Raw genomic sequence first — 53,603 nt, 5'->3', positions numbered from 1 at the left:
TCTGTCCCCCCCCCCACCACACCCTTCCCCCACACCCGGGGGTTTGGGGGGGCCGGCCCCCCCCCCCCCCACGATCGGGTGACTTCGCCGCATTCGGCGGCGAAGTCACCGGTGGTTCAGTTCTTCCAGTCCTTGTGGTACTGGCCGCTCAGGTTGTCGGAACCGCCGGCGCCCCAGCCTTCGGTGTCCTCGGTGAAGAGGCCCACCAGCTCCACGGCCGGCGCCTCGTACTCGAACTCGATCTCGTCCATTGTGGATTCCTTTCGTGTATCGCCGTGTTCCGGCACCTCCGACGTTTCCACCGGACGAGCCGATTCGGGCGCCCTCGCCGCGTCCCGTTCGCGAAAGCCACCCGGGAGCGTGTTTCCCATCCGGGAAGGGTCACCGGGGAACCCCCTGCCCGGTCCGCCTCGCCCGGTCACCGGCCGGGGTGAGCAGGGTCTGGAGGGCCGATCCGAGGTACCACTGGATCCGCTCCGGTTCAGCCCGGCGCAAGCCGGCCGCCCGCTCGACGTCGTGCAACAGCAGGAAGCCGGACATGACCGCCTCGACGAGCAATGCCCGCAGTTCGGCGTCCGGTCCCTCGAGGTGGCGGCTGACGACCGTGGCGTAGCGCTCGCCCAGGACATCGGCGACCGAGCTCAGGCTCCCGGGCGAGTCGATCGACCGGAGCATGGTCCGGAACATGTTGGTCAAGGCTTCACCTGCCCCCGGCGCGCCGGAGGCGACCATGTGGCGCGCGACGAGAGCACGACCCCACAGCGAGGGCGGAACACTCTCGAACAACTCCACCTGCCCCAGCAGATCGGGTTGCTGCCGCACGATCTGCACGAGGAGCTCCGCCTTCGAACCGAAGTACCGGTTGACCAACGCAGGGTCACAGCCCGCGACATCCCCGATCGTCTTCAAGGTCGTGGCCGTGAAGCCGTGCCGGGCGAACAGGTCGGCCGCGGCCGTGAGGATCGCGGCTCGTGTGCGCTGGCCGTCGCGGCGCGGCGCCCGCGCCGGCTTCTTGATCGTCATCGGCGGGCTTCCGGAAATGCGCAGCTCAGGACCATGATCCGGAGCTTAACGTCAATACCTGGCGCAGCCTGCGGAAACGGGTCATAGTGTCGGCCGGGCACACAGAAGGAGACCGGTGTACGCCACCGGACACCGGTTCGGGGGCCAGCAGTGAAGACCGCGACGATCGCGAACGACCTCAAGATCAGCTACGGAGCGCACACCGCCCCCATCGTGGCGGAGACGATCGGCCGGTGGCGCGAACGGTGCCCGGTCAGCGACCGGCGGGCGGACCACACGGGCCGGATAGCCGAACGTCTCGTGCGCTGGAACCTGCACAGCCCGCGGCCGGACGAGGACGTGCCGGCCGGGATGCGGCGCCTGGTGCACCGGCTGGCCCGGCGCTGCGCGGCCCGCGATGTGCCCAAGGACACCCTCGTTTCGTGCGTGCTCGACGCGCTCACGGTGACGAACCGGGTGTACTGGGGTGCGGCCGAGCCCGAGGACGCGGCCGGGGTGACCGCCCTGACCCAGCACGCGAGCCGGGTCGTCAAGACCCTGATCGAAACGGTCGACGACGCGTACTACCGAGAGCTCTCGGAGACCGGAAATCACCTCCGCGCCCGCTCGGTGCTCATCGACCAGCTTCTGCGGGGAAACACCCGGTCGGACGCCGCACGACGCTTCGCCGACGAGGACTTCGCGTCCTGCTGGGTGATCGTCCTGCGCGGCCCCGGTCCGCAGTTGCGTTCACTCGCCGCGAACCACCTCAGCCGGGTCACGGCCGGCGAGGGGATAGTTCTGCTGCAGGGCAGTGGCGAACTCGCGAAGTGGGAGGCCCTGTCCGAGTCGGCCGAAGCTGCCGGGCTGAGCGGTGCGGCGTGTTTCGCCCGCGACCTGGCCGAAATTCCGGCTTGCCTGGCGAATTCCCGGCTCGCCGCCGGGCTGTGCCACGCCGCCGGGCACCGCGGTGTGCTGCCCACCGAGTGCCTGCTTCTCGAATCGGCGCTTGCCACCACGCCCAGCCTCGCCGCCGGGCTGACGAAGCCGCTCCGGCCGCTGGGTCCCCGGCCGGACCTGATGCTGACTCTCGCCGAGTTCTACCGGAACGACCTCGACCGGCAGCGGACGGCCAGGAGGCTCGGCGTAGACCGGCGAACGCTCACCAACCGCCTCACCCGCATCCGGCGGCTCACCGGTCTCGACCCCCTTTCCAGCTCCGGTATCCGGATCCTCACAACGGCGTTGACCGCGAAGACGTTCTCGCCGTGCGAGAACGGTCCGGGTACGCCAGAGTGAGCAAATTTCGGTGTACCGGAACGACGGCCGAGCACGGGTCCGCAAACTACCGGTGCCGGTCCCGCCACTCGGCTCGGTGACCACGTCGGCGTTTTCCCACCCTGGGAATCAGCTGGGAAATCCTCGTGTTCTGTTGCCACTTGGCTGGCTCTGCGCTTTCCTTGATGAGCCGGGTCCGGCACCCCCCACCGGATCCGGCCTCATCCACCTCCTCGGCACAAGCCCCGGAGAGTTTTGTCCGGTGCGGCCACGGAGAAACGTGAAACCCGACCGGGCTAGCGCAAGATCCGGCATCGTGAAGTTTTCGGCAAAAACAGGAACAGCCGCATCCCAGGCTCCTGGTAATCGACGGGGAAAGCACTCCGAATCGTTGTAACCGAGGCCGGGAAGAGATCTTCCGAAAGGGCTGCCTCACGTGACGTGCGGGCGGCGGTCTCCTCCGTGTCTGACTCCCGGGAATGCTTCACGGCCAAAACTCTCGACTAGACGGCCATCGAACCGGCCGGCCACGGAACGCTCCACCGTGGGGTACCGGCGCTCTCCGGGATGGCAGCGCCGCTCCCTGGGCCGGTCAGCCGAAATGGTCCGCGACCCGCGGATCACGGACACGACCGGCGTCCCGCTGCAGATCACCTCGGGGCTGGTACTCGCCCGGCTGAGAAAGCCGCGGGGCACGATCCAGCAGTTCGAGTCGCTCTTGACTCGCTACGGCAACTGTTTCTTTCTGCTGCTTCCCGTGCTCCGCTGCTCGGCGAGGAGACTGCTGAGGACAGCCGCGGTTCTCGCCGTCGGCTCGTCGGTCGCGAGCGCCGACCCGGCCGAAACTCCGGACCGGGCAAAACCTGATCGGCAGGCCCTTCACCGGGTTCCACTTCGTGCCCGTCTTCATCGTCGTCAATAGCCGCGGACGACTTTCAGCTCGTTTTGCCCGTGGGCGCGTTCGGTGTCAACCCGAACCGTACTCTTCGCGTTCGCGTCACGTACCCGTAGCCGGCTCACGCAAAGAAAGGCGGGCGCACATCGGTTTCGGCGCGCCCCCCTTCCGTTGGGAGAAGGGTGGGCGCGCCGAAACTCTCAGGACCCGGCCACCTGGAACGGCGGGGTGTCCGGCTGGAACACCTGGCCGTCGGCCGGAACCTCCAGATCGATCAGGTAGTCCGCCACGGCCTTGTCGACGCCGAGCGCCCCACCGAGGATGCAGTGGCCGAACGCGTCGACCGACAGCAGCCGGGAGTTGCCGAGCTCGGCCGCCATGCGCTGGCCGAACTTGTACTGCGTCGCCGGGTCGTAGTAGTTGCTGACCACGACGACCGGGACGTCGGTCTTGGCCCGCCACGGGCCGCGGTAGACGTCCGGCTTCTTCGCCGGCCACACCGGGCAGCCCGCCGTGTCGGCGAACGCCTGGTAGCGGCCGAAGGTGCGTGACTCGCGCTCCCACTTCGCGGCGATGTCCGGCACCTGCTCCTGCTTGATCCTGAAGGGCTTGTCGGAGCAGTTGACGGCGAAGTACGAGTCGTCGCTGGTGTAGGGGCTGTCCGGGTTCTGGTCGGCCAGGCCCTGCCGGCTCTGGCCGATCACCTCGAGCTGCGTGGCACGCAGGGCCTGCGCTTGCGCACCCGAAGGGTGGATGACGTCGTAGAGGGCCTGCAGGTCCCGGCCCAGCTTGGCCATGGCACTACGCCGGTTCAGGACGCTGGCCACCGAACTGGTGAACGCGTTCAGATCGGTCGGGGCGTTGCCGGGGATGGTGATCGGCTGTTCGCGCAGGTGCTCGCGCAGCTCGTCGAACTTCGCCCGCGGGTCTCCGGCACCGAACGCGCACGCGGCCTCCACCTCGTGGCACTTGTCCAGGAACGCGTCGAGCGCGATCTCGGTGCCCTGCGCGCGTTCCCGGTCGTACTGCACGCCGTCGCCGGTGCGCAGCGCCGGGTCGACGTTGCCGTCGATCACGATCGCCCGCGTCTGCTTCGGGAACATGGCGGCGTAGGTCGCCCCGATCAGCGTCCCGTACGAGAAGCCGGCGTAGGTCAGCTTCTGGTCGCCGACCGCCGCGCGCAGCGTGTCGAGGTCGCGCACGACGTCCTTCGTGGACATGTGGCTGAGCAGCGAGCCGGCGTTGTTCTTGCAGAACTGCCCGTAGTCGCGGTAGCCGGCGAGGGTCCCGGAGATCTCAGTGCGGCTCAGCGGCACCGGGATCTGGGCGCCGAAAACCTGGTCGGCATCCTCTTTGGTGGTGAAGCAGCGCAGCGGGTTGCTCTGCCCGACACCGCGCGGGTCGAAGCCGATCAGGTCGAACCGGTCGAGGACGGCCGGCTGGAAGTAGTTGTGCCCGCTGATCGGCATCCGCAGGCCCGAGCCGCCGGGGCCGCCGGGGTTGAGGAACAGCGAGCCGACGCGATTGTCCGGTGTACGGGCGGCGCGCCTGAGCAGCGCGATGTCGATGGTGCCCAGCGCGGCGTTGTCGTGGTCGATCGGCACGCGGTAGCGGGCACAGCTGTAGTAACCGGCCTGGTCCGCCGGCACCTGTTTGAGCGTGTCGGCCGAGCAGGCGCCCCAGCTGACGGCGGCGGTCGCACCGACGACAGCCGGTTCGGGAGCTGCTCCCGGTGCGGCGGCCGCGACGTCCGCGGTCCCGGCCAGGCTGATACCGGTCACCAGGACCCCCACGAGCGCGAGCGAAAGTATCCGGCTATTCATGGATCTCGGCAAGACGATTCCTTCCTCGTTTCGGCAGAGTGGACAATCAGCCGCGAACGTCACCCGAAGTGAGCGACGGCGTGCACGAACCGGTGCGCGTCCACCGTTCCGACTCCCGTCGCCTGGTCGTAGCCGGGTACGGCGGCAAAACCGGGATAAGCCGGGTTGGGGTGCTTCCCGGTCGGTTTGCTCACGCCGTCCGTGACATCCACGACTCCCGCGGGAGCACCAACGCGTGCGAGAGAGTAAAGCTGCCCGTTCAGGTTGCCGAGCCGGGCGCCCCGTGCGTCGATCGCGAGGGCGGCGATTCCGGCGAAAAGCCCGGTGGCCTGAACCGTCCCGCCCGAGTTCTACCAGCTGTCGAACTCCGGCAGAGTGCTTCCGTGATACCACATGGCCGCGTCGTCGGCAGCGGTGATGCTCACGTCGGGGATCAGCCGCCGGGTCGGGTCACCGGCTCGAACCTGCTTCTGGTAGTCGGGCCTGGCGAAAATCTTCGAAGTGTACCCGCCGCCGAACTCCCACGCGGCATCCGCGCCGCGGCGGGTGCCGTCGTCCTCAAGGGTCAGCCGGGTACCACCGACCGCCGTGACCACGGGGTCAGAGCTCGGCCAGAAACCACCCGGGGTCGTGGAACCACCGCGGTTGCCCGAGGCCGCCAGGACGGCAACGCCGTGCTTCGCGGCTTCGACAATCGGTCGCCGGAGGTTCAGCAGGGCCGAGTAGTCACCCTTGTCATACCCCGGCAACGTGTCTTCACGGACGCCCCAGGCCAACGTGACGACATCGGCCCCGGCTTTGCGGTCGAGGTAGGCAACCGCGTCCATCATCTCGGCGACGCCGTCCAGCCCCTTCGTTTCCGCGAAGCCGTCCACGTCACCTACGCCCCCGCTGGTCGCGACCACTATGCCGGCTGCCGGCGCGGCGGCGTGGATCGCCTGCACCTGGACGGCCAGTTCGTGCGCCAGGAGGTAGTGGTCGATGTCGGACCGGTCGAAAGAATAGTGCGCGCCGACGTCGACGATCCGGAGATCGCCAGCAGGCAACCCGAACTGCGCACTGAACGCAGCGCCGTCCGCGGACAGAGCCTGACTGGCGACCGAGGACGCCACACCGATCACAACTCCCTTTCCGGTGATTCCCTCGGCCGCGACACGGTCGATTCCGTATGCGCGGCGGATTTGCTGCGCCGAAAAGCATTGGACTTCATAGAATTTGACACACTCAGATGTCGGAATCGGACTGGGAGCGGGGAGCTGCTGTTTCGCCGCCGCCTGCGCTGTAGTCATCACCAGGTCAGCGGCAACGAGCATAAAGATAACCCGTTCTTTTTCTCACAAGAACAATACTCTACAGTTCACACTGCCGTCGAAACACATTTCTTTCACGAAAACGAGACGACCACGCCGATTGTGAGTGGGGATGCAAGAAATCACCTATCAGTCTGAAAGCTAACCCCTCGGCTGAGGTGCGATCATCGGCGCGACGTCGACCTTGGCGTCGAGGACTCCGAGTGACCGCAGCAAGTCGGGAACCCGTTGGATCCGGCGCGCGTCCAGAATGCTGGTGAAATTGGGCAGGGTCATGAGAGCGGCGATGTCGGGCTGCACCTTCGCGTGCTTGACCACGAGGTTCTCGACCTTCGACCGGTCGGCGGCGGCTTCGCGGGTCGCTCGGAGCATGGCGCGCTGGAACGCGGCCATCGTCTTGGGGTGGCTTTCGACCCACTTGGCCGTTGCCGTGTAGCCGGTGATCGGGAAGTCCCGGGTGGCGCCCGAGGCGGCGTCGGCGACCGGGATCGCGCCGATGCTCTTCGCCGCCAGCGTCAGGAACGGCTCGGGCTGGTACGCGGCGTCGATCTCCTCGGACCGCAGCGCCGCCGCCATGTTGGGCAGCGGCATCTGGATCCACTGCACCGTGCCGGTGTCGATGTTGTGTTCCTTCATGACCGACCTGGTCAAGATGTCCGAAGCAGCGTTCTTCGAACTGATCGCGACACGTTTCCCCGCGAGGTCCTGAATTGTCTTCACCGGCGAGTTCGGCACCGTCACGATCTGGTTGCTCTGAGCGCTGGCCGAGGTGGCGTCCGCGACCAGTTTGAGATCGGTGGCGCCGCCGGCTTTCGCGACGAACAACAGGGTGTACGTGGTCAGCGCGATGTCGGCGTCACCGCTGATGGCCTTCGTCATCGACTTGTCCCCGGAAGGAGCGACCTCGACGTCGACGTCGAGGCCTTCGGCGCCGAAATAGCCCGCTTCCTGGGCCAGCCAAAACGGCGCGAGATCGACGGTCGAGATGATCGAAACCCTGAGGGACGCGCTTTCCAGGGCCCCAGCGGACGACGGCGGTTCTTCGCCTGAACCACCCAGCGCACTGCACCCGGTGAGACCGAGCACAGCCGCCATCGCACCTGCCAACGCACCACGTCGCGTGACCAACGCCTACTCCCGGAGATCGCGGCACCCGGCAAGAGACCCTTGCGGGAGAAAACCGACAGCGCACGGTAAGCCGGACAGGCCGCAGTTCCCTTTGTTGTGCGTCGTTCTCGCAAAATGGCCGCCGGTCTGGTGCGGTCCCGGAAAACCGGTGACGCGGGAGGGCCCCAGCCGGCGCCGCCCGGCCGGGCGTCAGCGCTCGAGAACCACCACCGACCTCGCCGCGCCGGCCTTGCGTTCGGTGGTGACCGGGCGCCACCCGTCCCCCGGCAGCGCGACCTGCTTGTCCACCGGGTACGGGTTGATCACCACCAGGATCCCGCGCCGGGCCGGGTCGACGTCCGGACCGGCGGTGTCGTCGATGTGCATCGCGATGACACCAGGCTCGGCCGCCGGGAAGGAGACTTTCCGCTGGACCATCCGGGCGTCCCCGAGCTCGAACAGCGGAGACGACCGGCGGATCCGGAGCAGCTCGAGCATCCGGTCCTGGGCGGTGGCCTGGTCACCGGCCGCCGGCTTGGCCAGGGTCAGCGCTTCGCGCGCGTACGGCCACTTGCCGCTGTTGTCCGCGGCCGGCGGGAGACCACGGCCGAAACCGTTGTCGCCCGGAACGGGGTCGTAGCCGTTGAACCAGTCACCCGAGTCGTAGCTGTTGCGGTCGAGCGACTTCGACCGCAGGAACTCGGTGCCGGCCAGCACGAACGGCTTGCCCTGGCCGAGCAGAGCCGGGGCCAGCGCGACGGTCTGCATGCGGACCCGGTCGGCCATCGACGTCGCCGGCCCCAGCTTGTAGGCCAGGGCGTCGTACAGGGTCTCGCCGTCGTGCGCGTCGACGTAGGTGATGGCTTCGCCCGGCTGTCCGGTGTAACCCGCGGGACCGCCGTTGTACTTCAGGTCGCGGCCGCTGACGACCGGGCCCGCCGTCGAGGCGAACCGGTAGTCCGCGAGATTGCCCGCCATGCCGAGCTTGACGAGGTCACTCGCGTCCCGCAGGCGCGCGGACACGTCCCCGTTGGCGGGCGAGCCGTTGAGGTCTCCGGCCAGGCCCGTGCCCAGGCCCTGGACCCGCGGGTCCGAGTCGAAGGCGCTGCCGCCTCGCACCGCGTCGCGGAGCCGGTCGTTGAACGTGCCGACCCCGGTACCGGCCAGGTTCGCCTGACCGGCCTGCACGAACCGCGCGTTGTCGGCGACCTCCCCGAAGTTCCACCCTTCGCCGTAGATGCCAAGCTTGCGGCCGTCGACGCCGTCCTTGGCCACGGTCAGGGTGTCGAGCGCTGAGCGCACCGCGAGGATGTTGGCCTTCGGGTGGTGCCCCATGAGGTCGAACCGGAACCCGTCGACCTTGTACCGCCGGGCCCAGCCGACGACCGAGTCCACGACCAGCTTGCCCATCATCGCGTTCTCGGGCGCGAGGTTCGAGCAGCAGGTCGAGTTGGCGATGGTCCCGTCCAGGTTGAGCCGGTAGTAGTAGCCCGGGACGATCTTGTCGAGCACCGAGTTCGGCGCGTCGCCCGCGGCCGAGGTGTGGTTGTACACGACGTCGACGACCACGCGGTCGCCGTTGGCGTGCAAGGACTGGACCATTTCACGGTACTCCATGGACCGGGCCCAGCCGTTCTGCGCGTCGTCGGTCGCATACGAGCCTTCGGGTACGTCGAAGTGCAGTGGGTCGTAACCCCAGTTGAAGCCGTCTCGCGCGGCGACCGCGGCGACGCACGCCTGCTGGGCGTCCGATGTGGCGGACAGCGCGGGCAGGTCGCAGGCCGGCCGAGCCTGATCCGACCGTTTCTCCGGGATCGTGGCGATGTCGTAGGTCGGCTGGAGGTGGACGGTGTCCATGCCGACCTCGGCCAGCTTCGCCAGGTGCTTCATCCCGGCCGAGTCCCGGTGGGTGAACGCCCGGTAGGTGCCCCGCTCCGCGGCCGGGACGCTGGTGTCGCCGATCGAGAAGTCCCGCACGTGCAGCTCGGTGATGGCGCCGCCGATCCCGTGGGCGACCTCCTTTGCCCAGCCCCTGGGCATGGTCCGCCGGTCGGTCAGGTCCGCGAACTGCGAGAGCGTGGAGTCGACGGCGAGTGCGGTCGACGCGGGATCGGTCACCGTGACAGCGCGCTGCCAGTTCGTGACTTCGTAGTCGTAATAGCGATCCTTCCAGGCGCCTGAACCGGACCAGGAGCCCGACGCGTCGTCGCGCCGCAGGTCGACCATTTCGGAAGGCGGCCCCGACGGCCGGTCGTAGAGCCTCAGCCGGAAGGACTTCGCCGTCGGCGCCCACAGCCGGGCGGTAACGTTGGCGCCGTCGAACATCGGCCCGTAAGCGAGTTTCGTGGCGGCGGCCGCGTAGCGGTCGTCGACGACGCCGGCGATCTGGACCCCCGTCCGGTGCAGGATGCCTCCGTCCGCGTCCGTGTGCCGGGCGACCAGCTTCTCGCGGAGCATTTCGTCGGTGAAGCCGGCCATCCGGAACACCGGTTTGCCCCGCAGGTGCGGGAACCCGGCCGGAATGGCTTCGGACGTCGGGGTGAGCCGGACCGAACGCTCGCCGTGGTCCAGCCAGTAGGTGTCGGAAGCGCTGACCGGGACGTCCCAGACGACCAGGTCACGGCTGACCCAGATCGCCTTGGCCTTCGTCGGGTCGTCCTCCACCGAGGGCGCCGGCGCCCTTGTGAGCCGGACGAAAGCGCCGTCGGCACCGATCCCGTCGTCCTTGGCCACCACCCGCAGCTCGACCCGCTTCCCCGCCTCGGCCCCGGGAACCGCGGAGAGGTCCGCGAAGACGCGGTACGGCGCCGCGTCATCAGTGCCGAGCACGGTCCACCGCGAGGTGCCCTCGGCACGGGCGGCGAAGGTCGCTCGCATGCCACCGCCAGTGATTCCGGTCGCGGTCAGTTCGACGCGCCGGTCGGCCCGCGTGCCGGGCGGTGCGACGTGCAGGACCGGCTCCGGCGTGAAAGCCGCGGGGACGGTCGTGGCCTGGTAGACCACACTCGTCAAGGCCGGGACGATGACCTCCAACGTGCCACTGGAGACGCCGGTCCCGGGTCCGGTGCGCGGCCAGGTCATCCGGTAGGCGGCACCGGGCACCGGCACCTCGACGGTGGCGGGCCGAGTGCCGGCGTTCGCGACGACGACATTGCGCTCGCCGCGCCCGAAGGCCAGTACGTCGCCCTGTGCCTTGAGGAGGACCTGGTTGCCGCTCCGCCAGGAGGTGTCCCGGTCGAGGAACTTCGCGAGCGAACCGAGCCGGCGGTAGAGTGGCGTGGTGGTGTCGTAGTTGTCCCTGGCGCCGGTGCTGCCGCTGCCGACCAGGTGTTCCTGCGCGTACTCGGGTGTCCTGCTGGCGAACATGTCCTGCCGGGCGAGCTTGTCGCCGCCCCTGCCGGCGAAGCCCTGTTCGTCGCCGTAGTAGACCACTGGATTACCGCGCCAGAAATAGAGCAGGTCGTTGCCAAGTTCGAGCCGGGAAAGCAGCTCACCGTCGCCGATCCCCGGCCGGTCACGGCGCAGCAGGCCGGCGATCCGGCCCATGTCGTGGTTGCCGAGGAAGGTGGGGGCGGAGTGCGCGTTCGAATCCGCGTCGGTGTGGCGGTCGTCGTCCACCAAGGCCGTCGCGAGCTGGCCCGCGCCTTGACCGGCGAGGAAGGTGCGGACGCCGTCCTGGAACGCGAAGTCCAGGGTGGCCGGCATCCGACCGGTGGTGGTGTACTTCGAAGTCGCGGCGGGGTTGGTGTCGAACACCTCGCCGAAGACGTAGAAATCGTTCTTGCCGCGCTTCTTCGCGTGTTCCTTGACATAGGGGGCGAAGGCCTGCCAGAACTCGATGTTGACGTGCCGGACCGTGTCGACGCGGTAGCCGTCGATGTCGAGGTCGTCGATCCAGCGCACGAAGATGTCCTCCATGCCGGCGACCACGCGAGGGTGCTCGGTCATCAGATCGTCAAGGCCGAAGAAGTCGCCTTGTTCGCTGGACTCGCCGGCGAACGCCGAGTCGCCGCGGTTGTGGTAGAGGGTTAGGTCGTTGAGCCAGCCGGGTTTTTTCGCGACGGTGCCGGGCTTCGGCGTGTAGGGAAACGACCTCTTCGCGTCGAGCTTCGGGAAGTCGGCGCGGCCGGCGTACTGGTGGATGTCGAACGGCTTGCCGTCGGCGTCGAGGTAGGGCTTGTCAGCGGTGCTGACGTACCCGGTCCGTCCCTCGATGTGAGAGACGACGTCCGCGGTGTGGTTCGCGACGATGTCGAGGAACACCTTCATACCGCCGCGATGCGCGTCGGCGATGAGGCTCCGCATTTCGGCCATGGTGCCGAAGTGCGGGTCGAGACTGGTGTAGTCCGTGGTCCAGTAGCCGTGGTATGCGGCGGAATCGCCCTGCACCCACTGGTTGGCGAACATCGGGGTCAGCCAGAGCGCGGTGAACCCCATCCCGCGGATGTAGTCCAGCTTCTGGTGAAGTCCGGCCAGGTCTCCTCCGTGGTAGAAGCCCTTGTCGGTGGGATCGAACCCGGTCTTGGCCCGGCCGGTTTCGCCCGATCGGCCCTCGTCGTTGCCGTGGTCGCCGTTGGCGAACCGGTCGGGCATCACGAAGTAGGTCCGCTCACCCGAAAGGTCGTTGCGTAGGGCATCACGCGCCAGAGCGGTGTCACCCTCCCGAATCCCGGGCGAGATGTCGGTCACCGAGCCAAGGGTGAGCACCCCTTCCGGCTCGGCGGCCGCGGCGGTGGGCGACAGGGGGATGAGGGAAAGGACGATGAGCGCGGCCAAGGCCCGACGCATCGCTGCCTCCTTGCCTTCGTCGGATCGATGATCGGCTGCACACAACCACGCGCCGAAGTCGTCGGACAAGCTCACGAAGGCGGAAAAACGAAGACGTGCCGCAATCGACGATCAGTCCGCATTTCCGACACAAAAATAGCGGATTATCAAACCTGGTAAAACAATGTGGTTCACTTCGGGTCGGCCGGAGTTGCGGGACTTGCCTCGTGCGGAACAGTCGCGTGGTCACGTGGCAGGCGGAGCCGTGCGCCGCCCAGAGCCGGGGACCGCCACCGCCGGAGCCGTCGTCACGCCGCACCCTCGGAAAGTCCGATCCTCCGATCAGGTCTCCCTCGCGACGTCGCCGTAGATCTCGATGCCTGGGTGCGCCTGGACGACCGCGGCGGCGAATTCGGCCCGATGGCGGCGAGGGTGTTCATGGTGGCTCCGCCCCGGCGCTCGAGCGAGAGATACGAGAACCGTGGAGTCGGCACCTCAACCGGGCGATCGAGCACGAGAACCCACCCATGAGTGAAGGCCGGCAGGACGCGCCGGGCGATCGTCAATCCTGGTTGAACAATCGGCGCGCTTTGTCCAACGCGTCGCAGCAGGGCGGGCCGACCGGGTGACCGGCGTGGAAGCCTGATCGGGCTGACGGTGACGAGCGGCCGCAAGGCAAGGGCATTCCAGGAGCAGTCATGATCGAGGCAACCGGCCTCACCAAGCGGTACGGGAAGACGCTGGCGGTGAACAACCTGTCGTTCTCCGTGGCCGCGGGTCAGGTCACCGGCTTCCTCGGCCCGAACGGGGCGGGCAAGTCCACCACCATGCGGATGATCCTGGGCCTGGACAACCCGACGGGCGGCCAGGTCACCATCGGGGGCAAGAAGTACCACGACCTCAAGGAACCGCTGCGCACGGTCGGTGCGCTGCTCGACGCGAAGTGGGTGCACCCGAACCGCTCGGCGCGCGCCCACCTGCTGTGGATGGCGAAGTCCAACCGCATCCCGGCGAGCCGCGTCGACGAGGTGCTCGAGACGGTCGGCCTGACCAGCGTCGCGGGCAAGCGCGCCGGCGGGTTCTCGCTCGGCATGTCGCAGCGGCTCGGCATCGCGGCCGCCCTGCTGGGCGACCCGGAAGTACTGCTGTTCGACGAGCCGGTGAACGGCCTCGACCCGGAGGGCATCCTCTGGATCCGGAAGTTCATGCACCGCCTGGCCGAGGAAGGCCGGACCGTCTTCGTGTCGAGCCACCTGCTTTCGGAGATGGCGCTGACCGCGAGCAACCTCGTGGTGATCGGCCGGGGGCAGCTGATTTCGCAGTCGTCGACCGACGACTTCGTCGCCCGCGCGGCGGAGAACACGGTCAAGGTGCGCTCGCCGCAGCTGGCCGAGCTGCGGGACGCCCTGCAGCGCGCCAGCGCCGGGGTCGCCGAGGAGGCGAACGCGCTCGTGGTGTCCGGGATGGACAGCGACAAGATCGGCGAGATCGCCGCCGCCAACCGGATCGTGCTGCACGAGCTGAGCCCGCAGACCGGCTCGCTGGAGCAGGCCTTCATGCAGATCACCGGCGACTCCGTCGAGTACCACACCGGTCTCGACGCCGAGGCGCAGCACGTGCTCGAGTCCGCCAAGTAACCGGGGAACCCAAGACCATGAACCTGCTCGCAGTCGAACGCATCAAGCTGTTCAGCACCCGATCGCCGTGGTGGTGCGCGCTCATCACCTTGGCCCTGACCATCGGCTTCGCCGCGGTGATCGCGCTCGCGGCCCCGGCCGACAAGTCCATCGACGTCCTGACGACGCAGTACGGTGGAACGATTTTCGGCATCGCGGTCATCATGGTGCTCGCCGCGCTCGCGGTGACCACCGAATACCGCTTCAACACCATCCGCACCACGTTCCAGGCGGTGCCGCACCGCTCGCCGGCGCTGGTCGCCAAGGCCGTCGTCGTCGCCGTGCTGGGGCTGGTACTCGGCGAACTGGCGGGTTTCGGCGCTTGGGCGCTGGCCTCGGCGATGCGGCCGAACGACGATCTGGCGCTGCACACTGCACAACAGTGGTTCAGCGTCGCCGGCCTCGGTCCGGTCTTCGCCTTCGCCGGGGTGCTCGCGGTCGCTGTCGGTGTCCTGTTGCGGCACAGCGCCGCCGCGATCACCTTGCTGCTCGTCTACTACTTGGCCGCCGAAGACCTGGTGAGGCTGGTTCCCAGGGTCGGTGACCGGATAAACGGATGGCTGCCTTTCACCGCTGCCGCGAAGTTCCTCGGCTCCACTTCCAGCACGTCCGTACTGAGCCCGGCTTGGGCTCTTGTCTACTTCGCCGGTATTTCCGTCTTCGCACTGATGATCGCATTGATCATCGTGAAGAAGCGCGACGCCTGAACAATCTCGAAGACACGCCTCGGCCGCGAAGAAAGTCAAGGCGCTTCGGGCTGAGGGGTGTCATCGCGCATCGCCTTCTCCAGTCTGGTGAGCAAGTCGGTGAGCCGGGCGCGTTCACTTGCGGTGAGAGCGGATTCGTACAGCGCGGCGACACGGACGAGGTGCCGGCGGTAGCCGTGCTCGAGGACGGTCCTGCCGGCGGCCGTGATGCCGAGCCGGACAACGCGCCGGTTGCCCGGTTCGCCGACTCGGCCGACCAGACCACGATCGTGCAGCTTGGCCGCCAGGCGAGTCGCGTTGGCTGCCGACATGCCGAGCCATTCGGCCAGCTCACCCATCCTCGCGGTGCCGCGGGTGAGGTGCGCGAGCATGCGAAGCTCACTCCAGGTCAGCTCGGAGGAGACGAGCTGACGCTGCAACCAACGCTCGTGGGTCAAGGCGAAGCCGGCAACCTTGTCGCCGAGCGCGATGGTGTCGCCCGGGCTCTCGTCGTACGGCAAAGGTTTCTTTGGTGAATGTTTCATCACTGAAGTGTACGGTGATGGTATGACCACGTTGTTCACCGCCGTCACCGGTGTTTTCGGTCCTTCGCTTCTGCGGGCGATCGCCGAAGCGGCCCTCCCCGCCCGCGTGCTGGTGCGCGACCCGTCCCGGCTTTCCCTGCCGCGACACGTCCAGCCCGTCGTCGCGGACTTCGACGACCCGGGCTCACTGCGTGATGCGTGCACCGGTGTCGACCGGCTCTACCTCAGCTCACCCTCCGGCCCGCAGATGATCACGCGGCAGACCACCATGCTCGACATTGCCGCGGAAGCCGGGGTCGGCAGGGTCGTGCGGATATCCGCGCTCGGCGCCGACGAGCCGGTCGACGACGTGGTCGCACGAGATCACCACCGGATAGAACAGCACGCCGACGCCTCGGACATCCCTCAGGTGATCCATCTGCGTCCCAGCATGGTCATGCAGAACATTCTCAACGAGATCACTCCGCGCACCCGGCCGCTGGCGATCACCTACCCGTTCGCCGGGGTACGCCACCCCGAAGTCGACGCTCTCGACGTCGCCGACACCGCGATCGCGCTGCTGACCCGCGAAGACGTGCCGAGCCGGGCCGCCTACGACCTCACCGGCCCGGATGCGCTGACTTACACCGAAATGGCCGAGATCCTGACCGCCGCATCCGGAGAGCTCATCGCATACGAACCGATGAGCCTCGACGACGTGGAGGCTCGTTTCACCGGCGTCGTTCCGGCGTACCTGATCCAGCACATGCTCGAACTTTCGGCACTTTTTTCGAACGGCTTCGGGACAAGGGTAAGCGATTCCGTCACCGAAATTCTCGGCCGCCCAGCGACGACCTACGGGCGATTCGCCGCCAGGGAAGGCGAGACCATCCGGAAGCTGATCCGCACTTCGAGGTGAACACCGACGGCGGATGCCACCGGCGTCCGGACACCCGTACCGCCGCGGGAGATTCGAGGGTTCTTCCCGGACGGCGTGCCGTCCCCTGACGAGCCGTGCGGGCCGACCATGACGGTCGATCCTGTGTTCGCGCTCGATCTTCCACCTGGCTCGTCATGTCGCTCGAGGGGCGGGGACGTCCAGATCCGCGCGCGACGTCTCCGTCGACGGGCGGAGCCCAGCAGCGCTCACCACGCGGCCGGCGAGAGCGCTTTGAGGCGCGCCGAGTATCTGATCCGACAGTGCTGCGTGAGACTCTGTTTCCATGTCACCGACCACTCCGCCGTCGTCTGGGCCGCCGGCAGGGCCCGTGCCACTGACCATGCGTGCCGTCGTCATCACCGGCCACGGAGACCTCGATGTGATCGAGGAGCGTGAGATGCCAGTTCCCCGGCCGGGGCCGGGGGAGGTGCTGGTCCGGGTCAGCGCGGCGGGGTGCAACAACACCGATTTGTGGACTCGTGAGGGCTCCTACGGAGCGGCAGAGGACCCGGACGTCAAAACGGGATGGCTCGGTCCGCTCGACTTCCCGCGCATCCAGGGCGCTGACGTAGCCGGCACGGTGGTGGCATGCGGCGATCCGGCTGCCGTCGGACTCATCGGAGCGCGGGTGCTGGTGGACCCGGCCGAATATGACGGCCCGGGACCGGACGCGCACCCCGCCGACGTGCTCGGAAGCGAGCGGAACGGGGGGTTCGCCGAGTATGTTGTGGTGCCGAGCGCACGAGCCCACCCTGTCCACGGGTCGCCCCTGACGGACGTGGAGCTGGCCGCGCTTCCCATCGCCTACGGCACCGCGCTGGGCATGCTGGACCGCGGGTCCGTCTCGATCGGTCACACAGTGCTGGTGACGGGCGCTTCGGGCGGTGTCGGCCTGGCCGCGGTCCAGTTGGCCCGCTCGCGTGGAGCCCGGGTCGTCGCTGTTTGCAGTGGTGCCAAGGGAGAGGCCGTTCGCAGCGCCGGCGCCGACGCCGTGGTGGACCGGCGACGGGGTCACGTGCTCACTGATGCGGCTGCGGCAGCGCCGGAGGGGTACGACGCAGTTGTCGACGTCGCGGCCGGCGCAGTCCTCGGCCCCGGCCTCGGGCTGTTGAAGGCCGGGGGACGCTGGGTGGTCGCGGGCGCTCTCGACGGATGGGATGTCAGTATCGATGTTCGGCGGCTCTACCTCGCCAACCTGTCGCTGGTGGGCTCGACCATGCACACACCTCGGATCTTCGGTCACCTTGTGGAGATCGCCCGGCGGGGGGACGTCAGACCCGTCATCGCCGCAACCTTCCCACTCGGGGAAGTACGAGAAGCACAGAAGCAACTCGCTCGGCGCCGGCATGTGGGAAAGTTGGTAGTCGTCCCCTGACCCAACCACTGCCACGGCGCTCGGCGTGCACGTGGTGGATCATCCTGGTGGCCGATGCGTCGCCGGGCAGGTCGTCTGGATCGCGGGCGCGGCGCGGTCCCGTACGCTTCCGGTCGGCGCGGGCGCCGGTCGCGGTCGCCGATGTGCGGCGCCGTCCGCGCTCCAAGCCGGAGCCAGGGTCACCGCTGGAGCCGGACCGCGGCGAGAACGGCGTTCGGTGCCTCGGGGCGCCGGTCGGGCCGGACCGCCGGCGACGCCAGGGCGGGTGCGGCCTATGCCCCGGCCGGACCGGGGGACGCGGGCTTCCCTTCGGCGAGCGCGCGGTGGAGGTCGCGGCACTCACGCGCGGGCGTGACCGCCTCGTCGTACCGGCCCGCCGCCGAGTAGCGCGCCGCCAGGTTCTCCAGGGCCCAGGCCAGGTCCAGCCGGTCCCCGAGATCGCGGAACACCTCGGTTCCCTCCAGCCCGGCAGCGACGGCTTCGGTGTGCAGATTCGCTTTCCCTGCGTGCGATCCCAGCAAGACAGCCGCGCGCCCCCACTCGCCCTTGACCGACGCGTCACCGGCCGCGAGGGAGCGGTAGACCTCGACACACTCCCGTGCGGACCCGAACGCCGCCGCGTACCGGCGCGCCGCCGAAAACCGCGCCGCCAGGTTTTCCAGCGCCCAGGCGAGACCCCGCTGGTCACCGAGGATGTGATACGTGGCAACCGCGTCGATGGTCGCGGCGACGGCTTCGTCGTGCCGGGCGGCGGCGCCCGCGAGGGATCCACAGAGGACGGCCGCGGGAGCCAGGCGCGTCCGGTAGGACGCCTCCGCGGTGGTCAACCGCCGCAAGACGCTCCACGCCTGCTTCGCGGGTTCGACGGCTTCGGCGATCCGGCCCGCCTGCGAGAGACGCGAAGCAAGTCCCAGCAACGCATCCGCCAGCTTCCCCATGCCAGGACACTCGCCGGCCGCGGGCACCGGTCCGCCGCTCCCCCACGACCGCGTCCAGGCCTGCCCGCCGAAGACCGGCTTGACGTGCAGCGTTCCGTCGGCTGGGCGCAGCACGGCCAAGGCCACCGGACCGTCGTAGGCCGCCGGGACCGGTAAGTCACCGGCCTGTCCCCATTTCCGGACAAGGGGGCTGCCGCCGCCGGACAGCTCGATGCGCCACCTTCCGGTGGCGGGCTGCCACCATGCGACGTCGACGATTCCGTCACCATCGTAATCGGCGGGTACCGGGACGTCCGGGAACTCCGGTGCGGCAGCCGAGTGGCTCACGATTTCTCCTTTTTCCCATAGCGTTCCCGGTGATGATCGCCGAAGAAACGGCGGCCCGCGACCGCCATTTGCGCGTCCGCGGACGTTCAAGCCGGCCGACGGCTTCCGTTCGGCGCAGAAGCTGACTTCCTACGGAGCAATTCAATTGACCGAACGGTCACGCAGCGGAAAATGTCCGAAATAACCGAACAGCCATTCTTTACTTAATTTCCGAACGCGAGCCGCTTTTGTCAAACCCCCGAATTGGTGATCTTTTTTCATTGGAGCGCCAAAGCCTCCGGAAGATTGTGCGGCAGATCCACACAATCGGCGCTGGGCGACCAGCCGGTCACCTACGGTCGCATCGCACCATTCCCTCGGAACGGGAGTTCGACATGGAAGCAGCATTCTGGCGGGAGTCCTGGGAGCTGGGCGGCACGAAGACCAGCTTCCACCTGCCGAAGACACACGAGTACGCGAGCTCGCTGATCGACCGCGGCACGGTCGACGGTCTCAGCGTCCTCGTGCCGCTCTGCGGCAAGACAGTGGACATGGCGGCGTTCGCGAAGACGGCGGCGCGCGTGGTCGGCGTGGAGCTCGTTCCCGAAGCCGTCTTCCAGTTCTTCGAGGAGCAGGGCTTGCGCGCCGCGGAGGTCGCGCGAGGAGTCCACCAGGCCGGGAACATCACGATCTACAACAACGACCTGTTCGACCTGAGCCCGGCACGGCTGGGCTATTTCGACTTCGTCTACGACCGGGCGGCGCTCGTGGCGCTGCCGGAGCACATGCGCGACGCCTACGTCCGCAAGATCATGACGTTCACCCGGCCCCGCTCGCGGTACTTCCTCAACACCCTCGAGTACACGCCCGCACTGCCCGAGCCCCCGTTCTCGGTGACCCCGGCGGAGGTCAAGGGCTACTTCGGCGACCACTTCGACATCCGGCACGAACACGACGACCCGCGGCCCGGCCACCGCATGATCGAGAAGTTCAGGCTGGACCACCTCAGGGAGCACGGCTTCCTCATGACCAGGCTGTGACACACAAACAGTTAACTCTTCGTACATCGCAAATTCCTTGCGAATATTTTACAGTGAGAGGGAACTGGGCGAACAGACTCTCCGGCCGTGGCGAACAATGGATGTTCGCCGACGGCGGCCCTGGTGCAATGGGTGCGACCTCGGTACCACCTTCGACACCCGGAGAAGCGACCATGCGCAAGAGACTGCTCGCCGGCGTCCTCACGAGCCTCACGGCCCTGACCGGATCCCTGTTCATCGGCGCCGGCACGGCACACGCCGACGACTGCGCCCTCGACCTCGGCATCTGGTACTGCGGAGAGATCACGAACAACTCGGGCCACTACATCTACATAGCCGAATGGAGCCAGACCGGATACCGGCTCCCGCCGGGAGCGTACTCGAAGAACTACATCAACGACGTCGACCAGATCTGGTCGGACCTCTACTACGTCCGCATCAAACACAAGGACGGGAAAGTCACCGAAACCGCGCCCTACTACCGGCAGAAGGTTTCCGGGAACGAACACCTCAGCTGCAAGCAGATGGACTCCACGATCGTCTTCTGTTCGTTGGTCTGACGGCGAGCGCGGAAGAAATCCGAGATGCAGAAGAACGATCGGTCCCAGGCGTACACGACAGGACGCCGGGCTTTCCTGGGCGGTTCGCTGGCCGCCGGCGCGGCGGTGCTGGCGGGGGCCGTCCCGGCGACCGCGGTCACCGGCGGTTCCGGGGACAGCGGCCGGTTCGAGCTGCTGTGCCAGCCGTACCTGCTCGACCCGCTGGGCGACCGGATCCAGGTCATCTGGCACACCGAAACGGCCGGCGCCGTGCACCGGGTGGTGCACGGCGCCGCCGTCCGCACCATGAGCGAAGAGCAGGTGCTGACCGCCGCGCTCGGCTCACGGTCACGGGGACCGGGGTGGCGGGCCACCACGGCGAGCACCATGAGGCTCAGCCGGATGCGCGAAGACCACGACTCCCGGATCACCGGCCGGCCCGCGCCGCCGGGCATCGTGGACCGGCCGGTCTTCCGGCACCTCGCCACCGTCACCGGACTCGGCCCGGGCCGCACGCCCTACCGCGTGGTCTCGATCGACGAACAAGGCGGCCGCGCGGTGACCCCCGTCCACAGCCTGGGTCGCGCGCCGTCCCCGGACAAGGGCGTCCGTTTGCTGCTGACCAGTGATCACCAGCTGAAGACGATGGCGCCGGCGAACCTCGAGCTCGTGGCCGCGACCCTGGGCGTCGAGCTCGACGGCATCCTGATGGCGGGTGACCTGGTCAACACCCCGGACCGCGCGTCGGAGTGGTTCGACGACGCCTCCGGGCTCGCGTACTTCGCCGGCATGACGGGCCGAGCCCGGAAAGAGATCGCGGGGCGCCTCTACCGCGGCGCACCGCTGGTGCAGCACGCCCCTCTCTATCCGGTGATCGGCAACCACGAGGTCATGGGCCGCTACTCGGCGACCGCCTCGCTCAACACCCAGTTCAACGAACCTCAGCCCCGCTGGGCAGTTCGGCGACGCGTGCCTCCGGGCCAGCTCGACGACCGCTCCTGGAACGTGCGCACCTACGAGGAGCTGTTCCCGGCCCCGGCCAGCGCGTCGGGCGGCCCGCGGTGGTGGGCGCGGCGCATCGGCGACGTGTTCGTGGCCGGCCTCTTCGTGACCCAGATCTGGCGCACCCCCAACCCCGGCGTCAGGGGAAAGTACAGCGAAGCTCCCGAAGACTTCGCCGAACCGGACCGCTGGGGCTACGGGCAGTTCCCGTTCGAGCCGGTGCACCGCGACAGCCGGCAGTACCGCTGGCTGGACCGCGAACTGAGGTCGCCGGCGGCGCGGTCGGCCAAGGTCCGGGTGGTGATGTTCCACCACCCCGCGCACGGGCTGGGCGACAACTCGGCTCCGCCCTTCTGCGATCCCGTCCAGACCGTCGACCGGGATCCCGTGACCGGCGCGGTCACCGGTGTCCGCTACCACTACCCGCTCGGCGAGGACCAGATCCTACGCGACCTCGAGCCGCTCGTGGACCGTCACCGCGTACACCTGGTCCTCAACGGCCACTCGCACATCTGGAACAGGTTCCGCAGCGCGCGCGGGACCCACTGGCTGGAGACGTCGAACGTCGGCAACACCTACGGCGCGTACGACACGACGTCGGGCCGGGCACGCAACCTCCCCGAATCGCCCGACTACGTGAAGCAGGGCGACCCGGGGGGCCTGCGCCCGGTGACGCCGACGATCGCGCCGCTGCGGACGGCCGACGGCAGTCCGCTGCCTTTCGTGTCAAGCAACACGGTCACCGTGTTCTCCATGCTCGACTCGGCGGCCGGGGTCGTCCGGTCGTACCGCTACGACACCGCCGACCCGGCGGGCGACACCATCCTGTTCGACGAGTTCCCCCTGATTTGACCCCATTGTCGATGGAAGGAAACGAAGTCATGACACGCTCCTACCGGCTGGCGGCCGCGGTCACCGCAGCAGCCGCGGTTCTCGCGACGATGTCCAGTGCAGCGACGGCCTCAGCAGCCGCCCAGTGCGGCAGCCTGCAAGCGGGCGAGACACTCACTCGTGGCCAGCAGGTGGACTCCTGCGACGGAGCCTTCAAGTGGGTGATGCAGAACGACGGAAACTTCGTCGAGTACCGTAACGTCGACGGCGTTGCCGTGTGGAGCTCCAACACCGGCGACGGCGACCACGTCACCTTCCAGGGAGATGGCAACCTCGTCGTCTACGCCGGCGGCAATGGACGCTTCGCGACGAACTCCGGCGGGTTGGTCAACGGCACGGTTGCGTTCCAGAACGACGGGAATCTGGTCGTCTATCGGGACAACGGCACCGTCGCGTACTCGAACGGGAAACGGCTCCCGTACACCAGCTCGGTGATCGGCCGCTGGTCGGACAACGCCGGCACGGCCGTCAAGAGCATCGGTGCCGACGGGTTCGTCACGTCTTACTGCACTCAATCGCTGTACCTGGACGCCCAGGGTGGCGGTGTCTTCACCGGGCGGATGAGCGCCGGCGGATGCTGGCAGGGCAAGCCGACCGGATCCTACGAGGAGAAGTGGACTATCTCCGGCGATTCCGCGTCGGTCTTCTGGAAGAACTTTTCCGGGCTGGAGAGCGACAACTACAAGACGACGACCGGTTCCCGGAGCTACACCCGAATCCGGTTCTGAGAGCAGCCGTCAGTCCGGCGTCTCGGTGACGTCGAGCACACGCCGCAATGCCCGGTCCGCGGCCAAGAACGATTTCGTGAAAGCAGCCCCCTGATCGTCGGTCAACCAGCGCAGCTGGTAATCGACCCCGCACCAGTGGATCTCCGTGGTCGGCCGGAGAGAGTCCGGTTCGGTCGCGCGCTCGTCGCGGAACCAGACCACGGGATCCACCTCGCTGTGCCGGAAGAATTCGAGCAGCGTGGTGGGGCGACCGTCAGGTCCCGGTGCCACGGAGACCAGGAGGTAGGCCAGTTCACGCCCGTCGCGCACCATCGCGGCGAACCGGGCGGGGTGATCGGAGTAAGGCATGGGTCGCCTCTCACGGAGACAGGGCTGATGGACCGGTTCGGGGTGGACGCGACGTCCGCCCCGAACCGGTCGTCAGCCGATCAGAACAGCTTGGTGCAGGAAATCTTCACCGTGCCGTGCCAGCCCTCGTCGTCGTGTGTGGTGAACTCCTTGGTGGGCACGCACCGGTCCGTCTTGTAGCCGTCGGCGTTCGCCTTCTTGTAGGCGTCGTCCCCGGCGTTCACGAGTGCCAGGTACTTGCCGATGTCACCTCCGATCGAACTGGTCCCCGTCCCGGTGAACTCCTGGACGATCGGGTTTCCGGCCGGCTGCGCGGCCGAAGCGACGGCGGCGCCTGTGCCGGCCGAGAAGACGGCGAGCGTGAGCCCCGCCGTCGCGACCCAACGTCGATAAGTCATGAGGCCTCCAAAATTATTCGATTTCCGGTTTCGGAAGAGCGCCCCCAGGGAGGGACTTGCGCTTGAGATCAAGCTAATCGGCGACACCACAAGATGAAATCCGTCATCAGGGTCACAGAATGTGCATTTCGTGAATTTCCGACTTGAACTTGCGCGCAACGACGAATACTTTTCGGTAACTTCCCGGGAGCCGCGAGGAAACAGAAAACCGGCCGCACCCCCGTGTCTCCCGGGGGGTGCGGCCGGTGTCGTCCGGGCAGACCGGTCAGCGGCTCAGTTCGGTGGCAGTGGCCGCTTTGCCCACGTTGGTGCAGTCCGCACTCGTGAAGCCGCCGCTGCCCGAGCTGACGTACTGGGCGCACACTGAGGACAACGTCCGGGCGAGGTCGGCGTACTTCGCCGTCGAGGTGAGCGCCGTTTCGACGCCGAACCACAACAGAGCGGATTTGGTGATGCCGAGCCCGGCGACGGTCTGGCCGTTGAAGGAGCCGCCGTCGGCGATCAGCTGGGCGACGTGGTTGCCGACTCCGCTGTTGATGTGCACGCCGCCGCTGTCGGCCGATCCGGTGTACCAGTACGAGCTGCCCTTGCGATCCGGCTGGCCGTAGGCCGTCGGGGTCTTCATGTCCCGGATCACGCCGAGCGAAGAGCCTTCCCCGATCTTCCAGCGGTTCGCCGGGGTGTCGTCGGAGCTGCCGTTGCCCAGGTCGACGAATTCGCCGAAGATGTCCGACAGCGCCTCGTTGATGGCACCCGACTCGTTGAGGTACTCGAGCCCGTTGAGCTTTTCCGTGACGCCGTGGGTGAGTTCGTGCCCGGTGACGTCGTCGGTCGTGACGCCTTCGCCGAAGGCCATCTGCTCGCCGTTCCAATAGGCGTTGGTCCACGGGCACTGGGTGGACGAGCCGCGCTGGCAGAGCCGGACGGTGCCGCGTAGGGCCTTGCCCCGGCCGTCACCGTAGTCGGCGCCGATCAGGTTCGTCAGGTCGGTTCCGATCCGGTCGCGGTAGAACCCCGCGGTGTCGCCGAAGTAGGTGTAGACGGCGTTCACGTCGGCCTGGCTCGACGCGGCTCCACCCTCGACCCGGGAGGCGGCGAACGTGGTGCCACAACGGACGGCCGTGTTCGCGGCGGTTTCCGACACGATCGCCCGGTCGGCGTCGCACACCACCCGGTTCAAGGCGTGATTGGTGCTGGACCAGGACTTCACGACGGATCCGCTCTCCGCGGAGACGAGCACGACCCAGTTGTCCTCGTCATCCTCGCCGCGCAGCTGCACGCGGTAGACCGGCACCGCGCGGCCCGGCGTGCCGGGCTCGCCGGCAAGGGTGGCGTCGTACCAGAACGGCTCGGTCTTCACCACACGCGCCGACGCCCGCGCCGCAGTGGCCGCCGCGGCCCTCGATGCCCGTTCGGCGGCCTGCGTGCCGGCGGGGAAACTCCCGACCGTGGTGGAAGTCAGTTTGCCCTGCGCCGAGATCAGCTCGCCGTGGACGTTGAGAAGCTCACTGACCTCGCCCCCGAAAACCGGGACGCCGTGGACGACCTGCCGGAGGCGCACGGTCCGGCCGGCCGGAGTGCCGCGGTCCGCCTCGACCCGGAGCTGGTCTCGGGGAACTTCGAACCGGTCGGCGACGAGGCCGGCGAAGTCACCGCCCGGGGTGGACCGGGCCGGGACGACCTGCCTGACGCGCCCGTCGGCGTCCCGGCCGACACCGACCGGCGAGGACGTGTCCGCGGGGGTCGCGGCCCCTGACGGCCAAGCGGAGAACGCTGTGAGCAGGACCGCGACACCCACCGCAACGTGAGTTCTCTTCTGAGCCATGACGTCCTCCCAGGACTTCGATCACGTGTAGTCACGTGCCGGGAAGATGTTCACACTTAAGTGGTCATCCTAAAGTCGATTGATCACGGTAGTCGCGCAATCGACACTCACTATGTGGACAAAACCGACATCAGTTCGTGTAGGAGGTGCAGGTGATCGTCTGGCTCGACGACGTGTTCCGGACAACGAGCTGAACCGTGTTGAGGTCGTTCGCGTTGCTCGCCGACCACTTCGTCGTGAACGGTGTCGTCTTGCCGGACGTCGAAGCGAGAAGCCTGCCCGTCTCAGCGTCCTCCCAGCGGATGTCCGCGGCCGCCGATCCCGAAGACCGGCAGTCGACGTGCGCCGCCGCTTGCCCCAGCGACGCGGCCATCCCGACGTCGAAGAAGTCCTTCGCCTTGGGCGGAACACTCTTCGTTTCAATGGTGTAGGAAACGGCGGCATCGGCGGTTCCGCCGGCGAGCAGACAGCCAAAGGAAACGGCGGCCGCGACAGCGATCTTGAACATGGTTTCTCCTGACCGGGAACATCCGGCAATAGTCCGGAGTGGACCGCGGCGAGGTGCCGGCGTCGAGCGCTCTGGACGCTTGGCCGACACCCCACCGCGAACTCGGGGGACGTCCCTGGCCGGAGACGACATGCTGCCCGCAGGTCGCGCAGCCAGGGTTGGCAGACTTACAATACCGCCAAGACATGGCGCACCACGCACTTTTTCACGCGTTCACAGAATCCGAAAAGAGTGTCTGCACACTCACACCCTCGGGGATCCTTCCCGGACTCAGCCACACTCTCCTTTCAGGGTGGCAATGAAACCGGACGAAGACTCGTACGTCGCGAGGTCATATTTTTTCGGCAGCTTCGGCTCGCAGAACCTGCGAGCTTTGGACAGGGCATCGTCTTCAGCCTGCTGCTTCGTGTGCTTGGCGTCGGAGGTGACGATGACACTTGTTCCGGCGAACGCCGGCGCGGGCGTCACGACGAGCGGGGCCGCGCACGACAAGGCCGCCACGAAGACCAGATTACGGGACCGCATTTATTACTCCTGTCAATAGAGGAACCCTACTTTTGCACCGCTCGGCACAATACGGAGATATTGTTTGCGTACTGCGTAAAGTTACCTCGCGAGCAGAACCCGACGTTAGCCGATGGTTGCGGCGTGGACAACACTTTCGGGCGACGCGCGCGGATCAACAAAGGCCAGGCAAGTATCTTAACTTGCACTTAAGAAAAGCCCGAACACCCGGAGGAATCAATGACGGCATCCGAGACGACCGCGGGCCAAACCCGGCGGTCCCGGACCGGCTGGGCGGTGGCGGCACTCGCTGCCGTGTTGCTGCTCGTCGCGCTGGACCAGACCGTCGTCGGCACCGCCATGCCGCAGGTGATCTCCGAACTGCACGGCTTCGAGCTCTACGGCTGGGTCACGACGGCCTACCTGCTCGCCGAGATGGTCGCCATCCCGGTGTTCGGCAAGCTGGGCGACCGGTTCGGCCGCAGCAGGTTGACCATGGCGGGCGTCGGGATCTTCCTGGCCGGCAGCTGGGCCGGTGGGCTGTCCGGCGGCATGACGTCATTGATCCTCTTCCGCGGGGTACAGGGCCTGGGCGGAGGCATCGTCCTGGCGACGCTGTTCGCCCTGATCGCCGACATCTACCCGGACCCGGCCCGCCGAGCCCGCGCCCAGGGTGTCTTCGGCGGGATGTTCTCGCTGGCCAGCGTCGTCGGGCCGTGGATCGGCGGGCTGATCACGGATCATTTCAGCTGGCGCTGGGTGTTCTACGTCAACCTGCCGGTCGGCGCGGTAGCACTGGTGCTGCTGCCGATCGGCCTCGCCGGGATCGCGGCAGGAACCCCGGCCGAAGACCGGAAGCCGATCGACTGGGCGGGCGCCGTCACGATCTCCGGTCTCGCGGTCGGAGTGCTGCTCGGCCTGACCTGGGTCGGCGACGGCGACGGGTGGACCTCCGCACGCGTTCTTTGCGCTTTTGGCGCCGCCGCGGTGTTCTTCGCCGCCTTCGTCGTCGCGGAGCGCCGCGCGGCCGACCCGATCCTGCCCGGTGCGCTGTTCCTGGACCGGACCGTCGCCGGCATCCTGCTGGCGGTGACGGCGCTCGGCTTCGCCATGTTCGGCGCCATCATCTACACCCCGCTGTTCGTGCAGGGCGTGCTCGGGTCGACCGCGACCGGCTCCGGCACCGTGCTGCTGCCGCTGGTGCTCACGATGACCGCCAGCGGGATCCTCGCCGGCTCCCTGCTCGCCAAGTGGGGCCGGGTACGGCCGTTCATCCTCGCCGGGGCCGGGCTGACCGTGGGTGGCACCACCCTGCTCGCCACGCTCGACGCGCACAGCTCGCAGCTGACCGCGGGTTGCTTCCTCGTCTTCCTCGGCGTGGGCATGGGACTGCTGATGACGGCGGGCACGACCGGCGTTCAGGCCGCGGTTTCGCCGGACCTGCTGGGTTCGGCATCGTCGGCGACGCAGTTCCTGCGCACCCTCGGCTCGACGATCGGCACCGCCGTGCTCGCGAGCGCGGTCGCGAGGGGCTACTCCTCGGCCTACCGCCCGGCCGGTTCGACACCGCGGGAGCTGGCGGCGACCCTCGCCGACCCCGACGTCGTCTCGAACGCCGACGCGCTCGGGCGGATCACCGCATCCGGGTACCCGCGCGAAACCGTCGACGTCGCGATCGGCGCGGCGCGCGAAGCGCTGGCATCGGGGTTGCGCGGTGCGTTCGTCATCGCGGCCGCCGTCGCGGTGCTCGCGGTCGGTGGCGCGGTCCTCATGCGGGACCTCGAGCTGGACCCGGCAGCGGCCGGATCCCGGCCGGACAAGCACTGATCGCGGCACTCAGTGATCTCCCAGGCACAGCCCAGGGAGGTCCCACGATCACCGCCCAGGCTGAGGTCATGACGAACTACAGCGAACGGATTCCCCCGATGCGGCAAGCTCCCGTCAACGGAGCGCTGGTGACGGAGTCGGCCGAACCATCCGGAGAAATCGCCCAGGTGGTGTCGCGGGAAGTTCGCGACACCCCGCCGGTCGTCGACGTGGTCGTGCCGGTCTACAACGAAGAACACGACCTCGTGCCGAGCGTTCGCCGGCTCTACGACTACCTGGACGCCGGGTTCCCGTTCTCGTTCCGGATTACCATCGCCGACAACGCGAGCACCGACAGCACCTGGAACCTGGCCCGCGCGCTCGCCGAAGACCTGCCCGAGGTCACCGCGGTCCGCCTGGAGGCCAAGGGCCGAGGGCGCGCGCTGCGCGCCGTGTGGTCGGCCAGCGACGCGCAGGTGCTGGCCTACATGGACGTCGACCTGTCCACCGACCTAGCCGGGCTGCTCCCCCTGGTCGCCCCCCTGGTCACCGGGCATTCCGACGTCGCGATCGGCTCCCGACTGGCCCGCGGCGCGCGGGTCGTGCGCGGTCCCAAGCGGGAGTTCATCTCCCGCTGCTACAACCTGATCCTCAAGAGCACGCTGCGCGCCCGGTTCTCCGACGCGCAGTGCGGTTTCAAGGCCATCCGCTCCGAAGTCGCACAAGGGTTGCTCCCGCTGGTCGAGGACACCGGCTGGTTCTTCGACACCGAACTGCTGGTGCTCGCCGAACGTTCCGGTCTCCGGATCCACGAAGTGCCCGTCGACTGGGTCGACGACCCGGACTCGCGGGTGGACATCGTCTCGACCGCGGTCGCCGACCTCAAGGGCGTCGCGCGGCTCAGCCGCAGCCTCGCTTCGGCGACCATGCGGGCAAAGCTGCCGACCGGCCTGCGCGCGGCACTCGCGGACCAGACACCCGGCGTACCGGCGGGAATGGGACGGCAGCTGCTGAGCTTCGCCGGCATCGGCATAGTGTCCACTTTGGCCTACTTGCTGCTCTACTGGCTGCTCAGGCCCGTCGTTGGGACTTTCGGGGCCAACGCGCTGTCCCTGCTGGTCTGCGCGGTCGCCAACACCGCGGCGAACCGGTTCCTGACCTTCGGCGTCCGTGGCCGCGGCGGGCGGACCAGGGCCCAGCTGGAAGGGCTGGTCGTCTTCGGGCTCGGGCTCTTGCTGACCACCGGGGCGCTCGCGGTGCTGCACGCCGCGTACCCCGGGCTGGGCACGCTGACGGAACTGGTGGTCTTGTGCGTGGCCAACGCACTGGCGACCTTGCTGCGTTTCGTGCTGTTCCGGAGCTGGGTGTTCAACCCGGCTCGCCACCACCAGGGAAAGTAGAACGACTTTGAGCGTCAGTCAGATCACGCCGGAAGCGCCGCCGCGAAGCACGGCTTATCCGCTAGAACGCGTGACCACCGCCATCCTGCTGGCCGCCACGGCCGGTCTGTACTTCTGGCGGCTGGGAGTCCAGGGCTGGTCCAACACCTATTACGCGGCCGCTGTGCAGGCGGCCACCAAGGACTGGAAGGCCTTTCTCTTCGGTGCCGTCGACTGGGGCAACGGCATCACCGTCGACAAACCCCCGCTGTCGACGTGGGTGATGGCGCTGTTCTGCCGGGTCTTCGGTTTCTCCCAGATCACGATGATCATCCCGCAGGTGCTGGCCGGCGTGGCCGCGGTCTACCTGGTTTACCGGATCGCGCGGGGCGTATCGGGCCCGGCAGCCGGGCTGCTGGCCGGGGTGGTCATGGCGCTGACCCCGGTCGTCGTGTCGATCTTCCGCAACAACAACCCGGACGCGATCCTCACCCTCCTGCTCGTCGCGTCCGCCGCGACTCTGCTCACGGCGGTCCGCACCGGCAGGCTGAAGTGGATGGCTTGGACCGGCGCCCTGGTCGGACTCGCTTTCCTCGCGAAGTCACTGCTCGCCGTCGTGGTGCTGCTGCCGCTGGCCGCAGGCTGGCTGATCGCCGCGGACACCGGTCTCGGGCGCCGGCTGGCTGGTCTGGCCGCCGGCGCGGGCGCGCTGCTGGTCAGCGCCGGCTGGTGGGTTGCGCTCGCCGAGCTGTGGCCCGCCGGTTCGCGCCCGTACATCGGGGGCTCGTCGGACAACTCGGTGCTGGACCTGATCTTCGGCTACAACGGCCTCGGCCGGCTCACCGGCGCCGAGCAGCCGGGCGGCGGCAGCGCGGGAATGCCCGGGCCGCCGAGCGGGATGGAGCTGCCCGGCGGGATGCAGCCGCCCACCGCGGGCGGCATGAGCTTCGGCGGCGGAACCGGGATCGGCCGGATGTTCAACGAGCAGTTCGGCGGCCAGATCGCGTGGCTGCTGCCCCTGGCTCTGGTCGCGGCCTTCCTGCTGCTCCTGCTGCGGTGGCGCGCCCCGCGCACGGACGCGACCCGGGCACTCGCGATCACGGCCGGGCTGTGGATCCTCGCCTACGCGGTGGTGTTCAGCTTCATGTCGGGGACGATCCACCGCTACTACCCCGTCGTGCTGGCCCCGGCGATCGCCGTCCTGACCGGTGCCGGCGCGGTCGAAGCCTGGCGGAACCGGGCCAGCCTGTGGGTGCGGCTCACGGCCGCCGTCACGGTGCTCGGCACGGCGGTGCTGGCCTACGCCCTGCTGCACCGGACGCCGGAGTTCCAGCCGTGGCTGAAGTTCGCGATCCTCGGCGCGGGGGTGGTGGCGGCCGTCGCGCTGTTCTTCGAATCCGGTAACGCCGCGAAACTGGGCACGGCCCTGGGGCTCGCGGCGGTGCTCGCCGGACCGGCCTCCTACAGTCTGGTCACGGCCGGGCACGCACAGCTGAGTCCCGATTTCGCGGCCGGGCCGAAATCCCAGCAGGAACTGCAAAGCGGCCGGCCGGGAGGCATCGAAGGGCTTCCTTCCGGGCCGGCTCCGTCGATGTCCATGTCCGGCGGGATGACCGAGCAGGCCGACCCCCAGCTGGTCAGCTTCCTGAAGCAGCACAAGGGAGCCGAACGCTGGGCAGCGGCAACGGTGTCCACCGTCAGGTCTTCGGTCTACCAGCTCGAACTCGGCGAGCCGGTGCTGGGGACCGGTGGGTTTCTCCGGTCGGATCCCTACCCGACCGTGAGCCAGCTCGAGGAGTACGTACGCACCGGCCAGCTCCGCTACTTCGTCACCAGTGACGAGGCCCAGCAGCTGATCGGGCAGCTGGAAAAGACGCTGGGAACCGCGCTGCCCGACCTGGGCGGCAGTTCGGCGATGCTCGGCAACACCGAGCTCACGCAGTGGGTCAAGAGCCACGGGAAGCTCGTCGACAGCAAGCTCACCGAGGGTCAGGAAGTCTACGATCTGGCTCCCACCGGATAAGCCGGAGGGGCAGGTGGCCGCCGCGCCACCTGCCCCCGCTCCCCCGATTGTACGGTTCGCGAGAAGAGTCCGGTTCCTGCGGGTGAATCCCAGGCGGCACCCAGGAAACTCCCAGGATCGCGGCTCACAATCCGGTCATGAAGACTGGTGGAGCCGCGCAGGCCAAGGTGCTCGTCGTCGACGACGAGCACGCGATCACCGAATTGGTGTCCATGGCCCTGCGCTACGAAGGGTTCGACGTCACGACCGCGCACACGGGCGCCGAGGCGCTGCAAGCGGCCGAGGCCGAGCACGCGGACCTGGCCATCCTCGACGTGATGCTGCCCGACACCGACGGCTTCACACTCGCCTCGCGCCTGCGGGCCCGCCGGTCGGACATCCCGATCCTGTTCCTCACCGCTCGCGACGCCGAACAGGACAAGATCCACGGCCTCACCATCGGCGGCGACGACTACCTGACCAAGCCCTTCAGCGTCGGCGAGCTGGTCGCCCGGCTCAAGGCCGTGCTGCGCCGGTCGGGAATGACCGAGCAGCAGACCGGCCCCCTGCGCTTCGACGACCTCGAACTGGACGAGAAGACCCGCGACGTGCGCCGGGCGGGCCGGCACATCGAGCTCACGGTGACCGAGTTCCGGCTCCTGCACTACCTGATGCTCAACGCGACCGTGGTACTCACCCGCGCCCAGCTGCTGGACCACGTGTGGACCTACGACTTCAACGGCGACGCGCGCATCCTCGAAACCTACGTCTCCTACCTCCGGCGGAAGCTCGAGGAACACGGGAGCAGGCTGGTCCACACCGTCCGTGGCGTCGGCTACGTCCTGCGGGAGTCCCGTTCGGACGGTCGGCCGTGAAAAGAGCCCGCCGTCCGATGTCCCTGCGCCGCCGGCTGACCGTCGTCCTCCTCGTTCTTTCCGCCGTGGGCATGATCGCGGCCGCGACGATCACCTACCGCGCCATGCGAGGCTTCCTGATCGACCGGCTGGACGAGCAGTCCACCGCGCTGCGGACCGCCGCGATCGCCCAGCTCACCGGTGGGCAGCTCCCGCCTGCCATGCCCGGCGCCGGGCTGAGCAGCCAGCCCAGCGTCTACACCGCGGTGGTCGACGCACGCGGCCGGGTCGTGCGCGCTTCCTGGTCCACCGAGGCCACCGAAGCACAGGCACCCGACCTGACCGGCTTCACCGGCGATCTTCCCGCCAGAACCGTGACCAACGCGGCCGGTCAGGAGTTCCGCACCTACGGCACGGCGATCAGCGGCGAACAGACCCTCGTGGTTGCGGTTTCCCTGGCCGACCTGCAAGCCACGCTCGGCCGGCTGCTCGTGCTCGAGACCGTCGTGTCGGGGGTGATCCTGATCCTCTTGGGCGGGCTGACCCTGGTCGTCGTCCGGCAGGGGCTGCGGCCACTGGAACGCATGGCCAGGACCTCGGCGGCGATCGCCGCCGGCGATCTCACCCGGCGCGTCGACCGGGCCGATGAGCGGACGGAGGTCGGGCAGCTCGGCGGGGCCCTCAACGTCATGCTCGCCCGGATCGAAGAGGCGTTCGCACAGCGCGCGGTGTCCGAGGAACGGCTGCGGAACTTCGTCGCCGACGCCAGCCACGAGCTCCGGACGCCACTTACGTCCATCTCGGGCTACGCCGAAATGTTCCACCGCGGCGCGGCGGCCGACCCGCAGGACCTGGCCGTGATCATGCGCCGGATACACGAGGAGTCTTCCCGCATGACCAGGATGGTCGAAGACCTGCTGCTCCTGGCCCGGCTGGACGAAAACCGGCCGTTGCAGACGGCCGACGTCGACCTGGTCCGCGTCTGCCGGGAGGTGGCGACCGACGCGACGGCGGCCGCTCCCGACCGGCCCATCTTCGTCTACGGCCCGGCTCACCTCGTCGTCCGCGGGGACACCGACCGCCTCAGGCAGGTCGTGACCAACATCGTGCGCAACGCCTGTGTCCACACGCCGGCGGCGACTCCGATAGAAATCCTGCTCCGGCACGACAACCCGTACTCGTCGGTGTGCGTCGAGGTCGTCGACCACGGCGGCGGCATCCCCGACAACCTCAAGCAACGGGTGTTCGACCGCTTCCACCGCAACGCGGGGCACCGGTCGCCGAGCACCGGCGGTGCGGGCCTGGGGATGGCGATCGTCGCCGCGATCGTCGCCGCCCACGGAGGCACCGTGACGATTCGCGACACTCTCGGTGGCGGCGCCACGGTGGCTGTCACCCTCCCTGGTGAAAGAGTAACCAGAAAGGTTGATTCCGTGCCGGTCGATCATGGTGTTCTTTTTCTGGGAAAAGAACAATGACGGTACATATTTTTCATATTGTCAACTGACAACACTCGAAACGCGCTTGACGGCTCGCTTTCGGCTAACGTTCGGAGTGGCGTCGGGTACAAAGCACCGCCGAGGAGTCCCCGACGTCCGATTTCCATCGCAGGATCAGCCACGTCGCCAGACCGTGCTTCCCCCCGCCACGGTGGCGACATGACCCCTGCGGTGGAGGCTGTGGCGCCGCGACGGCGCCCCCGAGGATCCGACCATCCCCGCGCGGCGCCACAGCACCCTCGTTTCCCATCAGCAGAAGTCCGCGGACTCTGGACGAAGAAGTTCAAGTCATGACTATTCGCATCCTTGACCTTGATAATGCGCATGGCACCCAAAGCCGTCGCCGTCGAAACGATCACTCAGCAAGCAGGAAAAACAAAAAATCCTGGAAAATCGGGAACGTACTTCGCCGCGGTCGACGTGGCGGAGTACGTCTCGAGCTTCGCTTCACCGGCCGCGGCGAGCGCCGCGGCCTTCCCGAGCGAGCTCTCGAAAGCCGATGAAAACATCCTCCGCGGCGCAGGTGTGCTCCCACGTCACCGCCTTCGCCTGGAAGGCGCAGGCCGACGGCGCCTTGGCCGGAAACCAGGCGCAGTAGGGTATTTCGGTCCAGGCAACGAGCACGTCCGATCGCCGGTCGGGGCAACACGGCCGGAGAGCACGAAGACATGCAGGACGACGACAACCTCGTCACCCGCACCGCGAAGATCATTGGTAAGTGACGAAGCAGCAGCCGCGCTCGTCGAGAACACAGACGCCAAGCGCATCGCATCGGGTGTTGCCGGCTCCCGCTACCGACGGCCGGTCTCCCAGCGTTTGCCCAGGTTATCCTCAGACGTGGCCCAGCACCGTCCTCCACTCTTTGTGGGCACAGCACAACAGACCACGAAAGAAGGGGACGCGAATGCCATCTGTGAAGGCCACGAGCAGGATCGCCGCGATCGCGGGCGGGCTCGCACTGTTGCTCACGGCCTGCGGCGAGGACACGTCGACGTCGACGACTCCGTCGTCAACCGCACCGCAGCAGTCCTCGAACGACCCCGCGGCGATCGAAAAGTGCCTGAAGGACAAGGGGATCGAGATGCCGTCGGGTGGCGCAGTTCCCAGTGGGATGCCGAGCATGCCGTCGCGCACCGCGACGCCAACCGGGGTTCCGGGCAACCTCCCGAGCGGGGCGATGCCCCAGATGGACGAGAAGTCCAAGCAGGCGCTCAAGGACTGCGGCGTTCCGGTCGACCAGATGCCGCAGGGTTCGGGTACCTGACCCCGATACGATCAAGGGTGGGACAGTCCGCCGAGGACTGTCCCACCCTTTCCCTTGCCTCACCCTGCGACGAATACGATGCTGCCGGGTCAGGACATCGGGGAAGCGACTCCCGGGAACAGGTCGGGGTAGCTGCTGATGATCCGCCAGTAGGGCCGGACGAGCCGGGCCCGCGAGGCGTAGCTGTCGCAGGCGATCGAGTGCACGCTCTCGGCCGTGGCGATATCGACCGTCATCGGGTTCCACGCCATGAACAGGTGCGCGGCGATGCGCGGCGACTCCAGGCGCACGGCCACCAGGGACTCCTGCGCCGACAATGTAGACAGTGGACTGGAGAGGGCGATCCGATCCCCGTTCACCACCATGTGCAGACCGGCGAGCAACGTCGACGGCATGATGTCGAGCGCGCCGGCGCGCTCGAGCACGGCACGTTCCCACGATGACGAGATCGTGTCGGCCTGGTTGATCAGCCACTTGGCCTTGGTGAGGTCTTCGAGCCGCACGGACGGCGCGGACGCCAGCTCGTGCCGCACACTGCAGAGCACGGAAACCGGTTCACGGACGACGCTGCGCATGTGCGCCTGGACCGGCGTGTGCAGTTGCTGTCCGGGGAACTGGTGTGCGAGCACCAGGTCGAGCTCGCCGCGATCGAGCTGGCGCAAGGTCAGGGCCGGGTCCCCGATCGATCCGTGGACCTGGACGTTCGGCGCCAGCTTGGTGACGGCCGACAGCCCGTCCGCACCGTAGGGCTCGCTGGCGGCGACCCGCAACGTCCTCGGCGCGCCGAGGACGCCCCCGGTGTCGAGCGCGCTCTTGGTGTCTTTCCACTGCGAGAAGATGCGGTTGGCGCCCTGCAGCATCACCTGCCCCTGACCGGTGAGGTTGACCGAACGGGTGGTTCGTTCGAACAAGCGCACGCCGATGGCGCGTTCCATCCGCGCCACGCGCTGGGAAACGACGGTGACGGAGACCTCGAGCCGTCGAGCAGCACGGGTGAACGAGAGCTCTTCGGCGACCACGCGGAAGGCTTCCAGCTCGTCCCAGTTCATCGCTTTCCTCCTTGGGCATGAACCACGTTCACCCATGACGGGTCGCGGCAGCCGGTTCGGCTGCTGCGAGCGGATCCAAAAATCGGCAGGGCGGTCGCCGGAACGGCCACGACGGAGCTCGTCGAGGCCCCGCACCGGATCGACAACCTGAATTTAACAATCAACCGGCACCGTCAACCCGAGCCGGTGTTGTCACTTGACAACTTGCCCGGAAGAGGGCGCTCAAGATCAACTCGGCCGGCGCCAGGTGACCGTGAAGGCGTTGTCCACCAATTCGCTCGTGCGCGCCTTCGTCACTCCCGTGACACTGTTGACCATGGCCAGGGAGTCGAGGTCGGTGCGCGACTGCGCGGGCACCCCGTTGACGGTGACGTCGGTGAAGGTGACCGATCCGAAGTCCGCGAGCGGGACGATGCCACCGCCGTTCGCCGGTGCTTCGGCGACGACCTCGGCAGAAGCGCCGGGGTGGACGGCCTTGTCGACCTGGGTGCGCGACCAGCCACGCGTGCTGTCCGACAGCGTCATCACCCACTCCCCGGCCGCGTTCTTGCCCACTTCGGCGTGCAGGTGGTCACCGGGTTCGACGGCCACGTCCCACCGGGACTCGGACGCGGGCAGCACCTCGTACCAGGCGTAGTACTCGGCGACCCCGTCGCGGCAACGAGCCTTCGAACCGGTCTGCTGCAGGTGACTGTTGGCGTAGCCGTCGATTCCCACCCAGAACGACGAGGACCGGTAGTCGTTCGTGCAGGAGACGGCCGGCTGCGTCCACGAGGCCGAAACTGAGGTGAACGCCCCCGAGACCCCCGCTGCCGCGTAGCCGGCCCAGTTGTCCAGCTTCACGTAGCTGCCGTTTGCCTCGCCGGCGGCCCACGCGGGCTGTCCCGAGAGCACACCGAGCGCCGCAACCGCCGAAAGTACGGCCGTGGCCGTTTTGACCTTGAAACCCATGACCCACTCCACCCAACGTCCGGGACCCACCACCGGATGGGACTGTCTGGCCCCCAGCCAACCGATCGACGAAGGACCTTCGTTCGTCCTTCCGGCGGAATTACCTCCTGATTCTGGATGGAAATTCACACGTTGGGTAGGAGTCAGTTCGTTCACAAACCGCGCATTACTGTGAAGTTCCACTTCAAAGAACCGGTAGGAGCCGTCTTCCCGAGCAAGTGACCGGAATTACCGACTTGACACCACGAGCAACGACAAGGTATGCCGAACTCTTCACGCGCCAGGCGTCCCCACCACACGAAACTCGATTTCAGAGCGGATCCGTACCGTCCGCGCCGTCAAAACAAAATGCTCGTCAATAAGTTATTGACAATGAAACGAAACCGTCCGCATCTGTGTGAGAATGACGTTTCCGGGGTGAACGACGGATAGCCTCCCACCTGCAGTCACTCCGACCGGGTCACTGAAAACCCCTCGACAAGGAATGTGAACGGGATGCCGAAGAACCTCAAACTTACCCTGCCTGTCGCCGCCGCGATGGCGGGGGGCGCCTCCCTGCTGCTGATGGGCGGGGTCGCCCACGCGGACCCCGGCCCGTACTCCTGGAAGTCCGGGTCGTCGGCTTACGTGTATTTCTATGCGAAGGACAGCTCGGCCCAGTCCATCTACGAGGCTGACCGGCAGGCCGACGAGCAGGGCAAGAGGCAGGCCGTCGACCAGGCCAACGCCAACGCCAACGAAGAGTGCCTTTCCCGAGGCTGGGCGTCATGGAAGCAGGAGGCAGGTTACGCCCCCACCTACACCGGGCCGGTCCGCTACAAGGCCGGCCCGGACAACTCGGGGTCCGTCAAGGTGACGGTCACCTGGGCGGCGAGCGTCTACGGTCAGTGCATCTGACCTGCGCCGATCGCCGAAAAGCTCACTGAAAGCACAAAACTAGGAGAACCAGCGATGCGTCTCAACCTCATCGGCATCGGCGCGGGGGCGATCGTCGGCCTCGCCGCCTTCGCCGGCAGCGCGGCCGCGGCCGAGCCTGCGACCACCCAGGACTGTGACTGGGCCACTGCCCAGTCGAGCAGCCAGGTGAACAGCTCGACGGCCTACACCACGACGATCACGGTCGCCGGCTGCGGCAACCACGTCAAGGTCGTCACCAAGTCCGGTGACTCGGCGAAGGCCGCGACCGCCAAGGACGGCGCCGGTGACGGCACCTACACCGCCGGTCCGGCCCGTTACGTGGCGTACGAAATCTACTACGACGACTACCTCGAAGAAAGCGGTTCTCAGGGCTGATTCTTTCGGACAGCTGCGTTTCGTCCCCGAACGAGGTATCGTTCGGGGACGAAACATGTCCGGAACGGGAACAGATACCGTCGAACAGGCCGATGACGCTCCTGTCACGCCGGAATTCCCGAGCAATGAGACGAGGCTCGTGGTGAACCAGAATTCTTCGCTCCGGCGGTTCATGAAGCCTCTCCACAGCGACGTCAGCCAGGCCGAACACCTGCAGCTCAAGATCATCGAACGCAACGGGCGCACCGACTGGGTCCTGGCCGCCGGCTCTGGTGACATGCTGGCCCGGTCCCAGGTCAGCTTCGTCGACCACGCCGAGTGCGAGCGCCACTTCCGCTGGAGCATGGCCAAGATGCACCGGTCGCGCGTGGTCCCCTACGCCGACGGGTGGTGGTGGGTGCTGCCCGGCGAGGGCGAGGGCACCGTGGCGACGTCCGGCGCGGTCTTCAGCAGCCGGTACCGGTGTCTGGAGCACCTCAGCCGCTTCCGGCGGCTCGCCCGGCGCATGCCTGCCGCGTTGAGCCACCGGAAGGCGCACTACGGCAGCATGGCCCTGATCTCGGTCCTGCCTGGAACCGCCGGAGACGAATGAACCGCAAAGGTGCTCCGCCCCGGAGAGTCGGGACGGAGCGCCTTTTGCCGTTCGCCGGGGTCAGAGCACGGCGCGCAGCGCCGGGAGGTACCCGTCCCGGTAACCGGTCTTGCTCGGGTGGTAGGAGTCGCTGAGCGGCAAGGAAGGCCCGTTGAGCCAGGGCTGGGACGCGCAGACGGCGTGCCCGGCGAACCGGTCGCGCACATCCACGTAGCGTGCCCCCTGGGCCGCAGCCGCGGCCGCGGTGACCCGGGCGATCACGTCCGCCCCCCTGTTGATGTGCTCACGCCGCTCCACGCTCACCGCACCGAACCCGCAGTTCGTGGTTTCGTAGAGCCGCGGGTAGCCGACGACGACCAGCTTCGCGTTGGGCGCTTTGGCCTTGATCTTCTTGTAGGTCCCCTCGAGCTTCGCCGACAGCTCGGTCTCGGCGTAGCTGACGGCCTTGTCGACCGCGCCGAAGCACAAGTCGTCCGTCCCGAGCCGGCACGAGAGGACAACGGAGATGAATCCCGCGTCGTTTCCGCCGACCGTGATCGTGACGACGTCGGTGTTCGGGGACAGCCCACCGAGCTGGTCGCGTTCGACCGACGAGGTCGTCGCGCCGCCGCACGCGGCGAAGGTGAACGAACTCGTGTTGCCTGCCGCCCACAAGGCCGTTGCCGCGGACGAAGACCGCTGGCAAGTGCTCGAAAGATCGTAGGAGCCGGTTCCGGTACCCGACGCGTAGGAGTCTCCCAGCGCCACGTAGTCGACCTGCGCCGCGTTCGCCGGCGACACCGTGGTCAACGCCGCCGCGATCGCGGCGGCGACGACCGCCGTGCCTCTGGCCACTCGCGTCCTGCCCCGCACTGTCATGTGTTTCCTCACCTTCCGGACTGGACCGGCCTCGTCGCCGGTCTCCGCTGGGCCCATCACGGGTTCAGTACGTGCAGCCACTGCTTGCCAGACTGCTCGGCGCGGGCACCGAAGTACCGTCGTAGAGCGCGAGGAGCATCGCCTGGGGACAGCGGTTGGCACCGTAGACGCGGACCTCGAAGTGCAGGTGCGGGCCGGTGACGTGACCGGTCGCCCCGGTGTAGCCGACGAGGTTCCCCGCGCTGACCCTGGCCCCCGACGAAACGGACCGGGAGCTCAGGTGGCAGTACTGGTAGTAGGCGCCGTCGTCGGCGTTGATTCCGATACCGAGCCCGCACGAGTCACCGACGTACTTGACCGTGCCCGCGGTGATCGCGTACGTGCGTTCACCGGTGGAAGTCGGCAGGTCGATCGCCGGGTAGTCGTGGTGCGGGTCGTCGTATTCCGAGCGCGGCAGGACGCCGCGGTCGAGGACGAGCGCATAGCCGCCGGACGCACCCTGCGCGGACGAGCCGGCGAGCCACTGCCAGGTGGTCGTGCCGATCTGTGAACCGCCCGTGAGGCCGTGCGCGGACTTGAAGGCGTTGATCGCATCGACGGTCTTGGCCCCGAAGGACCCGTCGACGGTGAGGCCGTAGCCGGACTTGTTGAGCAGAGTTTGAGCCGCTCGTACGGCGTCGTTGCCGTCCCCGCTGTTCAGCGTCGGGACCAGCCGCTCCCACGTCACCGAACCCACGACGCCATCGCCCGAGATGTTCTGCGCCGCTTGGAACGACTGCACGGACGACTTCGTCTGGCTGCCGAACGAGCCGTCCGCGGTCACGGTGTAACCCCGGTAGCGCAGCAGGAACTGGACAGCCGAAACGTTGGCCCCGCTCGAGCCCGAAGACAGCACCGGCCAGTCCGGCGTCGCCGCCCCGGCGACACTCGCGGTCGCCACCCCGGTGAGCAGGAGCGCGGGCAGGACCACCGCCAGTCCGCGCACGAACCGGCGGGCGACGGAGTTCAAAGATCGCATGAATTCCTCGCAAAGTGGAGAGAGGGGGAAAAACTCTCAGCCACTATGCGTCGCACACCGGAGAAGATAAAGAGCACCCCGTTGCACAGTGCGGGTTTATTGTGTAGCTCGCCTTCAGAGCAGGCGGGGTCGAGTGCCCGGCGCCGGAACGATCACCGGCGCCGGGACGGTTCCCGGCTCAGCCGAGGGCCTTCACCAGTTCGGCCGTGTCGAAGTAGTAGAGGATGTCGCCGGTGATCTTGCCGCCCGAAACCGAGAACTTCTCGGTCAGTGGCTGGTCGACGGCGGTTCCCGTCGACTTCGCCGTGACGTTCCAGCGGGCGTCGGCGTAAACGACGTCGCAGTCCGCGTGCAGCGTCGTCGCACCGAGCTTGCTCGTGTCCCAGGCCGCCGAGATGGCGGCGCCGTAGTCACCGAGGTGGTCGACCGTGTAGGTTCCGCCGTACGGCAGCGAAGAGGGAACCTTCACCGTGCCGCCGGAGGACCAGTAGTTCTTGATGCCTTCCTCGCTCTTGCCGGAGAGCAAGGCGTCCTGCCAGGCCTGCACGACAACAAGGTTCGCCTGCTTCTGCCTTTCCGAGCAGGAGGTCTTGGCGGTCTGGTCGGTCGCGGTCTGCGACGCGGCACCGGCGGTGGGACCGGCGGCGACCACGACCACGCCGATCGCGGCTGCCGCCGCGAAGCCGCCGATGATCTTGCTTACTGACATCAGAACCTCCATAAAGGACTGTCTAGCTTCCCCTCTCTACGGTACAAGCTCAGGAACGCAATGCACCTGGGAGTTCGCCGAGTAGTATGTGGACTAACGCTGGGAAGAGCGGGTCGCACGAACCGCCGAGCGCAATCCGGCTTCTTCGACGCCGCGTCGGTCCGGACTCCGCGGCCGCGGTGCGCCGCAACGCTCGGCATCCGTCAGCGACGTGCCGCCTCACCCGTCGCCAGGTCCCTGGCGAACGGCCCGCGAATCAGGGCGCCTTCTCACCGAAGGATGGGGTGCGGTGAGCGAACTTCCCGAACGACACTCAAGCCAAGCCGGACTGATCGGCGTCGAGCTCGACCAAAGATTTGACGATGCGCGGGTAGCTGGGATTGCTTCGGATGAATCGACTGACTCTTTCGGCAGTGGCGACGAATGGCTGCTCTCGGCCGGCCGGGACGGTCAGGTGGCGAGGATGTACTTCATCCCCGAGACGGAGCGCACGGTCCGCGTGCTCCACTGGTTGAGGTTGGGCGCGTTCATCTCGACGATCCGGATGTAGCGCCCGTCCGGGCGGTCCTCGACGGTCCGCACCCAGCCCATGTGACCGGTGGTCTGCGAGGCGCCGTAGACGCCCGGCTGGAAGACCACGATGGACTTCGCGTACGGGTAGTCCGTGGTCGTCCAGCCGTGCTGACCCGCCGTGGTCGCGATCTCCGCGGCAGTCGCTCCCGCGAAGTAGGGCCAAGCTCCCGTCGCGTTGTGCCATTCGATGAAGGCACCCCAGGTGCACTGGCCTTCGGCACCGTAGTTGTACCCCACCGTGTCACCACGGTTACGGCCGATGGAACCGTATTGCGCCGTGCCCGCGTTGGCCCATTGGAAGCTGCCGCCCTGGTAGAGCACGACGTTGCCGTCGTTCTGGACGATCAAGCAGTCGCCGGAAGAGGTGTTCGACGCCCAGACGGCCGTCGAACCGGCGTAGAGCACGAGGTTCCTGTCGTTCTGCAGCACGAAACGGTCGGCACCGGTCGAGGTCGTGTTGCTCGCCCAAAGCGCCGCGTTGGTCTGGGTGTCGTATTCGACGAGATTGGCGTCGCCCTGGAACACCAGCTTGTAACGCTGGTCCGCGGACCGCAGCTCTTGCCCGCGGTTCAGCTGCTGGCCGGCAGTCATGGAACACGAATCGGCATGGGCGAGGCCGACCACACCGGGCACGAACAACGCCGAAGCGGTCGCGAGTAGCAGCGTCAGGGTCGTCGCACGCCAACGGGTCCAGCTCATCCACGCCTCCGGGGAACGGTTCTCGAATCGAACACCGCCAGGTTAAGCAGGGCCTTTTCCCGCACGTCGAGCCGTGAGCACCCGGCACAAACACCGTGGGGACTCTTGCGCGAGAACGAAAAAAGCACCCGAACCGGGTAGCCACGACACGGTGTTCCGATGTGCGCTTCACCAAAAATCGGAAGGGAACGAGAAGTCCCCGCACCAGCCGGAAAGTCAGGTGTCCCGACCCGTGATGACCGACGAACGTACCCGGGGAGGCCACACCCGGATGTCGAACACGTCGTGGTGGAATGCGCGCGCGACGATCTCCGCACGCCCCGTCGCGCCGAGCCGGTCGCCGACCACGCCCAGGTGCCGGACGACGGCCTGCCTGCTCACGGCGAGTGAGCGCGCGATCGCGGCGTCCGTGTGTCCTTCGGCGACCCGCTCGAGAATGGCCGCCTGGCGCGGGGAGAGCCGGACGAACGTGCGCTCGTCGGGGAGCTGCCAGGTGCTCGGGACAACCGTGGCGAAGCAGGCGTAGCCACCCTGACGAAGAGGCACCCCCACCGCGGTCACCACGACGGGCACCTGGCCGCCCGACCTGGTGAAGAGGACCTTCTCCAAGGTGTAGGACTTGCGGCGACCGGCACGAACGTCCTGGAGGAGAGGGATTTCTTCGGCCTGGTTGGCGACCGGTGTGATGTCCTGCCAACGGCGCGCCTGCAGCTCGAGCACGCCGAAGCGCAGCAACCGGGCCAGCGCCACGTTGACCTCGATCAGCCGGTCGTCGACGGCGAGCGCCATCGGCACCGGGCTGTGGCTGAAGATCAGCTGGATCCCCTGCTCCTGCTCGACGAACCGGGTGGCCATCTCCTGGACGAACCGGGTGGTGGAGTGGGCGCAGCCGACGACGCCGGGAAGGTCGAGCGACCGGCACGCCGTGGCCGGCTCAACGGGCGGGAGCGGTTCGGCCGCGCTCACCATCGACAGTTCTGCCATCGGTCCATCCCCTTCGCGACCCCCCGGGCCAATGGTGGCACACCAACCGGAGAACCGCGTCTCCGACGTCGATTTCGCACCTCGATCGAAGCAAGCACGGCTGGGAAGTCAACGAGAGAAACCTGGGAGTTTCCCGAGAACAATCTGAAAAGATTTTCACTTTGAAGGAGAGGAACCAAGGGCAGGGAGTAGCACCACTGATCGCTTGACAGAAAAGCTACCGAGAATAACCGCACCAGGACTCAAGTTCACTATATCAAGTGAATGATTTTCGAAGCTCCTGCACCATGGAAGTAACGAGCGTCACCAAGAGTGTCATCCGTTGGCCGCTTGCCGCTTCTGGTCCGAGGCGGTAGAAATCTCCCGTGAACTGGGAAGATCTGCGAACATTCCACGTCGTGGCGGAAGAGTTGTCGTTCAGCAAAGCGGCCACGCGCCTGCACGTCTCGGTTTCCGCGGTATCCCAGCGCATCCGGCGGCTTGAACGCGAAACAAAAGCCGCGCTGCTCAACCGGACGACGACCAAGGTGGAACTCACCGAAGCGGGCCGGATCCTGTTGTCGGCGGCCGCGAACCTCAACCAGACCTGGGAAGACGCCAAGCGGCAGGTCACCCAGTTGGGCCTGCCCGACCGCGAAGTGACCCTCGGACAGTACCGCGAAACACCGCGGGCGATGCTCGAGCGAATCGTCGACGCGAGCCCGGGCATCGACTGGCAGTTCCGCTACTACGTCGACGCGAAGCGTGGCCTGGACGATCTCCGGGACGGGACCCTGGATCTCTTCATGTGGTCGACCTGGTCCAGCGAAAACGTCACGTCTTCGCTTTCCGTAGCCGATCTCGACACCGTCGACATCGCGCGGGAACGGTTGTGGGTCCACATCCGCGCCCACCACCCACTCGCAAACGGGCCCGGCGTGCAGCTGGCCCAGGCGCTCGATTTTCCGTGGATCTCCCCGGTCGCGGACCAGGCGGACCTGATGCGGGCCATCCTGCTCGACCTCGGCGGCCGGCTGCCGAGGTTCGACCACGACGTCGAATCGCTCGAAGACATGAACGAAATCCTGCGGATCAGCGACACGATCTGCCTTTGCCCGCCCGGTGCCAAGCCTTCGCCCGGTTTGGTCGTCCGTCCGCTCAGACCGTCGCCGCGTTCGCGTTACGGGGTGAGCCGCGTGGCCGGACGAACGGACGTCGCGCCCGTCCAGGAAGTCCTGGCCCGCGTCTACCGTCGTCGCTATGCAGAAAAGATGCGCGAGTGGAACCCGGCGCACTGGGGGTACATGCTGGCGAACGCCGCGGACTACCCCGGTGTCGTCGACATCCCGGAACTGTGAACCCTCGTCTGGCCGGCGCCGGCCAGACGAGAATCACAGTGAAGGGGTGGTGCCGGCCCGGCCCGGACCGGCACCACCCCTTCAGATCCCGGCCGTCACCGGGACGACCGGAGCCGGACCGGCAAGGTCCGGGGTCCGCGGCTGGAAATCGACCTCGTCCACTCGAAGCCGCCCGAGGGGGAAACGACTTCGAGACCGGGGTACCGGGTGTACAGCATCGAAAGCGCGGCGAGGATCTCGGTTCGCGCCAGTGAAGCGCCGAGACAGTGATGCAGGCCGTAGCCGAACGTGATGTGCGGCAGATGCTCACGTTCGATGTCGAAGCAGTCGGGCTCTTCCCACCGGGCCGGGTCACGGTTCGCCGCGGCGTGGCTCACCACGACCGGTTCGCCCGCGGGGATCCGGACACCTTCGAGAATCGTGTCGGTACGCGCGAACCGGAAGTACGAGTTCGTGATGCTGGTGTTGTACCTGAGCAGTTCCTCGACCGCCTTCGGCCACTTCTTCGGATCGTCCGCGAGCAGATCGCGGGCGAAGGGATGGGCGTCGAGCGTGAGCACCGAGTTGGCGAGCAGGTTGACCGTGGTCTCGTGGCCCGCGACGAGCATCAGCCGCAGCTGGTCGGCGACTTGGGACCGGGACAGCGTGGTGAACCCCTCGGAAGCGCGGATCAAGGCAGTCGTCAGGTCGTCGGACGCCTCTCTCTCCTTGCGGTCGACCAGGGTCTCCAGGTAGAAGCCGATCTCGGCGTGTGCCTTGACCGCCGCGTCGGTGTCGGTGCCGAACAGGTGGTGCGCCCACCACCGCAGCTGCGGGCGCTCGTTCATCGGCACGCCGAACAGGTGGCAGATCACCCCGATCGGCAATAGCTCGCAGAGCGCTGGCATGAGGTCGACGGTACGGCCGGACACCGGCGACACCTGCTCCACCAGAGTGCGCGTCAGGTCGTTGATGAAGGGTCGCAGGCGGTCGATCTGGCGTTTGGTGAAAGAAGCTTGCATCGTGCGGCGCAGCAGCGTGTGCTCCGGCGGGTCCGTGGTGAACATGTTCTCGCCGGACACCAACGCGATTTCGGCGGTGATGGGCACGTGCCCTTCCTGGTACGCGCGCCAGTTGTCGAGACTTTTGAGGAAGTCTTCGCTGCCCAGGACGTGACGAACCGACTCGTAACCGGTGACCAGCCAAGCGACGACGCCGCCGGGCAGGAACACCTGGGTGACCGGACGGGACGACCGCAGGAGGCCGAGCTGGAAATCGGGGTCGGCGTAGTAGAGCTCGTCGTCGAAGAGCCGGTAGGGGGTTTCGGTCATTTCGGGATCTCCGTGGTGGTTCGTGGGGACGGTCAGCGGACGGCGGTGGCGGACACCTGCTTCAGCAGGCTTTCCGCGGCGTCGACACCCGACCGGGCCGCACCTTCCATGAACCCGCCGTAGCCGAGCGACGTGTGCTCCCCCGCGAAGTGCACGCCGCCGGCGGCCGTCGAAAGCGCCCCGCGGAGCGCGGTCCACCAGCCGGGCGTCGGGCAGGCATAGCTGCCCAGCGCGTAGCGGAAGCTCGGCCAGTGAAACCGAGCGGTGGGCAAGCCGCGCTGCGTCGCGGCGATTCCGGGGAAGATCTGGTCGGCGTCCCGCAGGACGCGCTGCACCTGCCCGGCTACAGCGCCCTCGCCGAGGGCGACACCGGCCTCGCCGCCCGTGAAGTTGGTCAGGACGCCCTGTTTCCCCGGCAGCAGCCGGGAGGTCTCCCAGAGCGTCTGCATGCTGAGGTCGCTGTAGACGCTGCCGTTGGTGTGGTAGCGCTCCCGCCAGACGCGTTCGTCGTAGCCGATCATCAGCTTCGCGTTCGTCCCGTAGGCGGTCTCGCGGATGTGCCGCTCCTGGACCGGCGTGAGACCGATGTCCAGCCGAACCTGCCGGAGAGTCGTGAGCGGTATGGCGAGCACCACCGCGTCGGCGGTCACGTCGCGGCCGGTCACCCCGTCGGCGAACGAGAGGGCGTAGCGGCCGGCTGCTGTCCGCCGGACGTCCTGCAGGGACCAGCCGAGCCGGACCTCCGCGCGAAGGGAATCCGCGAGCGCCTGCGGGATCTGCTGGTTCCCGCCGCGGACGTGGAACCGCTCGTCGCTGGCGCCGAAGATCTCGAACTCCCCCGTCTTCGTGCCGATGGTGCTGAGCAGGTTCAACGCGGACTGGCGGTCGATCTCGAGGCCGTACTCGGTGGTGTAAGCGACGTCGAGCAGGTCGCGGATGACACCCGTGATCCGGTGCGAGCTCAGCCAGTCGTCGATGCTGAGCTCATCGAGCCGCTGCGCGTTTCGCGGGGTGAGGTAGGTGATGTCCCCGTCGTCGAGCTCGGCCAGATCGCGGACTAGGGCGTCCCGCACCGGTGTGAAGGCCGCGACAATCTCGTCTTCGGCGTAGGCCCGGCCCCGGAAGAAGTAGGTGTCCTGCGCGACCGTGGTGTCGAGCCGGTAGTCGTCGAGCGTGAGCCCGAACCGCTCGGCCAGGCCCCGCATCGTGGTGTGGTCGGTGTCGATCAGCTCACCGCCGAGCTCGATCGCCTGCCCGGGCAGGAATTCGGGCACGGACATGACCCGGCCGCCGACTCGTCTTTGTGCTTCGTAGACCGTCACCTGGGCACCGGCGGCGCACAGCCGGTCAGCCGCCGAGAGCCCGGCGAGACCGGCACCGACCACGGCGACGCGAAGGCCGGCCGCCGCGCGGGCCGGCGTGGCCGGGACGGCCGCGAGGCCGGTGGCCACCGCAGCGGCGCCGGCCGCCTTGAGCACCGTGCGACGCGACAACGCCGGGGAGCCGTCGCCACCGGCCGCGGAGCGGGCGAACGAGGTGCGCAATGCGGCGAGCAACGGGGTCCGCGAACTCACATTTTCTCCTTTTCGGTGAACGGGCCCGCCGGATCAGGCGGGCCCGGGGGAGCACCCGGACTACCGGGTGCGGTGAGCCGGGATTTCCGGTTCACCGAGCTCTGCGACGGGCACGGCGGGCGGCGTCGCGCTCCCGGACGAGATCGAACTCGTCGATCATCGTCATCGCGATCTCCATTTTCAGTGCGCGTGCCGTGTAGAGGAGGTCCCGAAGCCGGCTGACGTCCTCCAGCCCCTGCCACGGCTCCCGGCCGCGCAGTTCGAGCGCCATGTCCGCGACGTCGAGGGCAGTCCTGGCGACCCACGCGAGTGGGTCCGCGCTGTCGACGCCCGCGGGGATCCGGGAGCGCAGGTGGGCTCGCATGGACAAGACATCCTCAATCGGCTCCAAGCCGCCGGCGGTGGTCACGGCGCGCTGGCCTCACGGACGGAAACACCCGACAGGAAGGCCGTCAACGGCTCCTTGAGGTCGGCCGGTTCGTCGAACGACGCGTACGTCGTCGGCGAAATTTCGTCGAGGTCCCGCAACAACGTCGTCTGGATCGGCGCCGAACTGTGCACGGCGATGAACATCGGCAAGCCCAGCACGAAAACGTTGTAGGCGATTTCGAAAGCGCCGGATTCACTGATCCCGGTCCGGACCACGATCATCGCGTCGGCTTCGTCCAGCAGGGCGAGCCGGTGGCCGCGGAACGATCGCGGCGAGAACGACAGCCCGGTGGATTCGGTGAAGCGCTCGCGGAAGTCCTGCGCCGACGTCGCCTTCGAACCCGTGAGGACGCGCAAGGGGAAGTCGCCCGACAGCCCGCTCACGACGTCGAGGACGCCTTGCACCCGCTCACGGTCCACCAAGGACGACCGTGTCAGCGGCTGACGGACGAACAGCTTGCGCAGCGCGTCCGTCGGGGTGTGTCCCGGCGGCGCAGGTTCTTGTGCCCAGGGCAGCACGTTTTCTTCTCGCTTTCTTTCCGGTTCGGGGAACTGCCGGAGTGCGTGACTTCAGGGCCGCTCGGAAATCGCGGGCGCCGGCTCGGTGGGCGCCTCCGCGCTGGGCAGGTAGTCCCCCAGTGCGATCTCCGCGAGCCGTTTGCGGTGGATGTCCGAGGTCCCGGCCGGGGCGAGCACCATGAGGACATCACGCCAATACTGCTCGGGCCGCCAAGGCGCGGTGACGCCACGGCCGCCGAAGAGGTCGACGAGATCGGCCGCGGATTCGCGCACGGACTCGACACCGGTGAGTTTGGCCAGTAGCAGCGCCTCGTCGGCCGGTAGCCCGTGGTCGAGGCATGCCGCAGCCTCGTGCAGCAAGGTCCGGCAGATCGTCACCCTGGCCCGGATGGCGCCGATCTTCACACGAGCCGACTCGAGCTCCGCGAGCGGCTTGCCGCGCACCACGCGGAGCTCGGTGGCGAATTCGACCGCCTCGTCGAGCATCGCCTGGTGCAGGCCCAGCGCGACTGCCGCGAGATTGGGCTTTCCCCAGCCGGTGGAGACCTGGTGCGCTATCTCCAGGCCCTGGCCGACTTCACCGATCCGGTCGCCGTCCCGGACCCGCACCCGGTCGAAGACGATCTCCGCCAGCCCGAACCCGTGCTGGCCGGAAGTGTCGTGCCGGACACCGGGACGAACGCCCTCGCGCTCCGCGGAAACGACGAAGGCCGTCAGGCCGTCCGTTCCGGGGCCGGTGCGGGCGATGACCCCGTGGTAGTCCGCGATGGCGCCGTTCGCGATGAGCCACTTGCGGCCGGAGAGCTCCCACGCGCCGTCCTCGGCCCGGGTGGCGGTGAGCTCGATGTCCCGCAGGTTCGAGCCCGCCTGAGGCTCGGTCATGGCGATCGAGATCAGTTTGCGCCCTGCCGCGAAGTCCGGCAGCCAGCGGAGCTTCTGTTCGGTGCTGCCGAAGTCGACGATCATGGCCGCGCCGAGCGAGCCGGACTGCAGGGTGTTGCCGGCCGCAGCATTGACGCGCGACGTTTCTTCGATCGAGATGAGCCGTTCAAGATGTCCGAGGCCGACGCCACCGTAGACCGCCGGGATCGTGAAGCCGATCCACCCGGTTTCGGCGAGCCACCGGACCGCGGGCCAGTAAACGGAACCACCCGAACAGGCCTCGATTTCACCGGTCATGCGGCGCAGGCCGGTGTCGAGGTCGTGGCGGAGCCGGGCCCTGAGCACCTCCGCCCGCAACCGCTCTTCGCGCAAGGGCATGGCGGAAGAGTGGCAGTGCGGGCAGCCGCCCGGCCAACACTGTGCGACCGGACGGGAAAAACGGAGTCATTTTTGCTTCCAAAGAAAAAGTTGGCCCGCTGGTGTTGGTTCGAGCTTACAACCGACCCGCCTCTATGAAGCGAGGATTGATCGAATTCTCCGCGGCGCCGCCGAATACCGGCGCTGTCCGTGCAGCACCCGTGAGTGAGTAAGGCCCGCTTCGCCGTGGTCCGTTTCGGCGCGCTGCAACGGCCTGGCGACGGGCGGACCACCGGCCGACGTCGAGCGAGCCGCCGCATGGTCCGCTCGCGACGCTCTCGGACGAGCCCGAAAGCCGACAGGACGTGTGGAGCGGCGATCAAGTGGCCGCGGGCTCGTTCGCCAGTCCGCCGCAAGCAGACTTTGAATTTTATCGCAAGAATGATTCAGGAATACCAAACATTTGAAAAGCATCGGACCGGCACCTGGTAACGCGAACTGCGGCTACAGGGCGATTTAGGCCGGGCGACCCGTGTCACTCGATCAAGCGATCAAGGCTGGTCGAAAGCAACCCGAATGGACAACTGTCAACTTCTACCGGGCCGCACCGCCCGCGACCACGACGACGCCGTGTCGCGGGTACGACCCGGAATCCACGCGGCCACTCATACCCGGGAGACCAGCTATATGGACCACAGTGCTCCCAGTGCTTTTGCCCTCTGCCTCCTCGGCACGACGTTCCTGCTCTGCGCCTACCGCTGTTACGCCGGACGCTCGTCACGGGGCAGACACACCAAGGTTCACCGGCCGGCCCAAGCCCCTTCACCCAGCAGCAGCGGCGCCGCGCCCATGGCGGATACCCGGCCGGCCACGACCGAACAGGAGGACAGCAGTCCACACCCGGTTCACCGCGCACCGGTTTCCGCGGAGTTCCTGCGGCCGCCCGAGAACCCACGATGGGCCTACCCGGTGGAATGCCCGACCCAGCCGCTTTACCTTCGGGAACGACTGCTCGCCGACGGCGATGTCGAGGCCAGCAGGGTGATCCGGCCCCGGGGAAGCTCCGAAAGCCTGCACGGGTGAAGCCGCCGGGATCACCCGGTGGGATCGGGGAGACGCAGGCCGCCGACGATCAGCGCCGCCACGGCGTCCGCGTGCTCGGCCCGGCCCTCCGGGGTGAGCGGCTCTTCGCCGAACAGGTTCATCGTGAGTGCGTTGCTGCTGAACGGTGCCCCGCAGCCGAAGGTGATGAGGTGGAAGACGGCGCTGACCGGCACCGGCCGCAGCCGGCCAGCCCCGGCGAGATCTGTGTAAAGCGGGCCGAGCCGGGCGTGGATCGGCCGGATGTAGACGTCGGTCAGGTAGTCCAGCCGCGCACCCGCGCGCGCCGACTCGGTGCAGATCAGCCGGAGCAGATCGGGCTGGTCGGCGGCGTGCAGCGTGATGGCGCGGATCATGGCGTGAAGCCGCTGCTCGAAGGAATTCCCTTCCTCGTCGACCCGGATCAGCTCACCGATCAGGCCGCCGAAGCCCCAATCGACCGAGGCGTACCAGAGCCGCTCCTTCGTGCCGAAACGCTGATGCAGGAGGTTGTGGCTGACGCCGAGGGCGCGGTTCAGGTCGCGCACGGACACCCCGTCGTATCCTCTGGTCGCGAAGTGGTGCAGCGCGGTTGCCAGCACCAGTTCCTCCGGCGCCGGGTCGTCCCCGTTCCGCGGGCGGCCTTTCCGAGATGCGGCGGCAATCGACATGCCGACGATAGTAGGCCATTCACCCCGCGAAAGCCGAGGAGCCGTGGTGGCCGGACCCGGGATCCGGCCACCACGCTTTCATCTCAGGCGTAGGAAACGCCGCTCGTGTCCATGTAGGCCACATTGCCGTAGGCGCTGCTCAGCAGCACGCTGCAGACGTAGGTGGCGAGATCGGAAACGGCGGCGCCACCCGCGAGGACCGAAGCCACGTACTTCATGGCCGACCGGCTGACCGCGTACCCGACCACGACGAAGACGTCGACCTCTGGGTGCGTGGCCAGGACCAGGGTGATCGCGGCGGCCCCGAGGGTAAGCAGAACCTTTTCCACCCGCCCCGGGCAGCTGTTCGGGTTGTTCGTGGCGATCGACGCCGCCGAGGCGGTCCGGGTGGTTTCACCAGGTGTCACCAGTGCGAAGAGCTCCGCGGAACGGGCCGTTGCGGCTTCGGTCACCCCCGAAGTGGTCCGCACCTCCCCCGCGGCAGCGGACGAGACCCCGCCCAGCGACAGCGAGACCCCGAGAAAGAGTGCGACCACAGTGACGAACTTGCGCATGGACTTCCCTTCTGCTCGAAAAGTGCTGCCGGAACACAGCACGAGAAGCGTGACAGACGTGGCTGCGAGCAGGAAGAAAGTGCGTCTCACCGACATACTCACCGCGTTTTTTGTGGCAAACCATTCAGTCGAATAACTGTGTTCACCGAGAGTTCACAATTCTTTTTCGCCGGGCCGGTTGCCGAGCATTTCGCCCCGACACGGGCGGGTTTTGCCGATCCGATAGTTGATCCGTTCGGGTGGCGGAACGTAGCGAGGACGACGCATCACGAAAGATCGTGCATCATTCGGCAGATGAACCCTTCCCTCCGACGAACCGCGGACCACACCGAGGCCGACGTCCTCCGCGGCCAGGTGCTCGCCGAACTGCGGTTCGCCGCAGCGCAGTGCGCGAGCTGGTACACCGAGCGCGAACGGTTGATCCAGCAGGCCATCGGCTTGCGTGTGTCACGCAGGCAGGTCACACACGTCGCGTCACTGAGCCACCCCGCGGAAGAACGGTCTTCCGCCCCGCTCCCCGGCCCAGTGGGCGAACCCGCGACGAGCGGACTCGCGAGCCGCTGAAGAAGACGACCGCGGCCGACCGGTCACCGCGCTGCGAGGAATCCGGTCGGCCACCGCCGCTTGGTGTCAGTAGAGTGCGTACAGGTCGGTGCCGGCCCCGGTGGCAAGGCGGCACTGGGTGCGGTAACCCTTCCAGAAGTTGTTCGCGGCGCTTTGGCACTCCGCCGAAGAGCCGTAGTTGCCGACGTCGTGCCACGTAGCCGCTTCCGCGGCGGGCTGCAGCAGGAACGACGCGCCAAGCGCGAGCGCACCCGCGGCGATCCCCTTGCCGATCTTGTTCATCAGTTCGTCCTCGTCACAGCGAGGTGCCGCTGCGGAGGAAGCCTTCCTTGTCCGCGTCGAGGATCGCCACCAGCGACACCTCCGGCAGGTCGAGGCCCTCCCGC

At 67.6% G+C, this 53,603-nt stretch carries 48 protein-coding genes; 20 read left to right on the top strand and 28 right to left on the bottom strand.

Annotation, left to right across the window (positions count from 1 at the left end; all coding sequences use genetic code 11):
• Nucleotides 1-116 precede the first annotated feature (116 nt).
• On the bottom strand, nt 117-251 hold the full coding sequence (locus tag ACWEN0_RS47305) for a hypothetical protein (RefSeq protein ID WP_451988298.1): 135 nt from the start codon (nt 249-251) through the stop codon (nt 117-119).
• A gap of 130 nt (nt 252-381) precedes the next feature.
• Nucleotides 382-1,023 carry a TetR/AcrR family transcriptional regulator gene (locus ACWEN0_RS47300; protein ID WP_451988296.1) on the bottom strand — a complete coding sequence of 214 codons (642 nt, stop codon included), beginning with the start codon at nt 1,021-1,023 and terminating at the stop codon, nt 382-384.
• Between the two features lie 150 nt (nt 1,024-1,173).
• Between ACWEN0_RS47300 and ACWEN0_RS47295 the strand changes: the two genes are divergently transcribed.
• Nucleotides 1,174-2,301 (top strand): PucR family transcriptional regulator, encoded by a 1,128-nt coding sequence (locus ACWEN0_RS47295; protein ID WP_451988294.1) that lies wholly within the window; start codon nt 1,174-1,176, stop codon nt 2,299-2,301.
• A gap of 1,074 nt (nt 2,302-3,375) precedes the next feature.
• Here ACWEN0_RS47295 and ACWEN0_RS47290 read toward each other — a convergent pair.
• The 4 genes from ACWEN0_RS47290 to pulA form a co-directional block, all read right to left on the bottom strand.
• Nucleotides 3,376-4,986, bottom strand: coding sequence for an alpha/beta hydrolase (locus tag ACWEN0_RS47290; RefSeq protein WP_451988300.1), 1,611 nt, complete (start codon nt 4,984-4,986; stop codon nt 3,376-3,378).
• A 362-nt stretch (nt 4,987-5,348) separates the two neighbouring features.
• A complete protein-coding gene (locus ACWEN0_RS47285; RefSeq protein ID WP_451988292.1) occupies nt 5,349-6,311 on the bottom strand; it encodes a hypothetical protein in 963 nt (320 codons plus the stop codon).
• Nucleotides 6,312-6,449: 138 nt separating this feature from the next.
• Complete coding sequence (locus ACWEN0_RS47280; protein WP_451988290.1) at nt 6,450-7,403, bottom strand: ABC transporter substrate-binding protein; 954 nt, start codon at nt 7,401-7,403, stop codon at nt 6,450-6,452.
• A gap of 222 nt (nt 7,404-7,625) precedes the next feature.
• Entirely contained in the window at nt 7,626-12,203 is a 4,578-nt protein-coding gene (gene pulA / locus ACWEN0_RS47275) for a pullulanase-type alpha-1,6-glucosidase (RefSeq protein WP_451988288.1), read from the bottom strand.
• Nucleotides 12,204-12,880: 677 nt separating this feature from the next.
• Here pulA and ACWEN0_RS47270 point away from each other — a divergent pair.
• Nucleotides 12,881-13,819: an ABC transporter ATP-binding protein gene (locus tag ACWEN0_RS47270; RefSeq protein WP_451988286.1), complete on the top strand. Its 939-nt coding sequence runs from the start codon at nt 12,881-12,883 to the stop codon at nt 13,817-13,819.
• Nucleotides 13,820-13,836: 17 nt separating this feature from the next.
• Nucleotides 13,837-14,565, top strand: coding sequence for an ABC transporter permease (locus ACWEN0_RS47265; RefSeq protein WP_451988284.1), 729 nt, complete (start codon nt 13,837-13,839; stop codon nt 14,563-14,565).
• A gap of 35 nt (nt 14,566-14,600) precedes the next feature.
• Here ACWEN0_RS47265 and ACWEN0_RS47260 read toward each other — a convergent pair whose 3' ends face one another.
• Entirely contained in the window at nt 14,601-15,089 is a 489-nt protein-coding gene (locus tag ACWEN0_RS47260) for a MarR family winged helix-turn-helix transcriptional regulator (RefSeq protein WP_451988282.1), read from the bottom strand.
• A gap of 22 nt (nt 15,090-15,111) precedes the next feature.
• On the opposite strand from ACWEN0_RS47260, the gene ACWEN0_RS47255 reads away from it, so the two are divergent.
• Nucleotides 15,112-15,987 (top strand): NAD(P)H-binding protein, encoded by an 876-nt coding sequence (locus ACWEN0_RS47255; protein ID WP_451988280.1) that lies wholly within the window; start codon nt 15,112-15,114, stop codon nt 15,985-15,987.
• 349 nt (nt 15,988-16,336) lie between these two features.
• A complete protein-coding gene (locus ACWEN0_RS47250) occupies nt 16,337-17,383 on the top strand; it encodes a zinc-binding dehydrogenase (RefSeq protein ID WP_451988278.1) in 1,047 nt (348 codons plus the stop codon).
• A 272-nt stretch (nt 17,384-17,655) separates the two neighbouring features.
• Here the strand turns inward: ACWEN0_RS47250 and ACWEN0_RS47245 are convergent, their stop codons facing one another.
• Nucleotides 17,656-18,648, bottom strand: coding sequence for a tetratricopeptide repeat protein (locus ACWEN0_RS47245; protein WP_451988276.1), 993 nt, complete (start codon nt 18,646-18,648; stop codon nt 17,656-17,658).
• 374 nt (nt 18,649-19,022) lie between these two features.
• Here ACWEN0_RS47245 and ACWEN0_RS47240 point away from each other — a divergent pair, with 374 nt between their 5' ends.
• The 4 genes from ACWEN0_RS47240 (at nt 19,023) to ACWEN0_RS47225 (ending at nt 22,827) form a co-directional block, all read left to right on the top strand.
• Nucleotides 19,023-19,667 (top strand): thiopurine S-methyltransferase, encoded by a 645-nt coding sequence (locus ACWEN0_RS47240; protein ID WP_451988274.1) that lies wholly within the window; start codon nt 19,023-19,025, stop codon nt 19,665-19,667.
• 173 nt (nt 19,668-19,840) lie between these two features.
• Nucleotides 19,841-20,227: a hypothetical protein gene (locus ACWEN0_RS47235; protein ID WP_451988272.1), complete on the top strand. Its 387-nt coding sequence runs from the start codon at nt 19,841-19,843 to the stop codon at nt 20,225-20,227.
• 24 nt (nt 20,228-20,251) lie between these two features.
• A complete protein-coding gene (locus ACWEN0_RS47230) occupies nt 20,252-22,060 on the top strand; it encodes a metallophosphoesterase family protein (protein WP_451988270.1) in 1,809 nt (602 codons plus the stop codon).
• 29 nt (nt 22,061-22,089) lie between these two features.
• Nucleotides 22,090-22,827, top strand: coding sequence for a hypothetical protein (locus tag ACWEN0_RS47225; protein WP_451988268.1), 738 nt, complete (start codon nt 22,090-22,092; stop codon nt 22,825-22,827).
• 9 nt (nt 22,828-22,836) lie between these two features.
• Here ACWEN0_RS47225 and ACWEN0_RS47220 read toward each other — a convergent pair whose 3' ends face one another.
• The 5 genes from ACWEN0_RS47220 to ACWEN0_RS47200 form a co-directional block, all read right to left on the bottom strand.
• Nucleotides 22,837-23,175, bottom strand: a complete 339-nt coding sequence (locus tag ACWEN0_RS47220) for a hypothetical protein (protein WP_451988266.1) — start codon at nt 23,173-23,175, stop codon at nt 22,837-22,839.
• 80 nt (nt 23,176-23,255) lie between these two features.
• Nucleotides 23,256-23,573, bottom strand: a complete 318-nt coding sequence (locus ACWEN0_RS47215; protein ID WP_451988264.1) for a hypothetical protein — start codon at nt 23,571-23,573, stop codon at nt 23,256-23,258.
• A gap of 265 nt (nt 23,574-23,838) precedes the next feature.
• On the bottom strand, nt 23,839-25,398 hold the full coding sequence (locus tag ACWEN0_RS47210) for a M4 family metallopeptidase (RefSeq protein WP_451988262.1): 1,560 nt from the start codon (nt 25,396-25,398) through the stop codon (nt 23,839-23,841).
• Between the two features lie 130 nt (nt 25,399-25,528).
• On the bottom strand, nt 25,529-25,906 hold the full coding sequence (locus ACWEN0_RS47205; protein ID WP_451988260.1) for a hypothetical protein: 378 nt from the start codon (nt 25,904-25,906) through the stop codon (nt 25,529-25,531).
• Nucleotides 25,907-26,176: 270 nt separating this feature from the next.
• Nucleotides 26,177-26,407 carry a hypothetical protein gene (locus tag ACWEN0_RS47200; protein ID WP_451988258.1) on the bottom strand — a complete coding sequence of 77 codons (231 nt, stop codon included), beginning with the start codon at nt 26,405-26,407 and terminating at the stop codon, nt 26,177-26,179.
• A 243-nt stretch (nt 26,408-26,650) separates the two neighbouring features.
• On the opposite strand from ACWEN0_RS47200, the gene ACWEN0_RS47195 reads away from it, so the two are divergent.
• The 6 genes from ACWEN0_RS47195 (at nt 26,651) to ACWEN0_RS47170 (ending at nt 35,214) form a co-directional block, all read left to right on the top strand.
• Nucleotides 26,651-28,237 carry an MDR family MFS transporter gene (locus ACWEN0_RS47195; RefSeq protein ID WP_451988256.1) on the top strand — a complete coding sequence of 529 codons (1,587 nt, stop codon included), beginning with the start codon at nt 26,651-26,653 and terminating at the stop codon, nt 28,235-28,237.
• A gap of 68 nt (nt 28,238-28,305) precedes the next feature.
• Complete coding sequence (locus ACWEN0_RS47190) at nt 28,306-29,616, top strand: glycosyltransferase (protein ID WP_451988254.1); 1,311 nt, start codon at nt 28,306-28,308, stop codon at nt 29,614-29,616.
• 70 nt (nt 29,617-29,686) lie between these two features.
• Nucleotides 29,687-31,618, top strand: coding sequence for an ArnT family glycosyltransferase (locus tag ACWEN0_RS47185; RefSeq protein ID WP_451988252.1), 1,932 nt, complete (start codon nt 29,687-29,689; stop codon nt 31,616-31,618).
• Nucleotides 31,619-31,755: 137 nt separating this feature from the next.
• Entirely contained in the window at nt 31,756-32,472 is a 717-nt protein-coding gene (locus ACWEN0_RS47180; protein WP_451988250.1) for a response regulator transcription factor, read from the top strand.
• Nucleotides 32,473-32,489: 17 nt separating this feature from the next.
• A complete protein-coding gene (locus ACWEN0_RS47175; RefSeq protein ID WP_451988248.1) occupies nt 32,490-33,929 on the top strand; it encodes a sensor histidine kinase in 1,440 nt (479 codons plus the stop codon).
• 925 nt (nt 33,930-34,854) lie between these two features.
• Nucleotides 34,855-35,214, top strand: a complete 360-nt coding sequence (locus ACWEN0_RS47170) for a hypothetical protein (protein WP_451988246.1) — start codon at nt 34,855-34,857, stop codon at nt 35,212-35,214.
• A gap of 89 nt (nt 35,215-35,303) precedes the next feature.
• On the opposite strand, the gene ACWEN0_RS47165 is transcribed toward ACWEN0_RS47170, so the two are convergent.
• Nucleotides 35,304-36,263: a LysR family transcriptional regulator gene (locus tag ACWEN0_RS47165; RefSeq protein WP_451988244.1), complete on the bottom strand. Its 960-nt coding sequence runs from the start codon at nt 36,261-36,263 to the stop codon at nt 35,304-35,306.
• A 228-nt stretch (nt 36,264-36,491) separates the two neighbouring features.
• Nucleotides 36,492-37,214 carry a G1 family glutamic endopeptidase gene (locus ACWEN0_RS47160; protein WP_451988242.1) on the bottom strand — a complete coding sequence of 241 codons (723 nt, stop codon included), beginning with the start codon at nt 37,212-37,214 and terminating at the stop codon, nt 36,492-36,494.
• Between the two features lie 495 nt (nt 37,215-37,709).
• Here ACWEN0_RS47160 and ACWEN0_RS47155 point away from each other — a divergent pair, with 495 nt between their 5' ends.
• The 3 genes from ACWEN0_RS47155 to ACWEN0_RS47145 all read left to right on the top strand — a co-directional run bounded on the left by ACWEN0_RS47155 (nt 37,710) and on the right by ACWEN0_RS47145 (nt 39,099).
• A complete protein-coding gene (locus ACWEN0_RS47155; protein WP_451988240.1) occupies nt 37,710-38,111 on the top strand; it encodes a hypothetical protein in 402 nt (133 codons plus the stop codon).
• 54 nt (nt 38,112-38,165) lie between these two features.
• The gene (locus ACWEN0_RS47150) at nt 38,166-38,507 is read left to right on the top strand and encodes a hypothetical protein (RefSeq protein WP_451988238.1); all 342 of its coding nucleotides are present in this window, start codon (nt 38,166-38,168) and stop codon (nt 38,505-38,507) included.
• Nucleotides 38,508-38,679: 172 nt separating this feature from the next.
• Nucleotides 38,680-39,099 carry a hypothetical protein gene (locus tag ACWEN0_RS47145; protein ID WP_451988236.1) on the top strand — a complete coding sequence of 140 codons (420 nt, stop codon included), beginning with the start codon at nt 38,680-38,682 and terminating at the stop codon, nt 39,097-39,099.
• Nucleotides 39,100-39,159: 60 nt separating this feature from the next.
• Here ACWEN0_RS47145 and ACWEN0_RS47140 read toward each other — a convergent pair whose 3' ends face one another.
• The 5 genes from ACWEN0_RS47140 to ACWEN0_RS47120 form a co-directional block, all read right to left on the bottom strand.
• The gene (locus ACWEN0_RS47140; protein WP_451988234.1) at nt 39,160-39,933 is read right to left on the bottom strand and encodes an SGNH/GDSL hydrolase family protein; all 774 of its coding nucleotides are present in this window, start codon (nt 39,931-39,933) and stop codon (nt 39,160-39,162) included.
• An 88-nt stretch (nt 39,934-40,021) separates the two neighbouring features.
• Nucleotides 40,022-40,975 carry a peptidoglycan-binding protein gene (locus tag ACWEN0_RS47135; protein WP_451988232.1) on the bottom strand — a complete coding sequence of 318 codons (954 nt, stop codon included), beginning with the start codon at nt 40,973-40,975 and terminating at the stop codon, nt 40,022-40,024.
• Nucleotides 40,976-41,153: 178 nt separating this feature from the next.
• Nucleotides 41,154-41,684 carry a nuclear transport factor 2 family protein gene (locus ACWEN0_RS47130; RefSeq protein ID WP_451988230.1) on the bottom strand — a complete coding sequence of 177 codons (531 nt, stop codon included), beginning with the start codon at nt 41,682-41,684 and terminating at the stop codon, nt 41,154-41,156.
• A 450-nt stretch (nt 41,685-42,134) separates the two neighbouring features.
• Entirely contained in the window at nt 42,135-42,956 is an 822-nt protein-coding gene (locus ACWEN0_RS47125; protein ID WP_451988228.1) for a CHAP domain-containing protein, read from the bottom strand.
• Between the two features lie 216 nt (nt 42,957-43,172).
• On the bottom strand, nt 43,173-43,940 hold the full coding sequence (locus ACWEN0_RS47120) for a helix-turn-helix transcriptional regulator (RefSeq protein WP_451988226.1): 768 nt from the start codon (nt 43,938-43,940) through the stop codon (nt 43,173-43,175).
• 365 nt (nt 43,941-44,305) lie between these two features.
• Between ACWEN0_RS47120 and ACWEN0_RS47115 the strand changes: the two genes are divergently transcribed.
• Nucleotides 44,306-45,277 (top strand): LysR family transcriptional regulator, encoded by a 972-nt coding sequence (locus ACWEN0_RS47115; protein ID WP_451988224.1) that lies wholly within the window; start codon nt 44,306-44,308, stop codon nt 45,275-45,277.
• 95 nt (nt 45,278-45,372) lie between these two features.
• Here the strand turns inward: ACWEN0_RS47115 and ACWEN0_RS47110 are convergent, their stop codons facing one another.
• The 7 genes from ACWEN0_RS47110 to ACWEN0_RS47080 all read right to left on the bottom strand — a co-directional run bounded on the left by ACWEN0_RS47110 (nt 45,373) and on the right by ACWEN0_RS47080 (nt 52,653).
• Entirely contained in the window at nt 45,373-46,587 is a 1,215-nt protein-coding gene (locus tag ACWEN0_RS47110; RefSeq protein ID WP_451988222.1) for a cytochrome P450 family protein, read from the bottom strand.
• 32 nt (nt 46,588-46,619) lie between these two features.
• Nucleotides 46,620-48,161 carry a flavin monoamine oxidase family protein gene (locus ACWEN0_RS47105; protein WP_451988220.1) on the bottom strand — a complete coding sequence of 514 codons (1,542 nt, stop codon included), beginning with the start codon at nt 48,159-48,161 and terminating at the stop codon, nt 46,620-46,622.
• A 91-nt stretch (nt 48,162-48,252) separates the two neighbouring features.
• Nucleotides 48,253-48,525, bottom strand: coding sequence for a hypothetical protein (locus tag ACWEN0_RS47100; protein ID WP_451988218.1), 273 nt, complete (start codon nt 48,523-48,525; stop codon nt 48,253-48,255).
• A 41-nt stretch (nt 48,526-48,566) separates the two neighbouring features.
• Nucleotides 48,567-49,010 carry a hypothetical protein gene (locus tag ACWEN0_RS47095; protein WP_451988216.1) on the bottom strand — a complete coding sequence of 148 codons (444 nt, stop codon included), beginning with the start codon at nt 49,008-49,010 and terminating at the stop codon, nt 48,567-48,569.
• Nucleotides 49,011-49,160: 150 nt separating this feature from the next.
• On the bottom strand, nt 49,161-50,369 hold the full coding sequence (locus tag ACWEN0_RS47090; protein WP_451988214.1) for an acyl-CoA dehydrogenase family protein: 1,209 nt from the start codon (nt 50,367-50,369) through the stop codon (nt 49,161-49,163).
• 1,073 nt (nt 50,370-51,442) lie between these two features.
• Nucleotides 51,443-52,099, bottom strand: coding sequence for a TetR/AcrR family transcriptional regulator (locus tag ACWEN0_RS47085; protein ID WP_451988212.1), 657 nt, complete (start codon nt 52,097-52,099; stop codon nt 51,443-51,445).
• Between the two features lie 83 nt (nt 52,100-52,182).
• Nucleotides 52,183-52,653, bottom strand: coding sequence for a hypothetical protein (locus tag ACWEN0_RS47080; protein ID WP_451988210.1), 471 nt, complete (start codon nt 52,651-52,653; stop codon nt 52,183-52,185).
• 294 nt (nt 52,654-52,947) lie between these two features.
• Between ACWEN0_RS47080 and ACWEN0_RS47075 the strand changes: the two genes are divergently transcribed.
• A complete protein-coding gene (locus ACWEN0_RS47075) occupies nt 52,948-53,217 on the top strand; it encodes a hypothetical protein (protein WP_451988208.1) in 270 nt (89 codons plus the stop codon).
• A 66-nt stretch (nt 53,218-53,283) separates the two neighbouring features.
• On the opposite strand, the gene ACWEN0_RS47070 is transcribed toward ACWEN0_RS47075, so the two are convergent.
• A complete protein-coding gene (locus tag ACWEN0_RS47070) occupies nt 53,284-53,499 on the bottom strand; it encodes a hypothetical protein (RefSeq protein WP_451988206.1) in 216 nt (71 codons plus the stop codon).
• Between the last annotated feature and the right edge of the window lie 104 nt (nt 53,500-53,603).

The sequence above is a fragment of the Amycolatopsis sp. NPDC004378 genome, from assembly GCF_053602455.1.
The sequence above is the reverse complement of the archived record's forward strand: the minus strand, read 5'-3'. Positions and strand labels throughout refer to the sequence as shown.

Bases quoted from the DNA above. Each gene is read 5' to 3' on its own strand.
- ACWEN0_RS47305 (WP_451988298.1), bottom strand. From the start codon at position 251: ATGGACGAGATCGAGTTCGAGTACGAGGCGCCGGCCGTGGAGCTGGTG.
- ACWEN0_RS47300 (WP_451988296.1), bottom strand. From the start codon at position 1,023: ATGACGATCAAGAAGCCGGCGCGGGCGCCGCGCCGCGACGGCCAGCGC.
- ACWEN0_RS47285 (WP_451988292.1), bottom strand. From the start codon at position 6,311: ATGCTCGTTGCCGCTGACCTGGTGATGACTACAGCGCAGGCGGCGGCG.
- ACWEN0_RS47280 (WP_451988290.1), bottom strand. From the start codon at position 7,403: ATGGCGGCTGTGCTCGGTCTCACCGGGTGCAGTGCGCTGGGTGGTTCA.
- pulA (WP_451988288.1), bottom strand. From the start codon at position 12,203: ATGCGTCGGGCCTTGGCCGCGCTCATCGTCCTTTCCCTCATCCCCCTG.
- ACWEN0_RS47270 (WP_451988286.1), top strand. From the start codon at position 12,881: ATGATCGAGGCAACCGGCCTCACCAAGCGGTACGGGAAGACGCTGGCG.
- ACWEN0_RS47265 (WP_451988284.1), top strand. From the start codon at position 13,837: ATGAACCTGCTCGCAGTCGAACGCATCAAGCTGTTCAGCACCCGATCG.
- ACWEN0_RS47260 (WP_451988282.1), bottom strand. From the start codon at position 15,089: ATGAAACATTCACCAAAGAAACCTTTGCCGTACGACGAGAGCCCGGGC.
- ACWEN0_RS47255 (WP_451988280.1), top strand. From the start codon at position 15,112: ATGACCACGTTGTTCACCGCCGTCACCGGTGTTTTCGGTCCTTCGCTT.
- ACWEN0_RS47240 (WP_451988274.1), top strand. From the start codon at position 19,023: ATGGAAGCAGCATTCTGGCGGGAGTCCTGGGAGCTGGGCGGCACGAAG.
- ACWEN0_RS47235 (WP_451988272.1), top strand. From the start codon at position 19,841: ATGCGCAAGAGACTGCTCGCCGGCGTCCTCACGAGCCTCACGGCCCTG.
- ACWEN0_RS47230 (WP_451988270.1), top strand. From the start codon at position 20,252: ATGCAGAAGAACGATCGGTCCCAGGCGTACACGACAGGACGCCGGGCT.
- ACWEN0_RS47225 (WP_451988268.1), top strand. From the start codon at position 22,090: ATGACACGCTCCTACCGGCTGGCGGCCGCGGTCACCGCAGCAGCCGCG.
- ACWEN0_RS47220 (WP_451988266.1), bottom strand. From the start codon at position 23,175: ATGCCTTACTCCGATCACCCCGCCCGGTTCGCCGCGATGGTGCGCGAC.
- ACWEN0_RS47215 (WP_451988264.1), bottom strand. From the start codon at position 23,573: ATGACTTATCGACGTTGGGTCGCGACGGCGGGGCTCACGCTCGCCGTC.
- ACWEN0_RS47210 (WP_451988262.1), bottom strand. From the start codon at position 25,398: ATGGCTCAGAAGAGAACTCACGTTGCGGTGGGTGTCGCGGTCCTGCTC.
- ACWEN0_RS47205 (WP_451988260.1), bottom strand. From the start codon at position 25,906: ATGTTCAAGATCGCTGTCGCGGCCGCCGTTTCCTTTGGCTGTCTGCTC.
- ACWEN0_RS47195 (WP_451988256.1), top strand. From the start codon at position 26,651: ATGACGGCATCCGAGACGACCGCGGGCCAAACCCGGCGGTCCCGGACC.
- ACWEN0_RS47190 (WP_451988254.1), top strand. From the start codon at position 28,306: ATGACGAACTACAGCGAACGGATTCCCCCGATGCGGCAAGCTCCCGTC.
- ACWEN0_RS47180 (WP_451988250.1), top strand. From the start codon at position 31,756: ATGAAGACTGGTGGAGCCGCGCAGGCCAAGGTGCTCGTCGTCGACGAC.
- ACWEN0_RS47175 (WP_451988248.1), top strand. From the start codon at position 32,490: ATGTCCCTGCGCCGCCGGCTGACCGTCGTCCTCCTCGTTCTTTCCGCC.
- ACWEN0_RS47170 (WP_451988246.1), top strand. From the start codon at position 34,855: ATGCCATCTGTGAAGGCCACGAGCAGGATCGCCGCGATCGCGGGCGGG.
- ACWEN0_RS47165 (WP_451988244.1), bottom strand. From the start codon at position 36,263: ATGAACTGGGACGAGCTGGAAGCCTTCCGCGTGGTCGCCGAAGAGCTC.
- ACWEN0_RS47160 (WP_451988242.1), bottom strand. From the start codon at position 37,214: ATGGGTTTCAAGGTCAAAACGGCCACGGCCGTACTTTCGGCGGTTGCG.
- ACWEN0_RS47155 (WP_451988240.1), top strand. From the start codon at position 37,710: ATGCCGAAGAACCTCAAACTTACCCTGCCTGTCGCCGCCGCGATGGCG.
- ACWEN0_RS47150 (WP_451988238.1), top strand. From the start codon at position 38,166: ATGCGTCTCAACCTCATCGGCATCGGCGCGGGGGCGATCGTCGGCCTC.
- ACWEN0_RS47145 (WP_451988236.1), top strand. From the start codon at position 38,680: ATGAAGCCTCTCCACAGCGACGTCAGCCAGGCCGAACACCTGCAGCTC.
- ACWEN0_RS47135 (WP_451988232.1), bottom strand. From the start codon at position 40,975: ATGCGATCTTTGAACTCCGTCGCCCGCCGGTTCGTGCGCGGACTGGCG.
- ACWEN0_RS47130 (WP_451988230.1), bottom strand. From the start codon at position 41,684: ATGTCAGTAAGCAAGATCATCGGCGGCTTCGCGGCGGCAGCCGCGATC.
- ACWEN0_RS47125 (WP_451988228.1), bottom strand. From the start codon at position 42,956: ATGAGCTGGACCCGTTGGCGTGCGACGACCCTGACGCTGCTACTCGCG.
- ACWEN0_RS47120 (WP_451988226.1), bottom strand. From the start codon at position 43,940: ATGGCAGAACTGTCGATGGTGAGCGCGGCCGAACCGCTCCCGCCCGTT.
- ACWEN0_RS47110 (WP_451988222.1), bottom strand. From the start codon at position 46,587: ATGACCGAAACCCCCTACCGGCTCTTCGACGACGAGCTCTACTACGCC.
- ACWEN0_RS47100 (WP_451988218.1), bottom strand. From the start codon at position 48,525: ATGCGAGCCCACCTGCGCTCCCGGATCCCCGCGGGCGTCGACAGCGCG.
- ACWEN0_RS47090 (WP_451988214.1), bottom strand. From the start codon at position 50,369: ATGCCCTTGCGCGAAGAGCGGTTGCGGGCGGAGGTGCTCAGGGCCCGG.
- ACWEN0_RS47085 (WP_451988212.1), bottom strand. From the start codon at position 52,099: ATGTCGATTGCCGCCGCATCTCGGAAAGGCCGCCCGCGGAACGGGGAC.
- ACWEN0_RS47080 (WP_451988210.1), bottom strand. From the start codon at position 52,653: ATGCGCAAGTTCGTCACTGTGGTCGCACTCTTTCTCGGGGTCTCGCTG.
- ACWEN0_RS47075 (WP_451988208.1), top strand. From the start codon at position 52,948: ATGAACCCTTCCCTCCGACGAACCGCGGACCACACCGAGGCCGACGTC.
- ACWEN0_RS47070 (WP_451988206.1), bottom strand. From the start codon at position 53,499: ATGAACAAGATCGGCAAGGGGATCGCCGCGGGTGCGCTCGCGCTTGGC.